Below are 55,933 nucleotides of genomic sequence, written 5' to 3'. Positions count from 1 at the left end.
CCTCGGCATGCACCGCGAACAGGCTGTCGCCGCCACGGGCGATGGCATCGCGCAGCTCTACCGGCACCTGTTCCAGCACCTCTTCCAGACGCTGGCCTTCCAGTTTCCAGCCGCCATGCAGCAGCTTGCGCGCAGCCAGGTTGGAGAACACCACGCGGGCGATGCCATCGCCGCCGGAGGCAATCAGCAGCATGGCCACCGGCGTGTTCTGCACCATGGTGTCCAGCAGCAGTTCGCGCTGCACCAGGCCCTGCCGCTGTTCGCGCAGCACATCGCCCAGCTCGCGGTGCGCCTGCACCAGGTCGCCCAGTTCGTCGTTGCCCGGCCAGTACACGCCGAAGTTGTACTCGCCGTCGCGGTAGCTGCTGGTGGTGCCGGACAGTGCGCGCATCAGCGAGCGCACCGGTGCGGTGGCGCGGCGCAGGGTCCACCACATCAACGCCAGCAGGATCACGGCCGACGCCGTGGTCACCACCCAGCCATGGTTCATCCAGTACGCCAGCAGCCACGGCAGCGCAGCGGCCAGCGCCAGCACCGGCAGCAGGCGCAGGAACAGGCGGAAGGTGAACGAGCGCCGCTTCATTCGCGTGGGATGCCGTGGCGGTCCATGCGCCGGTACAGGGCCTGGCGGCTCAGGCCGAGTTCGGCAGCCGCCTGGGCGATGACGCCGTGGTTGCGTGCCAGCACGTCCTCGATGCGCTCGCGGTCGGGATCGTTGCCAGCGCTCGGTGCGGGGCGTGGCGCCGGTGCGGTGCGCGGCAGGTTCAGGTCGGCCACCTCGATGCGGTTGCCGGTCGCCAGCAGTTCGGCACGCTGGATCACGTTGCGCAGTTCGCGCACGTTGCCCGGCCACGGGTGCCGTTGCAGGGCGGCACTGGCGGCACTGGACAGCGGCTTGCCGGCCGTCAGGAAACGCTCGGCCAGTGGCACGATGTCGCCCGCGCGCTCGGCCAACGGCGGTAGTACCAGTTCCACTGTATTGAGGCGGTAGTAGAGATCTTCGCGGAACGTGCCGTCGCGGATCATCGCCGGCAGGTCGGCATTGGTCGCGCTGACCACGCGGACTTTGACCTGGCGTTCGCGATTGGAACCCAGGCGCTCGAAGCGGCCGGTTTCCAGCACGCGCAACAGCTTCATCTGCCCGCCCAGCGACAGGTTGCCGATCTCATCCAGGAACAGCGTGCCTCCGTCGGCGGCTTCGAACTTGCCCTCGCGTGCCTTGTTGGCGCCGGTGTAGGCGCCGGCCTCGGCACCGAACAGTTCGGCCTCGATCAGCTCCGACGGCAACGCGCCGCAGTTGACCGTGATGAACGGGCCCTTGGCCACCAGTGAATTGGCCTGGATGATCTGCGCGATCTTCTCCTTGCCGGCACCATTGGGACCGGTGATCAACACCGGCAGCTCGGAGCGCGCGACCTGGCAGGCCAGGGCGATGACGCGCTCGCTGGCCGGATCGGCGAAGACCGCACCGCACAGGTCGTACTTTTCTTCCAGCGCATTGCGCTGGCGCAGCTCACGGCTGCGGCGGCGGTCCAGTTCGCGCCGCGCCTCGGACAGCTCCAGCAGGTTGTTGACCGTGGTCAGCAGCTTGCGGTCGTCCCAGGGCTTGGCCAGGTAGTCGGCGGCGCCGGCCTTGACCAGGTCCACCGCGCTGCTCAGGTGGGTCCAGGCGGTCAGCAGGATCACCGGCAGGTCCGGGTGGCGTGCGCGGATCTGTGCGAACAGCGCTTCGCCCTCCTCGCCGGAGGTGGTGTCCTCGCTGAAGTTCATGTCCTGGATCACCAGGTCGACCGGCTGCGACTCGAGCAGGGCCAGCCCCTCGGCCGGGCTCTGCGCCTGCAGGGTGTCGATGTCGTGCAGGGAGAACAGCACGTCCAGTGCAGTGCCCACACTGGCGTTGTCGTCGATGATCAGGATCGAAGGCATCAAGCGGTTCTGCAGAAAGGGATGGGCGGCGCCGATGGAGCCGTGTTCGTGTCCATACGCCGGGAGAGCCCGGCGCCACCCATCAAGCATAGCCAAACCCGTAGCCGTCGGGGCGGCGGGCTCAGCGTCGGGGCGGCGGCGGTGGCGGTGCTGGCGGAGGCGGAGCGACCAGCGCCCTGCGCCAGGCAGCGGCGTCCACCGCGACCGTCAGTTCCTGCCTGTCGCGCTGCAGCAGGAGATAGGCCCTGGCGGCGCTTGAACGCCGCAGGGCCTCGGCAAGATGCTCGATCCTGCGTACGGTGGTGTCATCCACCCGCAGGATGCGATCGCCGCTGCGCACGCCGAAGCGGGCTTCCGGGCCGGCGGCTTCCACGCGCACCTGGCCTTCGCTCGAACGCAATGCCAGGCGCGCATCGTCCTGGCGCCACTCCAGTGTCTGCGAGCTGCCACCGCCGGCCAGTGCCGGCAGTGGCAGGAGCATCATCATCAGCATCCAGCGGATACGCATCTCATGCGCCCCGCGTGGCAACCGCAGGCGGTACCGCTGCCGCGCGCCGGGCCGGCCCGAACACCGCGATCTGGCCAAGCACCCACAGCAGCAGCGCGCCCAGCGGCAGGTAGTGCAGCGGCATGCGCGGCAGCTCGTACATGTTCATCAGTGCCAGGTTGATCGCATAGGCGGCCAGCATGCCCAGCACGATGCCCAGCGTGGCCAGCAGGAAGTTCTCGGTCTGGAAGTAGCGCAGGATCTGCCCACGCGTCGCGCCGAGCGCGCGACGGATACCAATCTGCTTGCTGCGCTGCTGCACCCAGAAGCTGGCCAGGCCGATGATGCCCAGTGCGGTGACCACCAGCAGCGAGATGCACACCGTGATCAGCAGCCCGACCATGGCCCTGTCGTTCTTGAAGTAGTCATTGCGCTGCGCCTCATAGGTCAGCTTCTCGCGCACCAGCCGGTTGGGGTCGTTGCGTTCAAGCGCGGCGATCGCGCCCTTGAGTACTTCCTCGCGCCGTTCCGGAGCGGTGCGCAGGACGTACGGGCCCTGGGTGAAATCGGTCCGCACAGGCAGCACCATCGACAGCGTGGTGTTGTTGTTGTAATCGGTGGGCGTGGCCAATGACGCGACAATACCCACCACGTGCAGTGGCTGCTTGCCCATGTAGAACGTCTTGCCCAGTGCGTTCTCGCCGGGGTACAGCCTGTCGGCGAGCGTGCGGCTGATGATCACCGAGGAGGCGGTATTGGTGGAGGCGCTCTTCTGTGCATCCTCGACGTTGCTGTATTCACTGGGCTGGAAGTCGCGGCCGGCGGTCAGCTGCAGTCCAAGCGTGGACAGTCCACCTTCGCCGAACATGTACATGGTGACGAAGGCGGTCGGACGTTCCTGTTCCTGCTTCAGCGAAACGCTGGTATTGGAGGAGTTCGGGCGGAACGGCAGCTGGTTGACCTTCGCGGCGGCGGTGACCCCGGGAACGGCGCGCAGGGCGGACAGGTCCTCCTGGGTGCGGGCCTGGCCATTGGTCTGCTTGCCGATGCCGCTGACCCGGACGAACACCAGCTCGTTCTCGGCCAGGCCGCTGGTCTGGCTGATCCGTTCAACGCGCTGGGTGACCAGGAACAGGGCATTGCAGACGATGGCGCAGGTCAGGGCGACTTCCAGCACGATCAGGGCGGCGGCTGTCTTGTGCCGGCGCAGGGTGCTGAGGATGGGGCGGATATCCATGGGAGGTCCTCGTACTCGTGCTTACTGCGACTTGAGCTGGATGGCCGGGGTAACCTGCATCGCGCGCCAGGCGGGCAGGAAACCAGCGGCGAGGCTGGCGAACAGGGTCAGGCCAATGGCCAGCAGCAGCATGCTGCCGTCCAGGTGGGCCAGGCTCGCGTAGTCCACGGGTTGCTGGCGCACCGCATACAGGCCGAGCAGGGCCAGGCCGATGCCGAGCACGCCGCCGGCAACGCCGATCGCACCGGCTTCAACCAGGCATTGCAGGAAGATCTGCCCACGGCTGGCACCGAGGGCGCGGCGCACGCCGATCTCGCCGCTGCGGCGCAGGAACTTCGCCAGCAGCAGGCCCACCGTGTTGACCAGGCAGACGCCGAGAAAGCCCAGTGCCAGCCACATCTGCAGGCGCACGTCGCTGGGCACGGCATTCTTGAACGTCAACCACTCCATCACCGGGCGCAGGCGCACGTTGGTGGGGCGCTCGAAACGGCCCGCTGCGCGCTGCTGGTCCGAGTAGTTGGCCAGGTAGCTGCGGTAGTCCTCGACCTTGGCCGGATCCAGCTCCACCCAGTACTGGATCCAGCTGCAGGGCGCGCTGATCGAGTTGCTGCTGCCATCCGGATTCTCGCCGAAGCAGTTCATGTTGCCGTTGCTGCCGAACTCCAGGTCCATCGCAGTGGAAAACGGCACCAGCAGGTCTTCATCCTTGCCGTAGTTGCCGGTGGTCAGATCGAAGAAGTGGGGTTCGGGATTCCACTTCTTCATCACGCCGATCACCCGCAGTGAATGGCCACTCAGGCGGATCTCGCGACCGGTGCTGTCGGCACCCTGGAACAGCTTGTCGTTGATCGCTTTCGACAGCACCACCACCCGGCTGCGATTGTCATCATCGCTGCTGTTCCAGGCACGCCCGTACTGCATCGGCACGTCGAACATCGGGAAGAAATCGGCCGACGTCCAGCGCGTATCCACCGAGAACGGCTTGAGCGTGCTGAGCTCCGGTTCCACCGTGCCGCCGCCCGCGCTCATCATCGCCTGGCGGATGCCGCGCTTCTCGCGCAGCAGGGTCTCGGCGTCGCGCCGTGTCATCTGTTCCTCAGGCTCCTCACCCGGGGTATAGCCGCCGCGCGGGCGCGGATCGACCTGCACGTAGAACAGCTGGTCGCTCTTGCCGGGAATCGGGTCGCCGGACAGCACGTGGAACACCGTCAGCGTGGTCATCGAGGCACCGATGCCGAGCGCGATGGCGACCACCATCAGTGCGGTCAGGATCTTGTTGCGGCGGAAGCTGCGTACCGCCAATCGGGTGTAGTAGGCGAACATGGGAGTGCCCTCACTCGTTGACGGCAACGATGTGGCGCGGCGGGGTAGCCAGCACCGGTTCGCGCACCAGGTCGGTCACCTGGCCATCGACGATGTGCACGTTGCGCTGCGCGCGCGCGGCCAGTTCCGGGTCGTGGGTGACCATCACGATGGTGGTGCCGGCGGCATTGATCTCCTCCAGCAGTTCCATCACGCCGCGGGCCATCTGCGTATCCAGGTTGCCGGTCGGTTCGTCGGCCAGCAGCAGGCGCGGGCTGCCGGCCAGCGCACGCGCGATCGCCGCACGCTGCTGCTGGCCGCCGGACAGTTCGTTCGGGTAATGCTTCATGCGTGAGCCCAGGCCGACCTGGGTGAGCGCCTTTTCGATGCGTTCGCGGCGCTCGTTGGCACTCATCTTCCGGTAGCGCAGCGGCACGTCGACGTTGTCGAACAGGTTCAGGTCGGGAATCAGGTTGAAGCCTTGGAAGATGAAGCCGATCTTCTGGTTGCGCAGGCGGCTGCGGGCGTCATCGCCCAGCGTGCTCACGTCCTGGCCGTCAAGCAGGTAGGTGCCGCTGGTGAAGGTTTCCAGCAGGCCGGCGATGTTGAGGAAGGTGGTCTTGCCGGAGCCGGACGGGCCGGTGACCGCGACGAACTCGCCTTCCTTGACCTGCAGTTCCAGCGAGCGCAACGCGTGGGTTTCCACCTGTTCGGTGCGGAAGACCTTGGCGACCGAACGCATTTCGAGCATGTACATGGGGTGTCCTCTCTCCAGGATTCAGGTATCGGGTATCAGTTGACGGAGACGCGTTCGGCGTCCTTGAACAGGTCGCTGCCGGAGACCACGATGCGGTCGCCCGGCTGCACACCCGACTTGATTTCCACTTCGCCCAGGCTGCTGACGCCCAGTTCCACCGGACGCCGCACCGCGGTGCGGCCATCCATCACGTAGGCCACGCCATTGCCCTGTTCGACGAACGGGCCGCGCTCGACCTTCAGCACGTCCTTGCGGGTATCGAGCAGCACGCGCACCGACATCCGCTGGCTCTGGCGCAGGCCTTCCGGCTGCGCGCTGGCGAAGCGCACGCGGGCGTTGACCTCGCCGTTGACCACTTCCGGCGACACCGCGCTGATCTCGCCCGGGAACGGCTTGCCATTGCCGCCGGTCAGCTGCGCCGGCATGCCGATCGCCAGGTCGCGGGCGAAGCTCTCCGGCACCTTGATCTCGACCTCGAACTTGGACAGGTCGACCACGCCCAGCACCGGCGCGTTGGCAGCCAGGTTGGTGGACTGGACCGCCTGCACCTGGCCGACCTGGCCGTCAAACGGTGCGCGCAGGGTCAGTGCGTCGACCTGGCGCTGCACTTCGGCCACCACGGCCTTCTGGCGGTCGGCCAGCAGGCGCTTGTTGCGGGCATCCAGGTCGGCGCCCTGGCTCTGCAGGCGCGCATCGGTGGTGGCGTTGGCCAGGGTGATGTCGGCCTTCTTCAGCGAGTCCTTGGCCTTGGCCAGGTCGATCTGTGGCACCGCACCGCCGTCGTAGCCGCGCTGGAAGCGCTGCAGGTCGCGGTCGGCGGCCTGGCGCTCGATGGTGGCCTGGTCGGTTTCCTTGCGCGACTTGGCGCGGGCCAGGGTGGCGTCCAGCGCGGCACGGCTGGCCTCGGCTTCCAGGCCGGCCAGGGTGGCCTGTTCCTGGGCCAGCTTGCTGCGCAGTTCCGGGCTGTCGATGACCGCCAGTTCCTGGCCCTTCTTGACCACGTCACCGGCGACCACTTTCAGGTCCACGGTGCCGGCCGAGATGGCGTACAGGATCGGGCTGTTGGCGGCGATCACCCGGCCGTCGGCGGCGATGTCGCGGACCAGGTCGCCGCGCTTCACTTCGGCGATGCGCACCCGGCTGCTGTCGAAGGAGCGGCTGGCATTGGACCAGGCATGCACGGCCCAGCCGATGCCGGCCAGCAGCACGATGGCGCCCAGCGCCGGCCAGCGGTAGCGCTGCCAGTTGACGCGGGTGGCGCCGGCGGGGGCGGAGGAAACGATCTGGTCCTGTGCGGAAGTGTCGCGGATCATCGGGTGCGTGCCTGACGGTGGTAGCCAGTACCAAGCACGTAGCGTGCCAACTTTATTTCCTTTCAGTTCAACAGGTTGGGCGGGCCGCTGGAGTGTCCGGGTGTCCGCGGACACCTTTCCGGACACTTTCATTAAGCGGACAGGAGGGGGAAGCCGGACACGCGGGCTAGAATGCGCCGATCGTCTTCAAGGAAACGCGTGACATGTGTGGAATCGTGGGTGCAATCGCCGATCGCGACGTGGTGCCGGTGCTGATCGAAGGCCTGAAGCGGCTTGAGTACCGTGGTTACGACTCCTCGGGCATCGCGGTGATCGATCATGCCGAGCGCCCCGAAGTACGTCGTGTCCGCCGCACCGGTCGCGTGTCGGAAATGGCCACGGCGGCCGAGGCCGAAGGGTTCAATGCGGTGCTGGGTATCGGCCACACCCGCTGGGCCACCCACGGCGGCGTCACCGAGGCCAACGCGCATCCGCACATCAGCCACGGCGTGGCGCTGGTGCACAACGGCATCATCGAGAACCACGAAGAGCAGCGCGAGAAGCTGCGGGCGCTGGGCTACACCTTCGAGTCGCAGACCGACACCGAAGTCATCGCGCACCTGATCCATCATCACCTGAAGGGCGGCGATGACCTGCTGGTGGCGCTGCAGCACACGGTGAAGGAGCTGACCGGCGCCTACGCGCTGGCCGTGGTCAGCCGCGCCGAGCCGGAGCGCTTCGTCTGCGCGCGCATGGGCTGCCCGCTGCTGGTGGGCCTGGGCGAGGGCGAGAACTTCGTCGCCTCCGACGTCTCGGCGGTGATCTCGGCCACCCGCAAGGTGATCTTCCTGGAAGAGGGCGACACCGCCGAGATCCGTCGCGATGGCGTGCGCATCTTCGATGAGCATGACCGGCCGGTCGATCGCGATGTGCACCTGTCCGACGTGTCGCTGGCATCGCTGGAGCTTGGCCCGTACCGCCACTTCATGCAGAAGGAAATCCACGAGCAGCCGCGTGCGCTGGGCGACACCATCGAGGCGGCGATCGACGCCGGTGGTTTCCCGGCCGAGCTGTTCGGCAAGAACGCCGAAGCGGTGCTGTCGGGCATCGAGGGCGTGCAGATCATTGCCTGCGGCACCAGCTACTACGCCGGCCTGACCGCGCGCTACTGGATCGAAGCCATCGCCGGCCTGCCGTGCAGCGTGGAGATTGCCAGCGAGTACCGCTACCGCGCCGCGTATGCCAACCCGAAGCACCTGATCGTCACCATCTCCCAGTCCGGCGAAACGCTGGATACGATGGAGGCGCTGAAGTACGCCAAGGCGCTTGGCCACAAGCACACGCTGTCGATCTGCAACGTGCCGGAAAGCGCGATTCCGCGCGCCAGCGAGCTGGTCTGCTACACCCGCGCGGGCGCCGAGATCGGCGTGGCTTCGACCAAGGCCTTCACCACCCAGCTGGCCGCGCTGTTCCAGTTGACCGTGGTGCTGGGCAAGCTGCATGGCCGCATCGACGCGGCGCAGGAAGCGGATTACCTGGAGCAGCTGCGCTTCCTGCCGGGCAGCGTGCAGCACGCGCTGAACCTGGAACCGCAGATCGCGGCGTGGGCCGAACGCTTCGCGCGCAAGTCCAATGCGCTGTTCCTGGGCCGTGGCCTGCATTACCCGATTGCGCTGGAAGGCTCGCTCAAGCTCAAGGAGATTTCCTACATCCACGCCGAGGCCTACCCGGCGGGCGAGCTGAAGCACGGCCCGCTGGCGCTGGTGGACGAGGACATGCCGGTGGTGGTGATCGCCCCCAATGACAGCCTGCTGGAGAAGGTGAAGTCGAACATGCAGGAAGTGCGCGCCCGTGGTGGCGAGCTGTTCGTGTTCGCCGACCAGGACAGCAACTTCAATGAGTCCGAAGGCGTGCACGTGATCCGCACGCCGCGCCATGCCGGCGTGCTCAGCCCGATCGTGCACACCATTCCGGTGCAGCTGCTGGCCTACCACACCGCGCTGGCACGCGGCACCGACGTGGACAAGCCGCGCAACCTGGCCAAGAGCGTGACGGTGGAGTAACACTCCCGGATCCGTTGAATGCTGCATGCGAAAAGGGGCCCGCGTGGCCCCTTTCGTTTGCGTGGTCGGCCATGCCAAGTGGGACAGCCACCGGGTGTTCTGTCCGCCGTCGGCAGCAGGCAATCATTCTTTAATGCGCGGCATCGGCTGTATTCAGCGGCGGTTTCAGCCGCGGTGCCATTCTCTGGATCGTCGGTTGGTTCCCACGACGAACTGTCCTATCGATGCCGGTAGTGACCGATGGTCGCAGTCGTAGAATCGATTTGACCGAGGTCCGGGTTGAGCGGTTGAGCCCACCTCGTTCGCGTTGCAGCACATCGCCTGCCGATCCATTCCACGCGGCGGGCGGGTGCGCCAGACGTGCGCTGAAAGGTCTGTTCCCGGGGAGGGGGCGTATCGGAAGAGCACACTTTTTTGACTTCAGTGACCTGCACCAGGAAACAAGAATGAACGTCCGCGAACTTCTGCAATCCAAGAAAGAAGCTGTCATCACCATCGACGCCGAGGACACCATCGGTGCCGCCGCCCACAAGATGAGCGCGAACAGGATCGCTGCGCTGGTGGTGATGAAGGACGATGCCCCGGTCGGCATCATTTCCGAGAAGGACATCGTGCGTACCCTGGCCGACGACGGCCCGCAGGCCGGCCGCCGGGTGATCTCCAGCCTGCCGTCCACCGGCCTGGAAGGCATTGCGCCGGACGCGACGCTGAAGCAGGCCATGTCGTTGATGACGTACTCGCGGCGCCGTCATCTGATGGTGACCGACGGCAACCAGCTGGTCGGCATCCTCAGCCTGGGCGATATCGTGAAGAACCTGCTGGGCGAGCTGGAACTGGAAAAGGCCGTGCTTCAGGACATCTACATGGCCGCCCACTGAGGGCTGCAGCGCTGGAAGCAGGGAAGCCGGGCATTGCCCGGCTTCTTCGTTCACGGCTTCGGTGATATCAGAACGTGACCTTCACCGAGTCGGCGCTGTAGTTCGCCGGACCGTGATAGACCACTTCGATGTTGTTGCCGTCCGGGTCGAGCACGAAGGCGCCGTAGTAGCCCGGGTGGTAGGGGCGTTCGCCCGGCGCGCCGTTGTCGGTGCCGCCGGCGGCGATCGCGGCGGTATGGAAGGCATCGACGGTGGCGCTGTCGCGGGCCTGGAAGGCCAGATGGTGCCGGCCGGTCAGCTGGCCGGCGGCGGCCTCGCTGCTGGCGCTGGAAATGAACAGCTCATCGGCCCAGAAGTAATCATCGCCTTCGCCGGCGATCGGGATGCCGATGGTGTCGAACACCGCCTGGTAGAAGCGGCGGCTGGCCGCCAGGTCACGCACCACCAGCTGGATGTGGTCGATCAGGCGGCCGCGGTGCAGTTCCATCGTTTCCATACGAACCTCGCAAAAAAGGGGACGGAGGGGATTAAGTCGCTTCCGGCCAATAGTGCCAGAAATGACTTAATCCCCTCCGTCCCCTTTTTGTCAGTTGGCGATGATTTCGACCCAGTAGCCGTCCGGGTCCTTGATGAAGGCCAGGTTCTTCATGCGGCCGTCGGTCAGGCGCTTCTGGAAGGTCACGCCGAGGTCCTCGAAGCGCTGGCAGGCGGCCTCGATGTCCGGCACCGACACGCAGATGTGGCCGAAGCCGCGCGGGTCGCTGTTGCCGTCGTGGTACACCGCACCGGCCTGGGTTTCGGTACCGTGGTTGTGGGTCAGTTCCAGCACGCCCGGCAGGCCGGCCATCCACAGGCGGCGCTGGCTGTCGTCTTCCGGCACCACTGCGCCGGCCGGCACGTAGGCCAGGAAGTACAGGCTGAACCGGGCGTCCGGGAAGTCGCGCTTGTCGATCAGCTGGTAACCCAGTACGCGGGTGTAGAAGTCCAGCGAGGCGGTGATGTCCTTCACCCGCAGCATGGTGTGGTTAAACACGAAGCCGCTGGTTTCGGCCGGGGCCTGGGCGGCGACGCCGGGGACATCGCGCAGGGCGGGAATGGTCATGGGGGAGGTCCTTCAGACGGGGCCGTTGCCGGCCGGATGGCGCCATTCTACCGGCCCGCACCTGACGGCACCGCGACGTACAATGGCCGGATCGCACCGTTCCGTCCTGATAACGATTGCCCGCCATGTCGCAGCGTGAATGGGTGGCCGCCGCCATCCGCAAGATCGAAGCCGATTTCAACCGTTCCGCCGATACCCATCTGATCCCGCTGGCGCTGCCCGGGTTCGAGGGCATCGACCTGTACCTGAAGGACGAGTCGAGCCATCCCACCGGCAGCCTCAAGCACCGGCTGGCGCGCTCGCTGTTCCTGTACGCGCTGGCCAACGGTTGGTTGCGCGAGGGCCGGCCAGTGATCGAGGCCTCCAGTGGCTCGACCGCCGTGTCCGAAGCCTATTTCGCGCGCCTGCTGGGCCTGCCGTTCATTGCGGTGATCCCGGCCACCACCTCGCCGGAAAAGATCGCGGCGATCGAGTTCCATGGGGGCCGCTGCCACCTGGTCGAGCGCGCCTGCGACCTCAACTGTGATTCGGAAAAGCTGGCCCGCGAAACCGGCGGCCACTTCATGGACCAGTTCACCTATGCCGAGCGGGCGACCGACTGGCGTGCCAACAACAACATCGCCGAATCCATCTTCAAGCAGATGGCCGAAGAGCCCAGCCCGGTTCCGGAATGGATCGTGTGCAGCCCGGGTACCGGCGGTACCGCCGCCACGCTGGGCCGTTATGTCAGCTACCGCCGGCATGACACCCGCATCCTGTGCGCGGACCCGGAAGTGTCGGTGTTCTTCGACGGCTACAAGGCTGCCGTGGCCGGTGAACAGGACTGGCGTGGACTGACCTGTAGCGGTGGCTCGCGCGTGGAAGGCATCGGCCGGCCACGGGTGGAGCCGAGTTTCATCCCGACCAGTGTCGATGCGATGGTGAAGGTGCCCGATGCGCTGAGCCTGGCCGCGATGCGCCATGTCAGCCGCCAGCTCGGCCGCCGTGTCGGTGGCTCCACCGGCACCAACTTCATCGGCGTGCTGCAGGCCGCGCAATGGATGCGTGAGGCGGGCCACCAGGGCAGCATCGTCAGCATCCTGTGCGACAGTGGCGAGCGCTATGCGCAGAGCTATTACGACCCGGCGTGGTATGGGCGACAAGGAATCGATGTCGACGGCGTCGATGCGCAGCTGGCGGCGGCGGTGGCCGGGCAGGGGTTGCCCGAACTGCCGTGGTGCAGCCTGGAAGCGTTGTAACGCGGCAACGCACGGCCGGCTGTGCATCGGCTGGGTAGCGTCTACTGTTGGTCGACCGCTCCACGTTCAGGTCGCCAGAATCCCGCGCTGCGCGCGAAAGTCGACCCACAGTCGACTCCACCCGGTCGCCGGGGCGTCTCAATACCCCGCTGCGGTGAACGCATCCAGCACCGCATCGCGCAGCGCATCAGGCAACGCCTCGATGTCCATCGCGCGGTCATCCAGGTGCAGGCTGGGGTCCAGGATGCTGGCGCGTCCCTGGGCCAATGCCTGCAGCCACAGCAGCACGCAGATCACGAACTCGCGCTCGTGGCCCAGCTGCAACTGGCTGGCGCCGCGCTCGATCACCTCGAACGGGTACCACTCCTGGGCATCGTTGAACGTGCCGCCCTGCTGCAATACCGCCTGCAGCTGCTCCAAATGGCGGGGAGCGTCGTCGCCGGCATCGCACAGCGCGGCGATCCAGGCCAGTTCTGCCGGGCTGGCGGACAGCGCCAGCGAGCGCGCCGGTGAGATGGATGCCACTGCAGCCAGACCTTCCATGTAGGGCCTCGTTCGGTAAGTACCGCTGCGGACTCCCCCGCAGCCAGAGCTTCGGTGCGCGGCCGTCAGGCCGACGTGAACGCCGGCGCATGCCCCCTTGTCAGCCGCGCCTGTCAGCGCCATATCTGAGAAGCTGCCCGCCCGCCGGGCCCGTTCCCTGGAGATCTGCCGTGACCGTTGCCAACCCCCTGCTCGACTTTTCCGGACTGCCGCGCTTTGACGCGATCCGCCCCGAGCACGTCGCGCCGGCGCTGGATGTGCTGCTGGCCGAGGCCGAAGCTGCCGTCAGCGCAGCCGAGCGGGTGCAGCCGGTGCGTTGGGACACCTTCGTCACCCCGCTGGATGACGCCACCGAGCGCCTGTGGCGTGCCTGGGGCCTGGTCGGCCACCTGCAGGGGGTGGTCAACACCCCGGAACTGCGTGAGGCCTACAACGGCAACCTGCCGCGGGTGACCCGTTTCGCCAGCGCGCTGGGCCAGAACCTGGCGCTGTATCGCCAGTACCAGGCACTGGCCGCCAGCCCGGAGGCGGCGCATTTCAATGAAGCCCAGCGCAAGGTGCTGGACAACACGCTGCGTGACTTCCGCCTGGGCGGTGCCGAGCTGGCACCTGAGGCGCAGCAGCGCTTTGCGGCGATCAAGGAGGAACTGTCGGCGCTGTCGGCGAAGTTCTCGCAGAACGTGCTCGACGCCACCGATGCATGGTCGCTGTACATCGAGGACGAAGCGCGACTGCTGGGCCTGCCGGAAGACGTGAAGGCTGCCGCGCGCGCTGCGGCAGAGAAGGACGGCAGGACCGGCTGGAAACTGACCCTGCAGATGCCGTGCTACCTGCCGGTGCAGACCTGGGCTGAAGACCGCGACCTGCGCGAGATCCTGTACCGTGCCAGCGCGCAGCGTGCATCGGAGTTCGGCGATGACGCGCTGGACAACAGTGGCAACATCGACCGTATCCTTGCCCTGCGCGCCGAACTGGCCGCGTTGCTCGGCTTCGATTCGTACGGCCATTACTCGGTGGCGACCAAGATGGCGCAGGATCCGGCCGAAGTGCTGGGTTTCCTGCGTGACCTTGCCGCGCGAGCCAAGCCGTTCGCGGCCAAGGACCGCGCCGAGCTGGAGCAGTTCGCACGCGAGCAGCTGGGCATCGATGACCTGCAGGCCTGGGACCTGGCGTTCGCCGCCGACCGTCTGAAGCAGGCGCGTTACAGCTATTCCGAGCAGGAAGTGAAGCAGTATTTCACCGAACCGAAGGTACTGGGCGGCCTGTTCTCGGTGATCGAGCAGCTGTATGGCCTGCATGTGCAGGAAGACAGCGCACCGGTGTGGCACGAAGACGTGCGCTTCTTCCGCCTGGTCGATGCGCAGGGCGCGCTGGTCGGCCAGTTCTACCTGGACCTGTACGCACGCGAGGGCAAGCGCGGCGGTGCGTGGATGGACGATTGCCGCAACCGTCGCGTGCGTGGCGACGGCAGCGTGCAGACGCCACTGGTCTACCTGGTGTGCAACTTTGGCCGGGGCGCCAACGGCGGGCCGGCGACCTTCAGCCACAATGAAGTGACCACGCTGTTCCATGAGATGGGCCACGGGCTGCACCAGCTGCTGACCCGCATCGGCGAACTGGGCGTGGCCGGCATCAACGGCGTGGAATGGGACGCGGTGGAGCTGCCCAGCCAGTTCATGGAGAACTTCTGCTGGGAATGGGACCATCTGCAGGGCATGACCGCGCACGTGGACAGTGGCGAGCCGCTGCCGCGCGCGCTGTACGAGCGCATGCTGGCGGCGCGCAATTTCCATAGCGGCATGGCCACGGTGCGCCAGCTGGAGTTCGGCCTGTTCGACATGCTGCTGCACAGCCAGTTCGAACCGGCGCAGGACAGCGTGCTGGCACTGCTGGACCGAGTGCGCGCGGAAGTGGCCGTGAACCACCCGCCGGTCTGGAACCGCTTCCCGCACCAGTTCAGCCACATCTTCGCTGGTGGTTACGCCGCGGGTTACTACAGCTACAAGTGGGCCGAAGTGCTCAGCGCCGATGCCTACGCCGCGTTCGAGGAAGCGCCGCAGGCACTGGCTGAAACCGGTGCACGCTTCCGCGATGAGATCCTGTCGCGTGGTGGCAGCCGCCCGGCGGCGGAGAACTTCAAGGCCTTCCGCGGCCGCGCGCCGCAGATCGACGCGCTGCTGCGGCACTCGGGCATGGCGTAAGCGAAAAAAAGGGGACGGAGGGGATTAAGTCGTTTGTGCACAAACGACTTAATCCCCTCCGTCCCCTTTTTCTATTCGGCGTAGATCATCTTCCGGGTCATGCCGCCGTCGACGATGAAGTCCTGGCCGGTGCTGAAGCCGGACAGCGACGACAGCAGGTACACCGCCAGCGCGCCGATGTCCTCGGGGCGGCCGACCCGGCCGACCGGGTGCTGTGCCTGGTCGATGGCGGAGTACTCCGGTGCGTGTCGCCGCGAGGGGGCCTGCCAGGCCGTGGTGCCGATCCAGCCCGGACTGATGCTGTTGACCCGCACCGTTGGGCCGGCACTGATCGCCAGCGCATGGGTGAACGCCACCAGCCCGCCTTTGGCCGCAGCATAGGCCTCGCTGTGCGCTTCGGATTGCCAGGCGCGGGTCGAGGCGATGTTGATGATTGCGCCGGCGGCGCTGGCCGTCAGCGCCGGTAGTGCGTGCTTGCTGCACAGGAAGGCACCGTGCAGCGAGGACAGGCGGCGCTGCCACTCATCCCAGTCCATGTCCTGCAGCTGCGTGCCATGCGGTCCGGCAATGCCCGCGTTGTTGACCAGCCCGTCGATACGGCTGAAACGCCGCAGGGCCACGGCGATGAAGTCGCGCACGCTGGCTTCGTCGGTGATGTCCAGGCGCTGGAATGCGGCCTCGCCGCTACGCTGCCATTCCGCCAGGCACGCCTCGCCGGCCTCCACGTCCAGGTCGCCGATCAGCACGCGTCCGCCGGCACCGAGCACGGCCTGGGCGATGCCACGGCCGATGCCGTTGGCGCCGCCGGTGACCAGCACCACCTTGCCCGACAGCGGCGCGGCCGGCCATGCGGCAATCGGCGGCACCGTGCTCACGTCAGGTCTTCGCCACGCAGGCGGCGATGCCAGCCGTCCACGCCGATGCGGTCCAGGGTCTGGATGTTGCGCTCGACGATCACGTCCGGGTCCGGATAGACATCCACTGCGCGCGCCACGCTGTCTTCGCGCAGCAGGTGCAGGGTGGGGAAGGGCGCGCGATTGGTGTAGTTGCTGGCGTCGTCCGCTGCCACGCCGTCGAACTGGTAGTCCGGGTGGAAGCTGGCCACCTGCAGGATGCCCTGCAGGTCCAGTGCCTCGATCGCGGCGTCGGCGTTGTCGAGGAAATCGTTGTAGTCGAGGAAGTCGGTCAGCACCTGCGGATGCACGATCAGCGTGGTATCGATCTGCTCGGCCGGCGTATCGCGCAACAGCACCAGTTCCTCGGCCAGCTGTTCAACCAGCGCTTCCGGCGTGGTCGCATCACTGAGCACGATGCGGACCTGGTCCTTCACATACACCGCCTTGGCGAACGGGCACAGGTTCAGGCCGATGACGATGCGCTCCAGCCACAGGCGGGTGGCAGCGATCGGGTCATCGGTGGGCAGGGGGGAATCGGTCATGGCGGGCACGTCGGCTGGCGGGGCCGCCATTGTAGGCGCGTCGCTGGCAACGCGCCGTCGTGCGGATGCCTCAGTCGCGGAAGTTGTTGAACTGCAGCGGCAGCTCGAACTTGCCGGCCTTGAGCACGGCGATGGCGTCCTGCAGGTCGTCGCGCTTCTTGCCCTGCACGCGCAGCTTGTCGCCGTTGATCTGGCTTTCCACCTTCAGCTTGGCATCCTTCAGCGCCGCCGCGATCTTCTTGGCGATCTTCTGCTCGATGCCCTGCTTGACGGTGATCTTCTGCCGGGCCTGGGCCAGGTTGGTCTCGATGTCGCCGAACTCCAGGCTGAGCACGTCGATGCCGCGTGCGGCCAGGCGAGCACGCAGGATGTCGTTCATCTGCTTGAGCTGGAATTCGGTCGGCGCGGTCTGGTTGATGACATCGCCGTCGCGCTCGAATTTTGCGTCCACGCCCTTGAAGTCGAAGCGGGTGGCCAGTTCGCGGTTGGCCTGGTCGATGGCGTTGGTCAGCTCGTGGGTGTCGACTTCGGACACGACGTCGAAGGAAGGCATGGGCGGTGCTCCGCAGGTTTCAGTGGCGATCATTCTATCGCGAGGGCCCGCATGCCCGCCCTTTGTAGAGCCGAGCCTACGCTCGGCGGCTTTGTGAAGGGCAGCCGAGCGTGGGCTCGGCTCTACAGAAAGCGACGACCGGGCGATAATGGGCCATGAACGTGCAACGCTCCCCTTCGCGTGCGGTGGCCTGGATGGTCGCTGCGGTCGCCTGTTTCTCGCTGATGGACGCTGGCATGAAGCAGCTGTCGGCCAGCTATCCGACCCTGGAAGTGACCTTCCTGCGCGGCGCGGCCTCGTTGCCGTTCGTGCTGGTCTGGGTGTTGGCCAGCGCCGGCCCACGCTCGCTGGTGCCGCGTCGCTGGGGCCTGCACCTGCTGCGTGGCGCGCTGGGCATGGCGATGATCGGCTGCTTCGTGTTCGCCCTGCGCGACCTGCCGCTGTCCACCGCCTACACGATCTATTTCGTCGCCCCGCTGCTGATCGCCGCCTTGTCGGTACCGCTGCTGGGCGAGCGGGTCGGGCCACGGCGCTGGGTCGCCATCGGCATCGGCCTGGTCGGCGTGCTGGTGGTGCTGCGGCCGGGCGTGGACGGTTTCATCTCGGTGCCCGGCCTGATGGTGCTGGCTGCGGCCACCGCCTATGCCGTGGCGGCGATCACGGTCAGCCTGCTGACCCGCACCGATACCTCGCAGTCGATGGTGGTCTGGTTCCTGGTAATCATGGCCATCGGTGCCGGCCTGCTGTCCCTTCCCGGCTGGGTGCCGCTGCAGCTGGCGCATGCGCCGCTGATCGCCGGCATGGGCCTGGCCGGGGCGCTGGGCCAGATCGCCCTGACCAAGGCGTTCCAGCTGGGAGAGGCCTCGATGATCGCGCCCTTGGAATACAGTGGCCTGGTCTGGGTGATCGGTTGGGATCTGGCCTTCTGGGGCCAGCTGCCTGATGGCTATACCTGGGTGGGCGCCGCGATCATCGTGGCTTCGGGGCTGTACCTGCTGCATCGTGAGCGCCTGAACCGGGTGCAGCCACCGAAGCCGCTGGACCATCCCTGAGCCGGTTGGGCCTGGGAATGGGGTCAGAGCCCCTGCGGGGATCCGACCCCGGGGTCGGATCCCCGCAGGGGCTCTGACCCCAGCCAACACGTCGGCGCGGGCGGCTTAGAACCAAAAGGAATAACATTCTGGCCCATGGCGCGGGCGCGCGACCGCCTGCGCTGGTAGGCTGCACGCCCCCTTCCGTCACCCAGCCGGTGAGCCACGCCCGTGATCGAGTTCCAGCGCCTGCACAAATCCTATGCCGTTGCCGGCCGCGAAGTCAGCGCGCTGCAACCGCTGGACCTGACCATCGAGGCCGGTGAGGTATTCGGCATCATCGGCCATTCCGGCGCGGGCAAGTCGACCCTGATCCGCATGATCAACCGCCTGGAAGAACCCAGCGGTGGCCGGCTGCTGATCGGTGGCGAGGATGTCACCGCACTGGACGCGGACGGCCTGCGCACGCTGCGCCGGCGCATCGGCATGATCTTCCAGCACTTCAACCTGCTGTCGTCGCGCACGGTGGCTGGCAATGTCGCCTTCCCGCTGGAGCTGGCCGACACGCCGCAAGCGGAGATCGACGCGCGCGTGGCCGAGCTGCTGCAGACCGTGGGCCTGGAAGCGCATGCGCAGAAGTATCCGGCGCAGCTGTCCGGCGGCCAGAAGCAGCGTGTCGGCATCGCCCGTGCGCTGGCGACCCGCCCGCAGATCCTGCTGTGCGACGAGGCCACCAGCGCGCTGGATCCGCAGACCACCGCCTCTGTGCTGTCGCTGTTGTCGAAGATCAACCGCGAGCTGGGCCTGACCATCGTGCTGATCACCCACGAGATGGACGTGATCCGCCGTGTCTGCGACCGCGTGGCCGTGCTCGATGCTGGCCAGATGGTCGAGACCGGCCCGGTTACCCGGGTGTTCCTGCATCCGCAGCACCCGACCACGCGTCGGTTCGTCAGCGAATCGGAGCACGTGGACGAAGGGGCGTTGCACCGCGATTTCGACGTGGTGGGCGGGCGCATCGTGCGCCTGACCTTCCTCGGCGGTGACACCTACGAACCCCTGCTGGGCAGCGTCGCGCGCCAGACCGGGGTCGACTACAACATCCTGTCCGGCCGTATCGACCGGATCAAGGACACCCCCTATGGCCAGCTGGTGGTCGCCCTGGTGGGCGGTGACCAGTCCGCCGCGCAGGCGGCCTTCGTGGCTGCCGGCGTGCATGTCGAGGAGCTGCGTCGATGATCATCGCCACTGCCGGCGGTTTCTTCCGTCACCTGGATGCGGGCAAGTGGGCCGACATCGGCCAGGCCACCATCGACACCCTGCTGATGCTGCTCGGTTCGCTGCCGCTGACCCTGGCCATCGGCCTGCCGCTGGGCGTGCTGCTGTACCTGTTCGGGGCGCCGCAGATGAAGCGCCGGCCGTTTGCCTATGGCGTGCTGGCTCTGGTGGTGAACCTGCTGCGCTCGGTGCCTTTCATCATCCTGATGATCGTGCTGATCCCGGTCACGCTGTTCCTAATGGGTACCTCGCTGGGCGTGCGCGGCGCGATCGTGCCGCTGGTGATCGGCGCGGCGCCGTTCTACGCGCGCCTTGTCGAGACCGCGCTGCGCGAAGTGGATCGTGGCGTGATCGAGGCGACCCAGGCGATGGGCGCCACCACCTGGCAGCTGGTCACCCGGGTGCTGCTGCCGGAAGCACGACCGGGGCTGATCGCCGGGGCGACGGTCACCACCGTGGCCCTGATCGGCTTCACCGCGATGGGCGGTGCGATCGGTTCCGGTGGCCTCGGCGACCTGGCGTTCCGCGATGGTTACCAGCGTTCGCACACCGACGTGGCGCTGGTCACCGTGGTCCTGTTGCTGGTCCTGGTGCAACTGCTGCAGATGCTCGGCGACCGCTTGGTCGCGCATTACAGCCGCAAGTAACAGAATGCCGGGCGGCAGCCGGCCAGCGGCCGGCTCTACCCGATTGCCGGGAAAAAAACGGTAGTGCCGGCCGCTGGCCGGCAACTCCACGTGCGGTCAACGCGCGTTCGGTACTTCGTAGCCCAGCTTGCCGACCTGTTCCGGATGCTGAGGCACGCGCTTGAGCTTGTCGGTGTTCACGCCGTACTCGTCGCGCAGGCGCTCGGCCAGCTCCTTGTACAGGGCTTTGTCCATGTCCGGCCTGCGCGCGAAGATCCAGGCCATTTCGCGGCCCGGATAACCGATCAGTGCCCATGAATAGTCCGGGGCCACTTCCAGTACCCGCGAATGGGTCGGCACCACGCGATAGAACCAGGTTCGCCAGCCATGGTTGCCGCTGTCCGGATCGACGCTGGCACGTGCGCGAATTTCCTGCAGTGGTTCGCCGAAGCCATCACGGTAGCGGTAGGTGATGGCGACCTTGTGCTCGTCGCGCAGCTCGTACTCGTTGACGCTGGCGACATGCCCGCGTTCGATGAAGTTCGGCACGCGGCCGATCACATACCAGGTGCCCATGAAGCGCTTCAGGTCGATCGGCGCCCCCGGGTCGGCCGCGTCGGTGGCGCTGGCGCGGGGCGACGGCGGCTCACTGGCGGCCATGGCAGGACCTGCCAGGGACAGAGCCAGCAGCACGGCGCAGAACGGGCGGATCGAAGTCATGCGGGAGCGGGCTCCAGTGGGCTTGCACGCGCATGGTCGACTGTGTGCACGCGATCCGTCAATGGTGTCGCATCCTGTGAGAAGGGGCTTGCCCAAGCTGTGTTGCATTGTCTACCGGAGAAGCCCCCATGAACGCTCGTTCCGTCCGTCGCCCTGCAACTGAACGCGTCATCGAACGCGCCGACCCACGCCTGCTGCGCGGCGTGCGGCAACTGGCGCTGGCCGGGCTGGCGCTGATCCTGGTCTGGCCGGCGGCACGCGGCAGCAGCGCGTGGCTGGGCTGGCTGCCGATGTGGCTGGTGGGCATGCCGCTCGCCGCCTGGTGGGCGCTGCTGCGCTTTCCGCTGCCGCACCCGTCATGGCGATGGCGGGCGCGGCGTACCGGTGGACAGGCGCGCCGTCGGCCGGCTTCCGCCGCACGCGGCCGGCGCGGTCCGGCGGCCACGGCCTGACCTTCGACACGGGGGAGGCCGCGACATTCCGTGCTAGCGTTCCCCGGCTTATGACTGCCTGGAGCTGCAATGTCACGACTCGCTTCCGCCTGCCTGCTGGCCGGCATGATGACCGCTGCCTCGGTGGGGACCGCCGTGGCCGCTGAAGACACCGATCGCTACGCCTGGCTGGAGGACGTCACCGGCGACAAGCCACTGTCCTGGGTCAAGGAACAGAATGCCAGGTCCGAGGCGCGCCTGGCGCAGACCCCGGCCTTCAAGCAGATGGAGACCCGCATCCGCGAGGTGCTCGACTCCGACGCCAAGATTCCCGGCGTGCAGAAGATCGGTGACTACTACTACAACTTCTGGAAGGACCAGCAGCACGAGCGCGGCCTGTGGCGCCGCACCACCCTGGCCGAGTACCGCAAGGCCTCGCCGCAGTGGGAGACCGTGCTCGACCTGGATGCACTGAACAAGGCCGAGGGCGAGAACTGGGTCTGGCACGGCGCCGACTGCCTGCGCCCGGATTACAGCCGCTGCCTGATCGCGCTGTCGCGCGGCGGCGCCGACGCCGACGTCACCCGTGAGTTCGACCTGGCCAACAAGACCTGGATCAAGGACGGCTTCTTCCGTCCGGAGTCGAAGGGCGGCCTCAACTGGGTCGATCGCGACACCGTGTTCGTCTACACCGACTTCGGTGCCGGCTCGATGACCACCTCCGGCTACCCGCGCGTGGCCAAGCTGTGGAAGCGCGGCACGCCGATGGCCTCGGCCACCGTGGTGTACGAAGGCAAGCCGGAGGACATGTACATCGCGGCGATGCACGATGACACCCCGGGCTTCGAACGCAACCTGGTCAGCCGCACCCTGGCGTTCTACAACAACGAGCTCTACCTGCGTGGCGATGACGGCACGCTGACCAAGATCGACGCGCCGAACTCGGCCGAGAAGGGGTTGCACAAGCAGTGGCTGACCCTGGAACTGCGCGATCCGTGGACCGTGGGCGGCAAGACCTACGCGTCCGGTTCGCTGCTGGCGACGAAGCTGGACGACTTCCTGGCCGGCAAGCGCGACTTCGACGTGCTGTTCACCCCGACCGCGACCACCTCGCTGGCCAGTGCCAGCTGGACCAAGAGCCACCTGGTGCTGAATGTGCTGGACGACGTCAAGAACCGCCTGTCGGTGCTGACCCCGGGCGCCGACGGCTGGCAGACCAGCCGCTTCGTCGGCGCCCCGGCCTTCGGCACGCTGGGCGTGGCTGCGGTGGACAGCAATGACAGCGACGCGGTGTGGCTGACCGCCACCGATTACCTGACGCCGACCACGCTGGCCCTGGCCGAGATCGGCCAGGCACCGGAAACGCTGAAGACCATGCCGGCCTTCTTCGATGCCAAGGGCAAGGTGATCGAGCAGCACTTCGCCACCAGCAAGGACGGCACCCGCGTGCCGTATTTCGTGGTGCACGACAGGGCGATGAAGCTCGATGGCTCCAACCCGACCCTGCTGTATGGCTACGGTGGTTTCGAGATCTCGCTGACCCCGAGCTATTCCGGTGGCATGGGCCGCGCCTGGCTGGAGAAGGGCGGCGTGTACGTGGTCGCCAACATCCGCGGCGGCGGCGAGTACGGCCCGCGCTGGCACCAGGCGGCGCTGAAGCAGAACCGTCACAAGGCCTATGAAGACATGGCCGCGGTGGCGCGGGACCTGGTCAAGCGCAAGATCACCAGCGCCAAGCACCTGGGCGTGCAGGGCGGCAGCAACGGTGGCCTGCTGACCGGCAACATGCTGACCCAGTACCCGGAGCTGTTCGGTGCGGTGGTGGTGCAGGTGCCGCTGCTGGACATGAAGCGCTACAGCCACCTGTTGGCCGGCGCCTCGTGGATGGCCGAGTACGGCAACCCGGACACCAGCGACTGGGAATTCATCAAGACCTTCTCGCCGTATCACCTGTTCAACGCGAAGAAGAACTACCCGCCGGTGCTGTTCACGACCTCCACCCGCGATGACCGCGTGCACCCGGGCCACGCCCGCAAGATGGCGGCGAAGATGATCGACGCCGGCAAGGACGTGACCTACTACGAGAACATCGAAGGGGGCCACGGCGGCGCAGCCAACAACGCACAGGCCGCGCATATGTCCGCGCTGGCCTACAGCTTCCTGTGGGAGCGGTTGGGCGGCAAGTAAGCAGAACGGAAAACGCCGCCCCAGGGCGGCGTTTTTCTTTACCGGTAGTGCCGGCCGCTGGCCGGCAACCGCATCATTCAGGTATTCCCGGCTTGCCGGCCAGCGGCCGGCACTACCCTCAACGTGATCCCTGCCAACGCTTCAACCCGCGCGCGATCCGCGCCACCGCCTCCTGCAACCGCGGTACTTGCTGGGTATACGCCAGCCGCACATGCTGGTTGGCGCGATGGAAGCCGAAATCCAGGCCCGGGGTGAACGCCACGTGCTCGGTTTCCAGGAAGTGCGCGCAGAACGCCTGCGCGTCGTCGGTGAACGCGCTGACATCGGCGTACAGGTAGAACGCGCCCTGCGGCTCGACTTCAATGCGGAAGCCGAGCTCACGCAACGCGGGCAGCAGGAAGTCGCGGCGTTGGCGGAACGCTTCACGGCGCTGTTCGAAGATCGCCATTGATTCCTCGCTGAAGCAGGCGAGCGCGGCGTGCTGGGCGATGCTGGAGGCGCTGATGTACAGGTTCTGCGCCAGCTTTTCCAGGTCCGGTACCGCTGCAGGCGGTGCCACCAGCCAGCCCAGCCGCCAGCCGGTCATGCCGAAGTACTTGGAAAAACTGTTCAGCACGAACGCGCTGTCGTCCACCTGCAGCACGCTGGGCGCATCCAGGCCGTAGGTCAGGCCGTGGTAGATCTCGTCCACCACCAGGTGGCCGCCCCGCGCGTGCAGGGCCTGCGACAGTGCCGCCAGTTCGTCGGCGGACAGCACGGTGCCGGTCGGATTGGCCGGTGAGGCGACCAGCGCGCCGACGCTGTCGTCATTCCAGTGCTGTTCCACCAGCGAAGGGGTCAGCTGGTAGGCGGTGTCCGGGCCGACTGGCACCAGCTGCGCGCCGCCCTCGACGAGGCGCAGGAAGTGGCGGTTGCAGGGGTAGCCGGGGTCGGCCAGCAGCCAGTGGCGGCCGGGATCGACCAGCAGGCTGCTGGCCAGCAGCAGCGCACCGGACCCACCCGGGGTGACCAGGATGCGTTCGGGATCGACATCCAGCCCATAGTGGCTGCGGTAGAAACCGCTGATAGCCTGGCGCAGCGCCGGCAGGCCGCGCGCGGCGGTGTAGCGGGTGTGGCCGGCGGCCAGTGCGGCCTGGCCGGCACGCACGACGGGCTCGGCGGTAGTGAAGTCCGGTTCGCCGATTTCCAGGTGGATCACATCGTGGCCTGCCTGTTCCAGCGCCTGCGCGCGGGCCAGCAGGGACATCACGTGGAACGGAGCGATTTCATGGCTGCGCCGGCTGTAGCCCGGCGTGTGGGGCGGGGTGCTCATGTGCCCATGGTACGCCGGCCGGCGCAACCCATGACGTTCCGCAGGGTTGCCGCATTGCCGAGATTGGGGTCAGATCCCTTTTCGGGAAAAGGAATCTGACCCCGTCGAAGACCATTGCATTGATGCGCCAGGAGCCTTATCTCATGAAGTCCACCCTCTGCCTGTTGCTCGCCAGCCTGATGACCACGACTGCTACCGCCGCCACGCCGCCCGTTCCGCCGGATGCCGCCAAGCATCCGCATGTGGTCAAGGCGCCGTTCGGCGCGACCCGCAACGATGACTATTACTGGCTGCGCGACGACAAGCGCGAGAACAAGGACATGCTGGCCTACCTGCAGGCAGAGAATGCCTACGCCGACCAGCTGCTGGCACCGCTGAAGCCACTGGAAGACACCCTGTACAAGGAGATCGTCGGCCGCATCAAGCAGGACGATTCCAGCGTGCCGGCGCGCGAGCGCGGCTACTGGTACTACAGCCGCTTCGAGACCGGCCAGGATTACCCCATCCACGCGCGCCGCAAGGGCAGCATGGAGGCGGCCGAGGAAATCCTGCTGGACGTCAACGCAATGGCCGCCGGCAAGGGCTACTTCAGCGTCGGCTCGATGGAAGTCAGCCAGGACAACCAGCTGCTGGCCTGGGCCGACGATGACGTCGGCCGCCGCCAGTACACGATCCGCTTCAAGGACCTGGCCACCGGCACGGTGCTGCCCGATGTGATCACCGGCAGCTCCGGCGACCTGGTCTGGGCCGACGACAACCGTACCGTGCTGTATGTCGAGAACGATCCGGAAACGCTGCTGACCGTGCGCGTGAAGAAGCACGTGCTGGGCACCCCGGCCAGCGCCGACACCGTCGTCTACGAAGAGAAGGACGACAGCTTCTACATGGGCATCGGCCGCACCCGCGACGATCGCTTCATCACCATCGGCGTGCACAGCACCGTGTCCTCGGAAGAGCGCTACGCGCCGGCCAGCGACCCGACCACCTTCACCGTGCTGGCGCCGCGCCAGCGCGATGTCGAGTACGACGCCGACCACCATGACGGCCGCTGGGTGATCCGCACCAACGACGGTGCGAAGAACTTCAAGCTGGTCACCGCGCCGACCGATGCCACCTCGCGCGCGCAATGGAAGGATTGGATCGCGCACGACGATGCGGTGTTCATCGAAGGCTTCGAACTGTTCGACACGTACACCGCCATCGCCGAACGTTCCGAGGGCCTGGAGCGCATCCGCCTGCTGTTCAAGGACGGGCGCAGCGACTACGTGAAGGCCGACGAGCCGGCCTATTCGATGGGCCTGGGCGACAACACCGAGGCCGATACGCCGTGGCTGCGCTACGTCTACACCTCGATGACCACCCCGACCACCGTGTTCGAGCTGAACACCGCCACCGGCGAGCGTCGCCAGCTGAAGGTGCAGCCGGTGATCGGCTATGACGCCTCGAAGTACGAGACCGACCGCGTCTGGATCACGGCGCGCGATGGCGTGAAGGTGCCGGTGTCGCTGGTCTACCGCAAGGGCTACCAGAAGGACGGCAAGGGCGCGCTGTTCCAGTACGCCTACGGCAGCTACGGCATGTCGATGGATCCGTACTTCAACCAGACCGCGGTCAGCCTGCTTGATCGTGGCGTGGTGTATGCCATCGCCCACATCCGTGGCGGCCAGGAGATGGGGCGCGACTGGTACGAGAACGGCAAGCTGCTGCACAAGCAGAACACCTTCAACGACTTCATCGACGTCACCCGTGGCCTGGTCGCACAGGGCTGGGCGGCGAAGGATCGCGTGGCCGCGTCCGGTGGCAGCGCCGGCGGCCTGCTGATGGGCGCGGTGGCCAACCAGGCGCCGCAGGATTACCGGGTGATGGTGGCGCAGGTGCCGTTCGTCGACGTGGTCACCACCATGCTCGACCCGACCATTCCGTTGACCACCAACGAATACGACGAGTGGGGCAACCCGGAGCAGAAGCCGTATTACGACTACATGCTGTCCTACTCGCCCTATGACAACGTGAAGCAGCAGGCGTACCCGGCGCTGTACGTGGGTACCGGCCTGTGGGATTCGCAGGTGCAGTACTGGGAGCCGGCCAAGTGGGTGGCCAGGCTGCGTGATGACAACACCGGCCACTACCCGATCCTGTTCCGCACCAACATGGAAGCTGGCCACGGCGGCAAGTCGGGGCGCTTCCAGCGCTACCGCGAACTGTCCGAGTCGTACGCGTTCGTGCTGCAGCAGCTGGGCATCGCCCAGCCGTAACGGCGAAGGGGCGCCGGGCGCTGCCTGGCACCCCGAACCGGTATCCTTGCGGCCATGAGCCAGCCCGAGCCATCTGCACCCCGCGATAGCGCCACGCCGCCGCGCGTGGTGCGTTTCCGCTGGGCATGGTGGCTGCTGGCGTACGTCAGCCTGGGCACCGGCATCGTCGGCATCTTCGTTCCGGGGCTGCCGACCACCGTATTCATCCTGATCTCGGCCTGGGCCGCCTCGCGCGGTTCGGAGCGCCTGCATACCTGGCTGCTGCAGCATCCGCGTTTCGGCCCGGCCATCGTCAACTGGCAGGCACACGGGGCGGTCAGCCGCTACGGCAAGTGGATGGCCACGATCACCATGGCGGTATGCGCCGGCATCATGCTGTGGTGCGTGCCGATCGCCTGGGTGAAGTGGTTCTCGATCGGCAGCATGACCGTGGTCGCAATCTGGCTGTGGACGCGGCCGCTGCCACCGCCGCCCGCGGATTGAGCGCCGGCGGTAGTGCCGGCCGCTGGCCGGCAACCCGATTCCCTGCACCAACCGCTCAGCCGCCAATGGCTATACTCGGGGCATGAAGATCCCCCATCGAAACGCCATCCTGATTCCGCTGGCAGCGGCCTCGCTGCTGCTCCTCGCCGCCTGCGGCAACAAGGGCCCGCTGGTACTGCCGCAGAAGCCGGTGCCGGTGGAAGAAACTGTCGAACCCGCTGCCGAGCCCGCCACCGAGGCGACTGCGCCGCAGACCCAGGGCAGCGGCACCCCGGCCACGACCGTGGAGCCGGCCGCACCGGCCACCCAGCCGGCGCCCACGCCCGCGAAGAAGGCGGGCAGCGGGAATGAGTAAGGCCGGTTCCAGGGCCCTGCGTTTCAGCAAGATGCATGGCGCGGGCAATGATTTCGTAGTGATCGACCTGCGTGACGGCACCGCGCCGCCCACGCCCGAGCTGGCCGCGCGCCTGGCCGACCGCCACACCGGCGTTGGCTGCGACCAGATCCTGACCATCGAGGCACCGCGTGCGGACGGTTCGGTGGCCTCGTACCGCATCTGGAATGCCGACGGCTCCAATTCCGAGCAGTGCGGCAACGGCGCGCGCTGCATCGCCGCTTGGCTGGTGCGCGAGGGCAGTGCGCAGGGCGATGCATTCGTCATCGACAGCCCGCTGGCCAGCCATGAAGTGAAGGTGCTGGGCGAAGGGCAGTTTGCGGTGACGATGGGCGTGCCCGCCTTCGAGCCGGCCAACGTGCCGCTGATGGGCTTTGCGCACGCGCGCGAGGAATACCTGCTGCCGCTGCAGGGCGAGAGCGTACGCTTCGCCGCGGTGTCGATGGGCAACCCGCATGCGGTGATCGAAGTGGGCCTGGTCGATGCTGCACCGGTCGAGCGCGTCGGTGCGCTGCTGCAGCAGCATGCGTCGTTCCCGCGCTCGGTGAACGTGGGCTTCGCCCAGGTGATGAGCCCGGCCCACGCCCGCCTGCGCGTGTTCGAGCGCGGTGTCGGCGAGACCCTGGCCTGCGGCAGTGGTGCCTGTGCCGCCGCGGTGACCCTGATGCAGCGCGGTCGCCTGCAGCGCGATGCCCGCATCAGCCTGCCCGGTGGCGACCTGCGCATCCAGTGGCCGGGCGATGGCCAGCCGGTGGTGATGGCGGGCCCGACCGCATTCGTCTTCGAAGGGGAGTGGATCGCATGACCGAAACCGTCGACAAGCTCGGGGCCCATGAAGTCGCTGCCTGGTTGCGGCGTCATCCCGGCTTCCTCAAGCAGTTCCCGGACCTGGCCCTGACCCTGGTGGTGCCGCGTGACGACGGCCCGACCGCGTCGCTGGCCAGCTACCAGCTGGAAGTGCTGCGCGAGAAGAACCGCGAGCTGGCACGACGGTTGGCCGATCTGGGCGCGACCGCCCAGGTCAATGAGCGGCTGGCGGTGCGCACGCACCAGCTGACCCTGGCGCTGATGAAGCAGGACAACGCGGCTGACACCCTGCGCGCGATGGCCGCCTCGTTGCAGGAAGACTTCGCCGGCGACCTGGTGCGGCTGGTGGTGCACACGCCAGTGGCCGGGCTGGAACAGGCCGACTGGCTGCAGGTGATTGCCGCGGATGATCCGCAGCTGGGCCCGTTCCGCGATTGCCTGAACGATGGCGAGCCGATCTGCGGCCGCCTGCAGCCGGAAAAGAATGCCGTGCTGTACGGCGTGCGCAGCGAGGAAGTGCAGACCACCGCGCTGCTGCCGCTACCGGGCGTGGGCCTGATCGCGGTCGGCAGCCACGACCCGAACCGCTTCTACCCGGGCATGGGGACGTTGTTCCTGCGCATGATGGGTGACGCGCTGGTCACTGGCCTGAAGCGCTTCCCGGGCTGAGCAGGTTGCGACGACGATGAGCGCGGTACAGGCCTTCCTGCAGCACCTGCAGGTGGAGCGGCGGATGTCGGCGCATACGCTCGACGCCTACCGCCGCGACCTGGACGCGCTGTCGGCCTGGGCCGAGCCGCGTGGCGTGGCGGTGGAGGCACTGGATGCCGAGGCCGTGCGCCAGTTTGTTGCCGACGAGCACCGCCGCGGCCTGTCGGCCAAGAGCCTGCAGCGCCGCCTGTCGGCCTGCCGAAGCTTCTATGCCTGGCTGCTCAAGCACGGGCGTATCGAGGTCAGCCCGGCAGCGACGCTGAAGGCACCGCGCGCACCGCGCCGGTTGCCACAGGTCCTCGACGCCGATGAGGCGGTGCAGCTGGTCGAGCTGGAGCCGGAGGGTGAGCTCGGCCGCCGTGACCGCGCGCTGCTGGAACTGTTCTATTCCTCTGGCCTGCGCCTGAGCGAAGTCTGCGCGCTGACCTGGCGCGATCTGGATTTCGACAGCGGGTTGGTGAACGTGCTGGGCAAGGGCAACCGCCAGCGCCGTGTGCCGTTCGGCCGGCCGGCGCGTGAAGCGCTGCAGGCGTGGCGCGCGGAAAGTGGCGGCGACCCGGCCTCGCCGGTGTTCCCCGGCCGCAACGGGCCGATCAGCCAGCGCGCGGTGCAGATCCGCATCCGCCAGCTGGCGCAGCGCCAGGGCCTGTTCAAGCACGTGCACCCGCACATGCTGCGGCACAGTTTCGCCAGCCACATCCTGGAATCGTCCGGCGACCTGCGCGGTGTGCAGGAGCTGCTGGGCCACGCCGACATCGCCACCACGCAGATCTATACCCACCTCGATTTCCAGCACCTGGCCAAGGTTTACGATGCCGCGCATCCGCGCGCGAAGCGCCGACGCAGCAACGACGGCAGCGGAGAAAGCTGAACGTTGCCCCTGCGGCAGCCGGTCGCGGGTGGCTTGAAGGGCGCAGGGCAGTCCCCACCTCTGGTTCTGTCACCCCGGAGGCATCATGGACCCCAGTCAGAACCCCAACGTTTTCCACGCCACCACCATCGTCTGCGTCCGTCGCGGCGAGCACGTGGCCATTGCCGGCGACGGCCAGGTCACGCTGGGCCACACCGTGATGAAGGGCAACGCGCGCAAGGTGCGCCGCCTCGGCCGTGATGGCCAGGTGCTGGCCGGCTTCGCCGGTGCCGCCGCCGATGCCTTCACCCTGTTCGAGCTGTTCGAGGCCAAGCTGGAAAAGCATGGCCAGCTGCAGCGTGCTGCGGTCGAACTGGCCAAGGATTGGCGCACCGAGCGCCGCCTCGGCAAGCTGGAAGCCCTGTTGGCGGTGGCCGACAAGGAAACCTCGCTGATCATCAGCGGCACCGGCGATGTGATCGAGCCGGAGGACGGCATCATCGCCATCGGCTCGGGTGGCTCGTATGCACTGTCGGCCGCACGCGCCTTGATGGCGCACACCGAACTGGATGCGCGCACCATCGCCAGCGAAGCGATCGGCATCGCCGGCGACATCTGCATCTACACCAACCGCAACGTGGTGGTCGAGGAGCTGTGAGGGTAGCGTCGGGCGCTGGCCGGCAACCTCATGATCCCCCGCACGCGTGCCTGGTTGCCGGCCAGCGGCCGGCACTACCGACAAAGAATCCGTGAGCACATCCATGTCGAAGATCGAAGTTTCCTCCGCCACCATGACCCCGCGCGAGATCGTGCAGGAACTGGACCGGCACATCGTCGGCCAGCACGACGCCAAGCGCGCCGTGGCCATCGCCCTGCGCAACCGCTGGCGCCGCATGCAGCTGGTGCCCGAGCTGCGCAATGAAGTGATGCCGAAGAACATCCTGATGATCGGCCCGACCGGCGTCGGCAAGACCGAGATCGCGCGTCGCCTGGCCACGCTGGCCAACGCGCCGTTCGTGAAGGTCGAAGCCACCCGCTTCACCGAAGTCGGCTACGTCGGCAAGGACGTCGAGCAGATCATCCGCGACCTGGCCGATACCGCGGTCAAGCTCTATCGCGAACAGGCCAAGGTGCGCGTACGCACCCAGGCCGAAGAGCGTGCCGAAGACCGCATCCTGGATGCGCTGCTGCCGCGCCGCAGCGGTGGCATCGGCTTCGATCCGGAAGTCGCCCGCAACGAGCCGTCGGCGCAGGACAACGAGACCCGCATCAAGTTCCGCAAGATGCTGCGCAACGGTGAGCTGGACGAGCGCGAGATCGAACTCGACCTGGCCGCCAACGTCAGCATGGACATCATGACCCCGCCGGGCATGGAGGAAATGGGCCAGCAGCTGAAGTCGATGTTCGCCAACCTCGGCGGCGGCGCCAAGGCGCACAAGCGCACGCTGACCATCAAGGCCGCGCGCCCGCTGCTGATCGAGGAAGAAGCGGGCAAGCTGGTCAACGAGGACGACATCCGCACCGCCGCGATCGAGGCCTGCGAGCAGCACGGCATCGTCTTCATCGACGAGATCGACAAGGTCGCCAAGCGTGGCGACAACGTGGGAGGTGGTGACGTGTCGCGCGAAGGCGTGCAGCGCGACCTGCTGCCGCTGGTGGAAGGCTCCAACGTGTCCACCAAGTACGGCACGATCAAGACCGACCACATCCTGTTCATCGCGTCGGGCGCGTTCCACCTGGCCAAGCCCAGCGACCTGATTCCGGAGTTGCAGGGCCGCTTCCCGATCCGCGTGGAGCTGGGTGCGCTGAGCAAGAACGATTTCGTGCGCATCCTGACCGAACCGAAGGCCGCGCTGACCAAGCAGTACGAAGCACTGCTGGCCACCGAAGGCGTCAAGGTCAGCTTCACTGCCGATGCCATTGATCGTCTGGCCGAGATCGCTTTCCAGGTGAACGAGCGCCAGGAAAACATCGGCGCGCGTCGCCTGCATACGGTGCTGGAGCGCCTGCTGGATTCGCTCAGCTACGAGGCACCGGACCGCGACGGCGAAACCCTGGCCATCGACAGCGCCTACGTTGACAAGCACCTGGGTGAGCTGGTGCAGGACCCGGACCTGAGCCGCTACATCCTGTAATGCCCGGCGGGGTCGGATCCCTCGCCGTGGCGAGGGCGCTGACCCCGCCCACTGCAACAGAAAAGGCCGCCGCAAGGCGGCCTTTTTCCTGTGCGGTCAGTGCGATTGCCGGGTGCGGTAGTCCCGCAGCACCTGGTCGATCACTGCACTGGTGCGGGCGGCGCTGATGCCGTTCGAGGGCGAGTGCCCGTTGCCGCGCAGTTCGTCCACGAGGGAGGCGATCAACGGCTGCTGGATCGACGACGGGTTCGGGATGTCGAAGGCCTGCACGCCCGCTTCGGTTTCCAGCTCCACCGGAACGTCCTCGAAGGTGGCAAAGCGCAGCTGCCCACGGTCGCCGGTGATCTCGATCTGATCCTGGCGGCGGAACGCGCAGAAGCTCCATTGCGCGATGCCGTGCGTCCCCGTCCCGGTGCGGAAGCACATCGAGACGCTGTCCTCGGCGGCGTAGGCGCCGGTCAACGAGCTGGCCAGGCCACGCACATCGCTCAGCGGCCCCAGCAGATGGTCGAGCAGGTCCAGGGTATGCGAGCCCAGGTCGACGAACAGCCCGCCGCCGGCGATCGCGGGGTTGGTCCGCCAGAAGTCAGGCGATGCGGCATCCACTGAATGCGGCCGGTGCAGGGTGGCGCGCACGGCGCGCACTGTGCCGATCGCGCTGTCGTCCAGCAGCTGCTTCACCTGTGCGAAGCGGGGCAGGGCACGGCGGTAGTAGGCCACGAACACGGGCACGCCGCTGCGGGCGCTGGCCGCGATGATGCGCTGGCACTCGTCGTGGTCCATGGCCATCGGCTTTTCGATGTAGACCGGCTTGCCCGCAGCAATCGCCTGCAATGCGTAGTGCATGTGCGTGGAGGGCGGTGTTGCAACGTAGACCGCGTTCACCTCCGGATCGGCGATGAGTGCATCGGCGTCCGCGTACCAGCGCGGAATCGCGTGGCGGCGTGCATAGTCTTCGGCCAATGCGGCATTGCGGCGCATGACCGCCACTACCCGTGAGCCCGGCGTGTTGGCCAGGGCTGGCCCGCTCTTCTTCTCGGTGACGCTGCCACAGCCGATGAAGCCCCACGTCACGTTGTCCAGGATCATCGATCTGCCCTTGCAGGGGGTGCCGCAGTGATGGGAGCAGCCTCGTTCACGCCTCGGGCAGCGGCTCGGGGACGGTGCCGGGAACGAACACGCCATCCTTCACGTAGGCGGCCAGGGTCATGTCCAGCGCGAGCATGCCGTCGCGCTTGAGGTCCATCAGTTCCGGTTCGACCATCGCGCCGTGCAGCACGCCCAGCACGGTGGCGTGCAGCATGCGCGCGGCGATTTTCGGGTCGGCGCCTTCGCGCAGCTGGCCCAGATCGCGGGCGCGGCGCAGGGCACGCTCCATCCGGTCCAGCGCATCGCGGAATCCGGCCTGCTGCATTTCGGTCAGCACCCTGGTGTCCGCCGACGCATCGCTGCGCAGCATGATCTCCATGGTCTTACGCAGGCGCTCGTCCTCGGACAGCTCGATGAACGAGTGGATCATCACCGCGCGCAGGTCGTGCACCGGGGTGTCGCGCTGGTCGGTGGAGGTGCGCTCCAGTTCCTGCATGAAGGGCAGGTGCACGCGCTCGACGATGGCGGCCAGCACCTCGCTCTTGTTCTTGAAGTGCCAGTAGACCGCGCCACGGGTGTAGCCGGCGCGGGCACCGATCATCTCCAGCGTGGTACGGGCCACGCCGTGTTCATGGAAGCAGGCTTCGGCGGCGTCAAGGATGCCTTCCCGGGTTGCCTGGGTGTCCTCTTTGGTCTTGCGGGCCATGGGTGTGGGTACGAGTGCGGGTGAAACGTGGCTGAATTGTACCGGTTTACAAACAAACAAGCATGTATGTATATTTCGCACCCATCATTCCCGTCGTGTGCGTGGCAGGCCGGTCCGGCTCCCACTCCACCCGGGTGGGCGCGATCTGCGGGCTTTCACCGGAAGGGGAATGTCCATCGATATCAGCTCCCTCTGAGATTCCTTCCTCCAAGAGCCTTTCCGTCATGTTGCTGAGCCGAATCCGACCCTTTGCACTGTCGCTGGCAATCGCCGCGACCGTGGCTGCCTGCGGCGGCCAACCCCAGGCCCCCGAGCAGGGCCCGGGTGACGTCACCGTGGTCACGCTGAAGTCCGAGACCGTGGGCCTGACCCGCGAACTGCCGGGCCGTACCAATGCCTTCCTGGTCGCCGAAGTGCGCCCGCAGGTCAATGGCATCGTGGCCAAGCGCCTGTTTACCGAGGGCGGCATGGTCAAGGCCGGCGAGCCGCTGTACCAGCTCGACGATGCCAGCTACCGGGCCCAGGCCAACAACGCCCGCGCCCAGCTGGCCCGCGCCGAAGCCACCGCCAATGCCGCGCGCCTGAGTGCCAAGCGCATCACCGAGCTGGCCAAGGTCGATGCGGTCAGCCAGCAGGACCTGGAAAACGCCGTCGCCGCGCAGAAGCAGGCCGAGGCCGACGTCGGTGCCGCCAAGGCCTCGCTGGATGCGGCCAACGTCACCCTGGGCTACGCCCGCATCACCGCGCCGATCAGCGGCCGCATCGGCAAGTCCAGCGTCACCCAGGGTGCGCTGGTCAGCGCCGGCCAGGCCAACGCACTGGCTACCGTGCAGCAGCTGGACCCGATCTATGTCGACCTGACCCAGTCCTCGGCCGAGCTGCTGCAGTTGCGCCGCGAACTGGCCGCCGGCCGCCTGCAGGACAACCAGACCCTGCCGGTCAGCATCCTGATGGAAGACGGCAGCACCTTCGAGCACAAGGGCACGCTGGAGTTCTCCGAAGTCAGCGTCGATCCGACCACCGGCAGCTTCGGCCTGCGCGTGAAGGTGGACAACCCGGACGGCCTGCTGATGCCGGGCATGTACGTGCGTGCGGTGATCGGCGGTGGCGTGCGCAGCGATGCGGTGCTGGTGCCGATGCAGGGCATCGCCCGCGACCCGAAGGGCGACACCACCGCGATGGTGGTCGGCAAGGACAACAAGGTCGAAGTGCGCCCGGTCAAGGTCAGCCGCACGGTCGGCGACAAGTGGCTGGTCGAGGACGGCCTGAAGGCCGGTGACAAGGTCATCGTCGAAGGCCTGCAGAAGATCGGCCCCGGCATGCCGGTCAAGGCCACCGAGAAGGGCGACGCACCGGCCAGGCCGGCGGCAGCCGCCCAGCCTGCCGCCCCGGCCGGCGACGCGAAGTAAGCGGAGAACCCCATGGCACGCTTTTTCATCGATCGACCCATCTTTGCGTGGGTGATCGCCATCATCATCATGCTCGCCGGCGGCCTGGCCCTGTTCAAGCTGCCGGTCTCGATGTACCCCAACGTCGCACCGCCGGCGGTGGAAATCAGCGCCACCTACCCGGGTGCATCGGCCAAGGTGGTCGAGGACTCGGTGACGCAGATCATCGAGCAGAACATGAAGGGCCTTGATGGCCTGATCTACTTCTCCTCCAACAGCTCGTCCAACGGCCAGGCCACCATCACCCTGACCTTCGAGAGCGGCACCAACCCGGATATCGCCCAGGTGCAGGTGCAGAACAAGCTGCAGCTGGCCATGCCGCTGCTGCCGCAGGAAGTGCAGCGGCAGGGCATCAACGTGGCCAAGTCCAGTTCGGGCTTCCTGAACGTCATCGCGTTCGTGTCCGAGAACGGCAGCATGGACGCCAACGACATCGCCGACTACGTCGGTTCCAATGTCGTCGACCGCCTGAGCCGCGTGCCGGGCGTGGGCAACATCCAGGTGTTCGGTGGCAAGTACGCCATGCGCATCTGGCTGGACCCGAACAAGCTGCATACCTATGGCCTGTCGGTGCCGGAAGTGACCGCTGCGATCAAGGCGCAGAACGCCCAGGTGGCGATCGGCCAGCTCGGCGGTGCGCCGTCGGTGAAGGGCCAGCAGCTCAACGCCACCATCAACGCGCAGTCGCGCCTGCAGACCCCGGAACAGTTCCGAAACATCATCGTGCGCGGTGCGCAGGACGGTGCCGAGCTGCGCCTGGGTGATGTCGCCCGCGTCGAGCTGGGTGCCGAGTCGTACGACTTCGTCACCCGCTACAACGGCCAGCCGGCCAGTGGCCTGGCGGTCACCCTGGCCACCGGCGCCAACGCGCTGGATACCGCGGCCGGTGTGGATGCCGCGCTGGAAGACATGAAGGGCTTCTTCCCGGCCGGCCTGAAGGCCGAGATCCCGTACGACACCACCCCGTTCGTGCGCGTGTCGATCAAGGGCGTGGTGCAGACCCTGATCGAAGCGATCGTGCTGGTGTTCGTGGTGATGTACCTGTTCCTGCAGAACTTCCGCGCCACCCTGATCCCGACCATCGCCGTGCCGGTGGTGCTGCTGGGTACCTTCGGCGTGCTGGCGATGCTGGGCTTCTCGGTGAACATGCTGACCATGTTCGCGATGGTGCTGGCGATCGGCCTGCTGGTGGACGATGCCATCGTGGTGGTGGAGAACGTCGAGCGCATCATGTCCGAGGAAGGGCTGTCGCCGCTCGAAGCGACCCGCAAGTCGATGGGCCAGATCACCGGTGCGCTGGTGGGTATCGGCCTGGTGCTGTCGGCGGTGTTCGTGCCGATGGCCTTCATGAGCGGCTCCACCGGCGTGATCTATCGGCAGTTCTCGGCCACGATTGTCTCTGCGATGGCGTTGTCGGTGCTGGTGGCGATCGTGCTGACCCCGGCACTGTGCGCGACCATGCTCAAGCCGCTGAAGAAGGGTGAGCACCACGTCGCCCACCGTGGCCTGGCCGGTCGCTTCTTCAATGGCTTCAACCGTGGCTTCGACCGCACCAGCGAAAGCTACCAGCGCGGCGTGCGCGGCATCATCCACCGTCCGTGGCGCTTCATGGGCATCGTGGCGGCGCTGTTCGTGCTGATGGGCGTGCTGTTCGTGCGCCTGCCCAGCTCGTTCCTGCCCAATGAAGACCAGGGCGTGCTGATGGCGCTGGTGCAGGCGCCGGTCGGTGCCACCCAGGAACGCACGCTGGAATCGATCGCGGCACTGGAAAACCATTTCCTGCAGAACGAGAAGGATGCGGTGGACTCGGTGTTCTCCGTGCAGGGCTTCAGCTTCGCCGGCATGGGCCAGAACGCGGGCATGGCGTTCGTCAAGCTGAAGGACTGGAGCGAGCGTGACGCCGACAATGGCGTGATGCCGATCACCGGCCGTGCGATGGCGGCCCTGGGTCAGATCAAGGATGCCTTCATCTTCGCCTTCCCGCCGCCGGCCATTCCGGAGCTGGGGACCGCCTCGGGCTACACCTTCTTCCTGAAGGACAACAGCGGCCAGGGCCACGAGGCACTGGTGGCCGCGCGCAACCAGCTGCTCGGCCTGGCCGCAGGCAGCAAGAAGCTGGCCAACGTACGCCCGAACGGCCAGGAAGATACGCCGCAGTTCCGCATCGACATCGACGCGGCCAAGGCGACCTCGCTGGGGCTGTCGATCGATCAGATCAACGGCACGCTGGCCGCGGCGTGGGGCAGCTCGTACATCGATGACTTCGTCGATCGTGGTCGCGTCAAGCGTGTGTTCGTGCAGGCCGACGAGGCGTTCCGCATGGTGCCGGAGGACTTCGATCTCTGGTCCGTGAAGAACGACAAGGGTGAGATGGTGCCGTTCAGCGCCTTCGCTACCAAGCACTGGGATTACGGTTCGCCGCGCCTGGAACGCTACAACGGTGTGTCGGCAATGGAAATCCAGGGCGAACCGGCCCCGGGTGTCGCCTCCGGTGATGCCATGGCCGAGATCGAACAGCTGGCCAAGCAGCTGCCGGCGGGTTTCGGCATCGAATGGACGGCGATGTCCTACCAGGAACGCCAGGCCGGCTCGCAGACGCCGCTGCTGTATACGCTGTCGCTGATGATCGTGTTCCTGTGCCTGGCCGCGATGTATGAAAGCTGGAGCGTGCCGACCGCGGTGCTGCTGGCGGCCCCGCTGGGTATCCTCGGCGCGGTGCTGGCCAACACCTTCAAGGGCCTGGAGCGCGACATCTACTTCCAGGTGGCGATGCTGACCACGGTGGGCCTGACCAGCAAGAACGCGATCCTGATCGTCGAGTTCGCCAAGGAAAACCTGGAAAAGGGCGCCAGCCTGATCGAGTCGATCATGCACGCCGTGCGCGACCGCCTGCGCCCGATCGTGATGACCTCGCTGGCCTTCGGCATGGGCGTGGTACCGCTGGCGATCTCCACCGGTGCCGGCTCCGGCGCCAAGCAGGCGATCGGCACCGGCGTGCTCGGCGGCATGATCGTCGGCACCGTGCTCGGCGTGTTCTTCGTGCCGCTGTTCTTCGTGGTGGTGCAGCGCGTGTTCAAGCGCAGATCCACGACGTGACCTGAAACGGTCATGCCGGCCTCAGGCTGGCGTTATCGAAACGGTAGTGCCGGCCGCTGGCCGGCACTGCCTCCTGCCATCCGGCAGTACCGATGGAAGTGATCCCCATGAAAAGTGCATCCCTGTTCCTCTCCATTGCCGCCACGCTCGCGCTGGCCGGCTGCTCCACCCTGGCGCCGAAGAACACCGCCGTCGCTCCGGCGATTCCTGCGCAGTGGCCGGCCGAGGCCGCGCAGGGCGAGGTGGCCGATGTCGCCGCCGTCGGCTGGCGCGATTTCTTCACCGATGCGCGCCTGCAGCAGGTGATCGAGCAGTCGCTGCAGAACAACCGCGACCTGCGCGTGGCCGTGCTCAATGTCGAGCGCGCGCGTGGCCAGTACCGCGTGCAGCGCGCCGATCGCGTGCCCGGCGTGGCCGTGACCGGCCAGATGGACCGCCGTGGTACCGATGCCGGTGTCACCGAGCAGTTCAGCGCGGGCTTGGGTGTGGCCGAGTTCGAGCTGGACCTGTTCGGTCGCGTGCGCAACCTCAGCGAGGCGGCGCTGCAGCAGTACTTCGCCGTGGCTGCCAACCGCCGCAACGCGCAGCTGAGCCTGGTGGCCGAGACCGCCACCGCGTGGCTGACCTATGGGGCTGATGCGCAGCGGCTGAAGATCGCCGATGCCACGCTGAAGACCTACGAGGATTCGCTGCGCCTGGCCGAGGCCCGCCACGAACGCGGCGGCAGTTCGGCGCTGGAGCTGACCCAGACCCGTACCCTGGTCGAGACCGCACGCACCGATGCCGCGCGCCTGCGCGGCCAGCTGGCCCAGGACCGCAACGCACTGGCGCTGCTGGCCGGTGGCCAGCTCGATCCGGCACTGCTGCCGGACAGCATCGAACCGCAGCTGCTGGCGCTGGCCCCGCCGCCGGCCGGCCTGCCCAGCGACGTGCTGCTGCAGCGCCCGGACATCATGGCCGCCGAACACCAGCTGCTGGCCGCCAATGCCAACATCGGTGCGGCACGCGCAGCGTTCTTCCCGAGCATCTCGCTGACCGGCAGCATCGGCAGCGGCTCCAGCGAACTGTCCAACCTGTTCGACAGCGGCACCCGTGTGTGGAGCTTCCTGCCGAAGATCACCCTGCCGATCTTCCAGGGCGGCAGGCTGCGCGCCAACCTGGCCATCGCCAACGCGGATCGTGATATCGCACTGGCGCAGTACGAGAAGTCGATCCAGGTGGGATTCCGCGAAACGGCCGATGCGCTGGCGTTGAATGTCAGCCTGGATGAGCAGGTGAGTTCACAGCAGCGCCTGGTGGAAGCGGCCGAACAGGCCAATCGCCTGTCGCAGGCACGCTACGACGCGGGGCTGGACAGCTTTGTCACCCTGCTTGACGCGCGGCGTACCGCCTACAACGCGCAGCAGACCCAGCTGCAGGCGCAGCTGGCGCAGCAGGCCAACCGCATCACCCTGTACAAGGTGCTGGGCGGCGGCTGGCACGAGCGCGGGTAAGCAGTGCTTCTGGTAGGTGCCAACCTTGGTTGGCACGGATGCGTCAGCGCAGGCGGCTGGCCCTGTGCCAACCAAGGTTCGCACCTACCTGGAGATCGAGGGTAGTGCCGGCCGTTGGCCGGCATTGTCATTCGGGGGCCTGCTACACCGCTTCATCGTCGCGCCGCGCCGCATGGCAGGCGCGAACGCGCGCCAGCGCATCGCCGGCTTCGCGCGCCATCTGCTCGTACTCGGCGCGGATCTCTTCCAGGCGCGCTTCGTCCAGTTCTTCCAGATCCAACAGTTCGTTGTTGGCTTCGGCCGTCGCCCGGATCAGCTCGTCCAGCTTGATCTGCATCGCGGCAGTATCCGCGTTCTGCGTGTGCTGGATCAGGAACACCATCAGGAAGGTGATGATGGTGGTGCCGGTGTTGATCACCAGCTGCCAGGTGTCGTTGAAACCGAACACCGGGCCACTGATGCCCCAGATCACCACGATCGCTACTGCAGCCAAGAAGGTCCACGGCGAGCCGGTGGCGGCCGCGGCCTTCTTGGCGATCGTATTGAACAGGTTGCGTGCTTTCATCGTCGTCGTCCCACTCAGGTGACGAGGATGATCGGCAGTGGCCCGTGCAGGGGTTGTGCAGCGGCGGTCAGGCGCGCATGCGCTGCAGTCGTGGCGCCTGCAGGCTGCGCACCGGGCTGCTCTGGTAGACGTGCTGCCAGCAACGGTCGACGAACTCACGGGCCTGGGCTTCGCTCAGCCGCGGCATGATCTGCAGGGCGTATTGGGTCTGGAACATCTCGTCACGTTCGGCCTCGCTGGCGCGCGGCTGGGTGATCAGCGAATCACAGGCGAACTTGATCCACGGCACGTACGAGCCGAACGAGTTGTGCGGCAGTGCGCCTTCGGCATGTTGGCGGCGCCAGTGGTCAAGCTCGGCGTCAACGTTGATGACCGGAGGAATGGTGGGGACTTCAGCGTGCATGACAATCCAGTTCGGTTGAGTGGAAAGGGAGTGGGGGTTCATCCGAGTGTGGCGTATATGGCGGTGCATGCCGCGTCAGCGGGATGTGGAGCCTGCGTTGGCATGGCCGATCAACTGCGCATGTTCGACCGCACCGAGCTCTTCGGCCAGAGTGGCCATCGCATTGCACAGGCGTTCGTGGTCGAGCGGGTGGCGGCGGACCAGCTCCAGTTGCATGTGCTGATAGGCAGTCCAGAACGGCGCGCCGCGCCGGTGCAGCGCATATTGCTGCTGCAAGCGTTCGCGGATCGGATCGAGGATCGGGTCTGTCGTAGGGCGTACGGCGTGCGCGCACATGGCTGGCTCCGCCGGGGAAAGGGTGCCCCGGTGAACCCACCGTAGGCGTGTCAGCCGCGTGGGGTGTTACCGCAATGTGTGCGCGTGGCCTGGCTGACTGTGCGCGCGGTCACGCCGATGCCCGCAAAGGCCGCCGGCACAAGGGCGCACCGGCGCTGAAGCGTTCATTAAATGTGTTGCAGAGACGAGCGCGCGTGGCTCATTCGCCGATGTCCTCGTTCCAGATGTCGGGATGACGGCTGATGAAATCGCCCAGCAGGTCCACGCATTCCTGGTTGTCCAGGTCGATCACGTTGACGCCGTTTTCGCGCAGCCAGTCGATGCCGCCCTGGAAGGTGCGCGATTCGCCCACCACCACGGTGCCGATGTTGAACTGGCGCACCAGCCCCGAGCAGTACCAGCACGGGGCCAGGGTGGTGACCATGATGGTGTCCTGGTAACGGCGCTGGCGGCCGGCCTTGCGGAAGGCGTCGGTTTCCCCATGCACCGACGGGTCGCCTTCCTGCACGCGGCGGTTGTGGCCGCAGCCGAGCAGGCGGCCGTCGTTGTGGTACAGCGCCGCGCCGATCGGCACGCCGCCCTCGGCCAGGCCTTGGCGGGCTTCGGCGATGGCGGTCTGCAGCAGGGCCTGGTAGTCGGGCGTGGTGATCATGCGGGGCTCCGGTAAGTCGTGGCCCGCCATCATACGGGCAGGGGGTGCCGCTGGCCCCCGGCGGTGCGATAATCGGGGCCATGAGCGAATCCCCCTACAAAGCCGGTACCACCCATTTCGGGTTCCGCGACGTCGCCGCCAAGGACAAGCAGAAGCTGGTCGGCCAGGTGTTCACCTCGGTCGCGCGCAACTACGACCTGATGAACGACCTGATGAGCCTGGGCGTGCACCGGGCGTGGAAGCGCTACTACGTGGCCACCGCGCAGGTGAAGCCGGGCGACCGCGTGCTCGACCTGGCCGGCGGCACCGGCGACATCGCCGCCCTGTTGAAGGAGCGCGTCGGCGCCGAGGGCTCGGTGGTGCTGGGCGACATCAACGCCGGCATGCTGTCGGTCGGCCGTGACCGCCTGACCAACCGCGGCCTCGTGCTCGGCCTGGACTACGTGCAGTGCAACGCCGAAGCCCTCCCGTTCCCGGACAACAGCTTCGATCTGGTCACCATTGCCTTCGGCCTGCGCAACGTGACCGACAAGGACGCTGGCCTGCGCGAGATGTACCGCGTGCTGAAGGTGGGCGGCCAGGCCCGCGTGCTGGAATTCTCCGAAGTCACCGCGGACTGGTTCAAGCCGATCTACGACTTCCACTCGTTCAAGATCCTGCCCAAGCTGGGCAAGCTGTTCGCCAACGATTCGGACAGCTACCAGTACCTGGCCGAGAGCATCCGCAAGCACCCGCCGCAGGACGAACTGAAGGCGATGATGGGGCAGGCCGGCTTCGAGCGCTGCCACTACAAGAACCTGACCGGCGGCATCGTCTCGATCCACTCCGGCTACAAGCTGTAAGCCCTGCTCTGGTGGGTGCCAACTTGGTTGGTACTCGCCCGCTGCGGTCATCCGCTCTGGTAGGTGCCGACCTTGGTCGGCACGGGCCTGCCGCGTGCGTTGATGGATCCGTGCCAACCAAGGTGGGCACCTGCCTGTAGATGCCAACCAAGGTTGGCACCTACCGGTAGATGCCAACCTTGGTTGGCATGCGCCGGAGGTGCAGGAACGGCCCCGGCCTGCATTACCCCGCACCGCGCAACGCCTGCGCGGCCGGAGGGAGGTACCATTGGGGTTTGATCCCCGTAACGGTCCCGATTCATGCGTAATCCGCTGATGCTCCTTCCGCTGGCCGTGGCCCTGGCCGCCGGCTGCTCCCAGGAGGCGGCCGCGCCCGCCGCCGCCCCGACTGCCGCAAAGGCCCCCGCCGCCCCCGTGAACGCCGAGAACCGCAGCCACGACGAAAGCTCGTATGCCGAGCCGGACAAGGTCGTCATCAAGGACATCGCGCTGGATCTGAAGCTGGACTTCGACCAGAAGCAGATCGGCGGCACCGCCACCTACACCCTGGAATGGAAGCAGAAGGACGCCAGGCAGCTGGTGCTCGACACCCGCGAGCTGACCGTGTCCAAGGTCGAGGCCGTCGCCGCCGATGGCGCGCGCAGCCCGCTGCAGTTCGCGCTGGCCCCGGTCGACAAGGTGTTCGGCAGCAAGCTGACCATCGAGACCCCGGAACAGCCGGCCAAGGTGGAAGTGAGCTACCACACCGCACCGACCGCCTCGGGCCTGCAGTGGCTGGCGCCGTCGATGACCGAAGGCAAGAAGCTGCCCTTCATGTTCAGCCAGTCGCAGGCCATCCACGCCCGCTCCTGGGTGCCGCTGCAGGACACCCCGAGCGTGCGTTTCACCTACAGCGCGCACGTGGTCTCGCGCCCGGACGTGATGGTGCTGATGAGCGCCGACAACGATCCGAAGGCCGCGCGTGACGGTGACTACACCTTCAAGATGCCGCAGCCGATTCCGTCCTACCTGCTGGCCATCGCCGCCGGCGACCTGGTGTTCGAGCCGATCTCCGGCCGCTCCGGCGTCTGGGCCGAGCCGACCATGGTCAACAAGGCCGCCAAGGAATTCGAAGACACCGAGAAGATGATCGGTGCCGCCGAGAAGCTGTACGGCGAATACCGCTGGGGCCGCTACGACATGCTGGTGCTGCCGCCGTCGTTCCCGTTCGGCGGCATGGAGAATCCGCGCCTGACCTTCGCCACCCCGACCGTGATCGTCGGTGACAAGTCGCTGGTCTCGCTGGTCGCCCATGAACTGGCGCACAGCTGGTCGGGCAACCTGGTGACCAACGCCAGCTGGAAGGACATCTGGCTCAATGAAGGCTTCACCACCTACGTCCAGGGCCGCATCACCGAAGCCCTGTACGGCAAGGAGATGGCCGAGATGGAGAAGCAGATCGACCAGACCGACCTGCTGGCCGAAGTGAAGGACATGAGCCCGGCCGACCAGGCGCTGGCGCTGCCGCCGCTGAACGAGCGTGACCCCGACGAAGCCCTCAGCCAGGTCGCCTACGTAAAGGGTTCGTGGTTCCTGGAATTCCTGGAGCAGCGCTTCGGCCGCGAGACCTTCGATCCGTTCCTGCGCGGCTGGTTCGATGACCATGCCTTCCAGAGCGCGAACACCGACCAGTTCGTCGCGTACATGAAGAAGAACCTGCTGCCGAAGAATCCGTCGGCCGTGACCGAGGCCGAACTGAAGGCGTGGCTGGACGAGCCGGGCATTCCGGCGTTCGCGGCCAAGGCGCAGTCGCGCAACTTCAGCAGCGTCGATACCGCGCGCATTGCCTTCGCCAGCGCCGGCACCGTGCCGAGCAGCCAGGTCATCGCCGACTGGAGCACGCAGGAATGGGTGCGCTTCATCGACGGCCTGGGTGCGACCCAGCCGCTGGACAAGCTGGCCACGCTGGACAAGGCGTTCCACTTCACCGGCACCCCGAATGGCGAGATCGCCATGCGCTGGTACCCGCTGGCGATCCGCAGCGGCTACGAGCAGGCCAATGAAGGTGCTGCCGCGTTCATCGAGCGCGTCGGCCGTCGCAAGCTGATCCTGCCGATCTACGCCGAACTGGTGAAGACCCCGAAGGGGCTGGAGCTGGCCAAGCAGGCCTTTGAAAAGGCCAAGCCGGGCTACCACCCGATCACCACGGCCTCGGTCCAGGACATGCTGGCCAAGGCTGAAGCCAAGTAACCGGTGGTGCCGGCCGCTGGCCGGCAACCGGTCACTGCTTCACCAGCTACGGCGGGGAAACCCGCCGTTGCTGTATCCGCTTTTCGCTGCCGATAGAATCGGGATGCACTCGCATAGGACCTCCGCCATGAAACGACTGATCCTGCTCACCGCCTGCACCCTGGCCCTGGCCGCCTGCAGCAACCCCGAGGAAGAGCGCAAGGCGCAGGAAGCCGCCGCGGCCGCCGTGCAGGCGCAGAAGGAAGCCAAGGCCGAGGACGTGGCCAAGCAGTACGACATGGCCGTGGCCGCGCAGGACTGGGAACGCGCGCGCCTGCATGGCGCCTCGCTGCTGGACCAGTACAAGGACACCGCCGCCGCCGAGCGCATCGCCGCGGGCTTCGACGAGGTCAAGGCCAAGGGCGATGCCGCGCGCGACCTGCGCCGCATGCAGGCGCTGTGGCAGTACAACCAGATCCCGGTGGGCAACAAGGGCAACCAGGTTTCGGCGCAGATCTACAGCAAGGAACGGGTGGACGTGGATGGCAGCGGCGCCAAGCCGGTGCAGCTGGTGTTCCGCGATCACCCGGAGTGGAAGCGGCACGCTTACCTGGTGCTGCAGGCCGGCGATTTCCGCTGCCCGCAGTGCACGGTGAAGGTGACCGTGGACGATGGCAAGCCGGTGTCGATGGCGGCCTGGCGCCCGAAGACCGATGAAGCCATCGCCCTGTTCATCACCGACCAGAAGGCGTTGTGGAAGCTGGCGCGCAAGGGCAAGTCGATCAGCATCGAGTTCCCGGTCAAGGCTGGCGGCACGCGTACGGCCGTGTTCGAGACCGGCGGTGTCGACGCCAGTCGCATGCCGCAGTGGTGGCAGTGATGATCGCGACGGGCAGCGCAGTGCACGCGTTGTCCGCGATCCGGCACTGGGTCTTCGACATGGATGGCACGCTGACCGTCGCCGTGCATGATTTCGCCGCGATCCGCCGTGCGCTGCAGATCGCGGCCGAGGAGGACATCCTGGACCATATCGCAGCGTTGCCGGATGCGCCGGCGCAGGCCAAGCGTGAGTGGCTGCTGGATCACGAACGTGTGCTGGCCGAGGAGGCGCTGCCGGCGCCGGGTGCGGTGACGCTGCTGCGTGCGCTGGCAGCCGACGGTTGCCGGCTGGGCATCCTGACCCGCAACGATCATGCGCTGGCGAAGCTGACGCTCGACGCGATCGGGGTCGGGGAACTGTTCGATGATGCCGACATCGTCGGCCGTGATGAAGCGGTGCCCAAGCCCTCGCCGGATGGCCTGCAGCAGCACCTGCGGCGCTGGGGCATTGCAGCGAGGGAGGCGGTGATGGTCGGCGACCACGCCTACGACCTGGAGTGCGGCCGCGCCGCGGGCGCCCATACCGTGCTGGTCAACCTGCCGGAAAACCCGTGGCCCGGCCGTGCCGACTGGCATTTCGCCGATTGCCGCGCGCTGTTGGCGGCCTGGCAGGCCGCATGACCGTGTAGAGCCGAGCCCACGCTCGGCTGCTCTGCGGTCAGATCGCGCAGGCGCGCGCAAGCCGAGCATGGGCTCGGCTCTACAGAGCAGGCAACGTGTCGGTCGGAAGTTCCGGTAGTGCCGGCCGCCGGCCGGCAGTGTCGACCCAGGTCGACACCCACCGAGCGATGCGCGGGCAGTTCGGTTTACGCGCCCAGCGCGTAACCGAACTGCTGCTTGAACTGCTCGTTGAACTCGTCGAAGGTGAAGCGCTGGTTCTGCGTGCCTGGGTGCTCGACCTTCAGTGCGCCCATCAGGTTGCCCATGCGGCCGATGGTCAGCCAGTCGTAGCCCTTCTGGATGCCGTAGATCAGGCCGGCGCGGAAGGCGTCGCCACAGCCGGTCGGGTCGACCACGCGGCGCTCGTGCGCCGGCGGGATGTCGTAGCTCTTTTCCGGGGTGTGGATGACCGCGCCCTTCGGGCCGCGGGTGGTGATGTAGGCCTTGACCCGGCTGACGATCTCCTTTTCGTCCCAGCCGGTGCGCTCCTGCAGCAGGTTCGACTCGTAGTCGTTGACCACCACGTAGTCGGCCTGGTCGATGAAGGCGCGCAGTTCCGGGCCGTTGAACAGCGGCATGGCCTGGCCCGGGTCGAAGATGAACGGGATGCCGTCCTCGTGGAATTCCTGCGCGTTCTGGATCATGCCTTCGCGGCCGTCCGGGCCGACCAGGCCCAGGGTCACGCCCGGCACGCCGCGCACATGGTTCTCGTAGGAACGCATCATCGCGCCCGGGTGGAAGGCGGTGATCTGGTTGTTGTCGTGGTCGGTGGTGATGAACGCCTGCGGGGTGAACAGCTCATCGATCACGCGCACGCGCGACAGGTCGATGCCCAGGCCTTCGAAATACTCGCGGTACGGGCCGAAGTCCGAACCCACGGTGCCCATCGGGATCGGCTGGCCGCCCAGCAGGTGCAGGTTGTAGGCGATGTTGCCGGCGCAGCCGCCGAACTCGCGGCGCATGCGCGGCACCAGGAAGGACACGTTCAGGATGTGCACCTTGTCCGGCAGGATGTGATTCTTGAACTGGTCCGGAAACACCATGATGGTGTCGAAGGCAAGAGAACCACAGATCAGAGCGGACATCGATGTAAGCCTATGCGGTGAATTTTGGGGTGGGCCAGCCCGGTTCAGCGGGCAAGCAAACGGCGCCCTTGGGCGCCCGACGGCGCAAAGGTTACCCGCTGGTGCCGCTCAGGGCCAGAACCGGGTGATGCCCGATCAGGCCGAAAGCCTGTGAAGACGCGGGTTCAGCTAGTTTTTTCCTTGCTCGGCGGCAGGCGGGTTGCTAGGCTTGTCGGCCTCGATTTCTGCCCATTTTTTCGCCATCCCGCGGCGGGCACGACACCCCTCAGGACTCCTTCCTCAGATGTTCAAGAAACTCCGTGGCATGTTCTCCAACGACCTGTCCATCGACCTGGGCACGGCCAACACCCTCATCTACGTGCGCGGGCAGGGGATCGTGCTGAACGAGCCGTCGGTCGTGGCCGTGCGCCAGGACCGTGCCATCGGTGGCACCCGCTCGGTGGCAGCCGTGGGCGCCGAAGCCAAGCAGATGCTGGGCCGTACCCCGGGTCACATCACCACCATCCGCCCGATGAAGGACGGCGTCATCGCCGACTTCACCTACACCGAGGCGATGCTCAAGCACTTCATCAAGAAGGTGCACAAATCGCGCGTGCTGCGCCCGAGCCCGCGCGTGCTGGTCTGCGTGCCGGCCGGCTCGACCCAGGTCGAGCGCCGCGCGATCAAGGAATCGGCCGAGGAAGCCGGTGCCCGTGACGTGTTCCTGATCGAAGAACCGATGGCGGCCGCGATCGGCGCCGGCATGCCGGTCACCGAGGCCCGTGGCTCGATGGTCATCGACATCGGCGGCGGCACCACCGAAGTGGCGGTGATCTCGCTCAACGGCATCGTCTATTCGGCCTCGGTCCGCATCGGCGGCGACCGCTTCGACGAGTCGATCACCAACTACGTGCGCCGCAACCACGGCATGCTGATCGGTGAAGCCACCGCCGAGCGCATCAAGGTCGAGCTGGGCTGCGCCTACCCGCAGGCGGAAGTGATCGAGATGGAAATCTCCGGCCGCAACCTCGCCGAGGGCGTGCCGAAGATGATCAAGATCAGCTCCAACGAGGTGCTCGAGGCCCTGCACGAGCCGCTGTCGGGCATCGTCAGCGCGGTCAAGCTGGCGCTGGAGCAGACCCCGCCGGAACTGTGCGCCGACGTCGCTGAGCGCGGCATCGTGCTGACCGGTGGTGGCGCCCTGCTGCGCGACCTGGACCGCCTGATCTCCGAGGAAACCGGCCTGCACGTGCAGGTGGCCGACGATCCGCTGACCTGCGTGGCCCGCGGTGGCGGCCGTGCGCTGGAGCTGGTGGACATGCACGGCAACGAGTTCTTTGCGCCGGAATAAGCCGTCCCGGCCGTTCCTGCCCGCCGCGCCCTTCCGGGGTGCGGCCCGCCGTGATGGCGGGCCGGCACCGGCGGGGCGCCCGCGTGTTTCCCTTTCGCCTTCTGCCAGTTGAATCGTTGCCGTGCCGCCCTACGCCGGTCCTCCCGTTGCCTCCCGATCCGGTGATGCCGCCAGCCCCTTGCGGTTGCTGGCCTATCTCGCATTGGCCATCACCCTGATCGTGCTCGACGACCAGGCCGGCTGGCTGGCGCGCCTGCGCGAGCAGGCCAACAGCCTGGTGCAGCCGGTGTGGGCGCTGGCCGGCCTGCCCGGCAAGCTCGGCAACCAGGTCAAGGATTCCGCCGCCAGCCATACCCAGCTGGTGACCGAGAATCGCGAACTGCGCAACCAGCTGCTGCTGGCCAACGCGCGCCTGACCCGCCTGCAGACCGCCGCGCTGGACAATGCCCAGCTGCGCGAACTGCTGAACGTGGCCGAGCGCAGCGGCCTGGACGTGCAGCTGGCGCCGATCCTGGACATCGACCTGGACCCGGTGAAGCAGCGCTTGGTGCTCGACGCCGGCACCCGGGAAGGCGTGCACGTCGGCCAGGCGGTGATCGATGCCGGCGGCTTGATGGGGCAGGTGATCAGTGTCACCGGCGGCACTTCCACCGTGCTGCTGCTGACCGACCCCGACCACGCGGTGCCCGTTACCGTGGCCCGCAACGGCGTGCGCCTGATCGTCTACGGCCGCGGCGATACGCTGGAGCTGCGCGACATTCCGCTCAGCGCGGGCGTGGAAGTGGGCGATGAGATCGTTACCTCCGGCCTCGGCGGGCGTTTCCCGGCCGGCTTCCCGGTCGGCACCATCACCGGCCTGCGCCCGGACGACACCCACGCCTTCCTGGTCGGCGAACTGAAGCCGGCGGCCCAGCTCGACCGCGGCCGCGACGTGCTGCTGCTGCGCCCGGGCGCGGCGATCCGCATTCCGCCGGAACTGCGCCTGCAGCTGGAAGAAACCGCCCCGGGGGGGCCGGCCACCGGCGCCAGCGTGCCTGCGGGAGCCGCGCCAGCGGCAACGACGCCGGCTCCGGCCAGCTCCCCGGTAGTGCCGGCCGCTGGCCGGCAACAGCCCTCGTCGCAAACGAGGACTGTTGCCCCCGCATCCTCCCTTACCCCCGCGCCTTCGGCGCGCCCCCCTCAACAAGAGGGGGGCTCCACCCCAGCCGGGTCCACGGTAGTGCCGGCCGCTGGCCGGCAACCGACCACGCCGGAGGCCCAGCGATGAGCCGCCTGCGCGACAACCCGTGGGTGCTGCCGGCCAGCCTGGTGGTGGCGCTGCTGCTGGGCCTGCTGCCGTTGCCGGCGCTGCTGCAGCCGCTGCGCCCGTACTGGCTGGCGCTGGTGCTGGCGTACTGGGTCATCGAAGCCCCCGAACGCGTCGGCCTGGGCATCGCCTTCGCCAGCGGCGTGGTTGCCGACCTGCTGTACGGCGGCGTGCTGGGCGAACAGGCGCTGCGGCTGGTGATGCTGGCCTTCATCCTGCAGCGCTTCCGCGCCCGCATCCGCTTCTTCCCGATGTCCCAGCAGATGCTGGCCATCGGCGGCCTGCTGTTCAACGACCGCATCGTCAGCGCGCTGGTCCACATCGTGGTGGATGAGCCGACCCTGCCGTGGTCGTACTGGTGGGCACCGCTGCTGGGCATGGGCCTGTGGCCGCTGGTGTTCGTGCTGCTGGACGCGGTGCGCTTCGGCAAGCGCGGGCGCTGAGCCATGATCCCGCGCCGCCAGGTCAAGAACCCGCACGCCGAAGCCGAACAGTTCCGCCGCCGCGCGGCGCTGGGCTTCCTGGGCGTGCTGGTCTGCCTGCTGGGCCTGGGCGGCTGGTACTTCAAGCTGCAGGTGCTGGACCACGACGTCTATGCCACGCGCTCGGAAGCCAACCGCATCAAGCCGCGGCCGGTGGTGCCCGGGCGCGGCATGATCTACGACCGCAATGGCCGCCTGCTGGCCGAGAACGTGCCGGCGTTCCGCCTGGACGTGACCCCGGACAAGGTCAAGGACATGGACGCCACCCTGGAAGGGCTGGCGAAGATCATCAACATCAGCCCGGAAGAGCTGGAAGCGTTCAACAAGTCGCGCAAGGCGCGCCGCAAGTTCCTGCCGGTCACGCTGAAGCTGCGCATGAGCGACGAGGAGATGGCGCGCTTCGCGGTCGACCGCTGGCGCTTCCCCGGCGTCGAGCTGGAGCCCTACCTGACCCGCCGCTATCCCTACGGCGATCTGTTCGCGCACATCATCGGCTACGTCGGCCGCGTTGATGACAAGGATCTGGAGATCCTCGGCGAAGGCAATGCCGCGCTGACCCACATCGGCAAGTCCGGCCTGGAGCGTTACTACGAGCAGCAGCTGCGCGGCAAGGTCGGCTACGAGCAGGTCGAGACCAACGTGCAGGGGCGCGCGATCCGCACCATCGGCCGCGTCGCCGCGCAGTCCGGCGCCGACCTGCGGCTGTCGATCGACGCCGACCTGCAGCGCGCCATGGTGGCCGCCTTCGGCGACCAGGAAGGCTCGGCGGTGGCGATGGACCCGCGCACCGGCGAAGTGCTGGCGATGGTCAGCCTGCCGTCCTACGACCCCAACCTGTTCGTCAACGGCATCTCGCATGCCGACTTCAAGGCGCTGAACGAAAACCCGTCGCGGCCGCAGTTCAACCGCCTGGTGCTCGGTGGCGTCGCCCCCGGTTCCACGTTGAAGCCGCTGATCGGCCTGGCCGGCCTGGATTCGGGCGTTCGACGCCCGGAAGACAAGGTGCTGTCCACCGGCATGTTCTATCTGCCGGGCACCTCGCGCGGCTGGGGTGACGCCCACCGTGGCGGCCATGGCTGGACCGACCTGCGCAAGTCCATCGCCGAATCGGTCAACACCTACTACTACAAGCTGGCGCTGGACCTGGGCATCGAGCGCTTCGACCATTACATGGAGTACTACGGCTTCGGCCAGCCGACCGGTATCGACCTCACCGGCGAAATCGGCGGCATCCTGCCGTCGCCGGCCTACAAGCGGAAGACCCGCAAGGAAGCCTGGTACCCCGGCGATACGGTCAACATCAGCATCGGCCAGGGCGACTGGAAGGTCACCCCGCTGCAGTTGGCGCGCGGCGTCAGCGCGCTGGCCGACGGGCAGCTGCGCACCCCGCACCTGGTGATCCAGCAGCGCGACGGCTTCGACAGCGACTGGACCGCGACGCCGCCCGGCGAGAGCAAGCCGGTCAGCCCCAACCCCAACAACGTGCAGGCGGTGCGCGAGGGCATGATGGCGACCATGCGGCCGGGCGGCAGCGGCTGGCGCGTGGCGGTCGGTGCGCCGTACGTGATGGCCGGCAAGACCGGTACCGCGCAGGTCATCAGCCGCAAGGGCACCGCAGCGGTGAACCCGAAGAGCCTGCCGATGCACCTGCGCCACCGCGCGCTGTTCGTCGGCTTCGCGCCGGTCGAAAACCCGGTGATCGCGATCGCGGTGGCAGTGGAAGGCGGTGGCTATGGTGGTTCGGCTGCTGCGCCGATCGCCCGCAAGGTGTTCGATGCCTACCTGCTGGGCAAGATGCCCGAGGGCATGCAGCCGCTGGACAGCGAGCGCGGCACCACCGCCATCGGCGCCACCGCGTTCGACAACGAAGATGCCGGCGCGCGCCAGGCTGGCGACCTCGCCGCGGCGCAGCTGGGTGAACATCCGGTGCTGGTCGGCGTGCCGGCGCCGGAACCTGTACCCGCACCGCAGCCGGGTACGCCGGCCGCCGCCGTGTTGCCCGCCACGCCACGCCCGACCGTCGCGGAGCCCGTACGATGAGAGTGTTCCTGCGCTGGGCCGGCGACATGCTGCGCCGCTTCTTCAGCACGCTTGACTGGGTGCTGTGCCTGGCCCTGGGGACGCTGATGGTGATCGGCCTGGCCACCCTGAAGAGCGCCGGTGGCGACAGCCTGGTGATGGCCCAGGGCGCGCGCTTCGCCGTGGGCATGGCCGCGCTGTGGGGCATCTCGCGGGTGCCGATCCTGCGCATCCGCTCGGCTACGCCGATGATCTACGCGATCTCGATGATCCCGTTGCTGGCGGTGTTCGTGCTGGGCACCGGCAAGTACGGCCGGCAGTGGCTGGACCTGAAGTTCTTCTACCTGCAGCCGGCCGAGCTGCTGAAGGTCAGCCTGCCGATGATGGTGGCCTGGTACCTGCACAAGATGCCGCTGCCGCCGCGCTTCAACACCGTGCTCGTGGCCCTGGTCATCATCGGCGTGCCCACTGGCCTGGTGATGCTGCAGCCGGACTTCGGTACTGGTGTGCTGATCGCCGCCAGTGGCGTGTTCGTGCTGTTGTTGGCCGGCCTGCCGTGGTGGTGGGTTGGCCTGGGTGTGGGTGGCGTGGCCGCGGTCGCGCCGGTGGCCTGGTTCTGGTTGCTGCGGCCGTACCAGAAGGACCGCATCATGATGTTCCTGGACCCGGAGATGGATGCGCTGGGGGCCGGGTGGAACATCATCCAGTCGAAGATCGCGATCGGTTCCGGCGGCTTCGATGGCAAGGGCTGGGGCGAGGGCTCGCAGTCGCACCTGAACTTCATTCCCGAACAGACCACCGACTTCGCGTTCTCGGTGCTGAGCGAGGAGTTCGGCTGGATCGGCGTGGCCACCGTGCTGGCGCTGTACCTGGTGGTGATCGGGCGCTGCCTGTGGATCGCCAGCCAGTCGCGCGATTCGTATTCGCGCCTGCTGGCCGGCGCCACCGGCCTGGCGTTCTTCGTCTATGTGCTGGTGAACGGCGGGATGATTTCCGGCCTGCTGCCGGTGGTGGGCGTGCCGATGCCGCTGATCAGCTACGGCGGCACCTCGGCGGTGTCACTGCTGGCCGGCTTCGGATTGGTGATGGCGGTGCGCAGTCACAACCCGGTGCACGGCGGCTACGGCTGAGTACGGCGTCGGGGTCAGATCCCTTTTTCCACAGGGAAAAGGGATCTGACCCCACAGCCCGGCTACGGAGATCAGAAGCACCCTGACAGCTTCACGCAAGCGCCCGTTGCTAGCGTGCTGTGCGTGGAATGGAAACGACTGTTTGGCGGCTGCCGTGAGGCAGTGCGCACGATCGATCTGCCGTTGCTGGTCGCATTGCTGATCCTGATGGGCGCGGGCCTGGCGGTGCTGCACAGTGTGTCCGGGCCGGTGGCCGGGCAGGCGGCGCGCTTTGCGGGTGGACTGCTGGCGATGTGGCTGCTGTCACGTGTTTCGCTGCTGCGCCTGCGCGCGTGGACACCAGCGTTGTACGCGCTGTCGATGCTGCCGCTGATGGCGGTGTATGTGATCGGCACCGGCAAATATGGGCAGCGCTGGCTCAACCTCGGCGTGTTCTACCTGCAACCGTCGGAGCTGCTCAAGCTCAGCCTGCCGTTGATGATGGCCTGGTACCTGCACCGGCAACCGCTGCCGCCGTCGCCGCGCACGGTACTGACCGCCGCGGTGCTGATCGGCGCGCCGGCGGTGTTGATCCTGATGCAGCCCAACCTCGGCACCGCCACGCTGGTCACCGCCAGCGGCGTGTTCGCGTTGTTGCTGGCGGGCCTGCACTGGGGCTGGGTGGCGACCGGCGCGGCGGGGCTGGCAGTGGCCGCGCCGCTGGCGTGGTTCGGTCTGCTGCGTCAGTACCAGAAGGATCGTGTGTTGACCTTCCTCGACCCGGCGGCCGACCCCCTGGGCACCGGCTGGAACATCCTGCAGTCACGCATCGCGATCGGCTCCGGGGGATGGCAGGGACGCGGCTGGGGGCAGGGCACCCAGGCCACGCTGGATTTCCTCCCCGAATACACCACCGACTTCGCGTTTTCGGTGCTGGCCGAAGAGTTCGGCTGGATCGGCGTGGCGACGCTGTTCGCGCTGTACCTGTTCGTGGTCGGGCGTTGCCTGTGGATTGCCGTGCACGCGCGCGACACGCATGCACGGTTGCTGGCCGGCAGCCTGGGGCTGGCGTTCTTCGTCTACGTGCTGGTGAACGGCGGAATGATTTCCGGCCTGCTGCCGGTGGTGGGCATTCCGATGCCGCTGATCAGCTACGGCGGGACATCGGCGGATTCGCTGTTGGCCGGCATCGGGTTGGTGATGGCGGTACGCGGGCACCGGCCCGTGCACGGGGGATAGGGTTTCCAGCCAACGGCGCAGCCCCTCGTGGGTGGTGTCTGGGTGGCTGCGGAAAGCAGAAGCCGCGGGTGGGCCGGTCGGGTTGGGTACGCGGGGGACGCCGTGAATCCGTCCCTGGAGGCTTGGCAGCCGCATCCATGCGGCTGACACCCCCGCGTACCCAACCCGACCGGCTTCTGACAGATTTCGGAGGTCTGCCACCCACGGAGAAGAAAAAGAAGATCAAAAGCGGATCGCGACGCTGCGCTTGCTCGTGAGCCGAGCATGGCTCGGCTCTACACACGGCAATGAAGCGACCCGCCAGGCCGCCTTTGCTTTTGATCTTCTCTTTACTTCGCCGTGGGTAGACGCGCACGGAACCTGTCCGTGGCCGGGTAGAGGGGCTGCGCAGGGGCGTGAGCCGCATGGATGCGGCGACCGAGCTTGCATGGACGTACTTGCAGCGGCCCCTGCGCAGCCCGTCTACCCGGCCCCACCCATGAACTGCTTTTCGCGGCCACCCACGAGGGGCTGCGCCGTTGGCTGGAAACTTCCTGACTGCGCAACGCCCGTTGTGTAAGCGTTCTCACACCGATGCACGACAGCACGCCCGCTGACGAAAGTCCGCAAAAAACGTTAGCTGGTTCACACTTTTACACCGCGTTGATCTTGATCAATGGACTTGTCGTAATCGGCCTGCACAATGGCGGCCCGTTCGGCACGGCGCGCCGTCAATCGTTGCAGCGCGAGGGGGCGTCGGGCGGGAAGCA

General features: G+C 67.1%; 53 protein-coding genes (2 of these 53 only partly in view). 30 read left to right on the top strand and 23 right to left on the bottom strand.

Going from position 1 to position 55,933, the window contains the following annotated elements; all coding sequences use genetic code 11:
* From AC5QAB_RS04795 to AC5QAB_RS04765, 7 genes are all read right to left on the bottom strand, one after another.
* Window positions 1-583, bottom strand: partial view of a sensor histidine kinase gene (locus AC5QAB_RS04795; protein WP_014648489.1) — the beginning only. The gene continues 770 nt to the left of window position 1, outside the view; only the first 583 of its 1,353 coding nucleotides appear in the window; it begins with the start codon at window positions 581-583; its stop codon lies beyond the left edge, outside the window.
* On the bottom strand, window positions 580-1,926 hold the full coding sequence (locus AC5QAB_RS04790) for a sigma-54-dependent transcriptional regulator (RefSeq protein WP_014648488.1): 1,347 nt from the start codon (window positions 1,924-1,926) through the stop codon (window positions 580-582). Before AC5QAB_RS04790 ends, AC5QAB_RS04795 begins: the two co-directional genes overlap by 4 nt.
* Window positions 1,927-2,047: 121 nt before the next feature.
* On the bottom strand, window positions 2,048-2,419 hold the full coding sequence (locus tag AC5QAB_RS04785) for a PDZ domain-containing protein (protein WP_014648487.1): 372 nt from the start codon (window positions 2,417-2,419) through the stop codon (window positions 2,048-2,050).
* 16 nt (window positions 2,420-2,435) lie between these two features.
* Window positions 2,436-3,650 (bottom strand): FtsX-like permease family protein, encoded by a 1,215-nt coding sequence (locus AC5QAB_RS04780; protein WP_197561800.1) that lies wholly within the window; start codon window positions 3,648-3,650, stop codon window positions 2,436-2,438.
* A gap of 21 nt (window positions 3,651-3,671) precedes the next feature.
* Window positions 3,672-4,973, bottom strand: a complete 1,302-nt coding sequence (locus AC5QAB_RS04775; RefSeq protein ID WP_100450642.1) for an ABC transporter permease — start codon at window positions 4,971-4,973, stop codon at window positions 3,672-3,674.
* Between the two features lie 10 nt (window positions 4,974-4,983).
* Window positions 4,984-5,709, bottom strand: a complete 726-nt coding sequence (locus AC5QAB_RS04770; protein ID WP_014648484.1) for an ABC transporter ATP-binding protein — start codon at window positions 5,707-5,709, stop codon at window positions 4,984-4,986.
* Window positions 5,710-5,744: 35 nt separating this feature from the next.
* Window positions 5,745-7,022 (bottom strand): efflux RND transporter periplasmic adaptor subunit, encoded by a 1,278-nt coding sequence (locus AC5QAB_RS04765; protein ID WP_032961233.1) that lies wholly within the window; start codon window positions 7,020-7,022, stop codon window positions 5,745-5,747.
* 203 nt (window positions 7,023-7,225) lie between these two features.
* Between AC5QAB_RS04765 and glmS the strand changes: the two genes are divergently transcribed.
* Both glmS and AC5QAB_RS04755 read left to right on the top strand, forming a co-directional pair.
* Window positions 7,226-9,064: a glutamine--fructose-6-phosphate transaminase (isomerizing) gene (glmS, locus tag AC5QAB_RS04760; protein ID WP_495231401.1), complete on the top strand. Its 1,839-nt coding sequence runs from the start codon at window positions 7,226-7,228 to the stop codon at window positions 9,062-9,064.
* Window positions 9,065-9,510: 446 nt separating this feature from the next.
* Window positions 9,511-9,942: a CBS domain-containing protein gene (locus AC5QAB_RS04755; protein ID WP_014648481.1), complete on the top strand. Its 432-nt coding sequence runs from the start codon at window positions 9,511-9,513 to the stop codon at window positions 9,940-9,942.
* Window positions 9,943-10,009: 67 nt separating this feature from the next.
* Here AC5QAB_RS04755 and AC5QAB_RS04750 read toward each other — a convergent pair whose 3' ends face one another.
* Together AC5QAB_RS04750 and gloA are read right to left on the bottom strand one after the other, a co-directional pair.
* Window positions 10,010-10,438 (bottom strand): VOC family protein, encoded by a 429-nt coding sequence (locus AC5QAB_RS04750; protein ID WP_049404183.1) that lies wholly within the window; start codon window positions 10,436-10,438, stop codon window positions 10,010-10,012.
* Window positions 10,439-10,528: 90 nt separating this feature from the next.
* Window positions 10,529-11,044 (bottom strand): lactoylglutathione lyase, encoded by a 516-nt coding sequence (gene gloA, locus AC5QAB_RS04745; RefSeq protein WP_241884795.1) that lies wholly within the window; start codon window positions 11,042-11,044, stop codon window positions 10,529-10,531.
* Between the two features lie 125 nt (window positions 11,045-11,169).
* On the opposite strand from gloA, the gene AC5QAB_RS04740 reads away from it, so the two are divergent.
* The gene (locus AC5QAB_RS04740; protein ID WP_197557128.1) at window positions 11,170-12,282 is read left to right on the top strand and encodes a PLP-dependent cysteine synthase family protein; all 1,113 of its coding nucleotides are present in this window, start codon (window positions 11,170-11,172) and stop codon (window positions 12,280-12,282) included.
* A 138-nt stretch (window positions 12,283-12,420) separates the two neighbouring features.
* On the opposite strand, the gene AC5QAB_RS04735 is transcribed toward AC5QAB_RS04740, so the two are convergent.
* Window positions 12,421-12,825 (bottom strand): hypothetical protein, encoded by a 405-nt coding sequence (locus AC5QAB_RS04735; RefSeq protein ID WP_014648478.1) that lies wholly within the window; start codon window positions 12,823-12,825, stop codon window positions 12,421-12,423.
* 170 nt (window positions 12,826-12,995) lie between these two features.
* On the opposite strand from AC5QAB_RS04735, the gene AC5QAB_RS04730 reads away from it, so the two are divergent.
* Window positions 12,996-15,026 carry a M3 family metallopeptidase gene (locus AC5QAB_RS04730; RefSeq protein ID WP_495233191.1) on the top strand — a complete coding sequence of 677 codons (2,031 nt, stop codon included), beginning with the start codon at window positions 12,996-12,998 and terminating at the stop codon, window positions 15,024-15,026.
* Between the two features lie 71 nt (window positions 15,027-15,097).
* Here AC5QAB_RS04730 and AC5QAB_RS04725 read toward each other — a convergent pair whose 3' ends face one another.
* The 3 genes from AC5QAB_RS04725 to AC5QAB_RS04715 form a co-directional block, all read right to left on the bottom strand.
* A complete protein-coding gene (locus AC5QAB_RS04725; protein ID WP_032961223.1) occupies window positions 15,098-15,901 on the bottom strand; it encodes an SDR family oxidoreductase in 804 nt (267 codons plus the stop codon).
* A complete protein-coding gene (locus AC5QAB_RS04720; RefSeq protein WP_049406028.1) occupies window positions 15,898-16,464 on the bottom strand; it encodes a DUF1415 domain-containing protein in 567 nt (188 codons plus the stop codon). Before AC5QAB_RS04720 ends, AC5QAB_RS04725 begins: the two co-directional genes overlap by 4 nt.
* A gap of 70 nt (window positions 16,465-16,534) precedes the next feature.
* Entirely contained in the window at window positions 16,535-17,017 is a 483-nt protein-coding gene (locus AC5QAB_RS04715) for a YajQ family cyclic di-GMP-binding protein (RefSeq protein ID WP_006471121.1), read from the bottom strand.
* 155 nt (window positions 17,018-17,172) lie between these two features.
* On the opposite strand from AC5QAB_RS04715, the gene AC5QAB_RS04710 reads away from it, so the two are divergent.
* From AC5QAB_RS04710 to AC5QAB_RS04700, 3 genes are all read left to right on the top strand, one after another.
* Entirely contained in the window at window positions 17,173-18,069 is an 897-nt protein-coding gene (locus tag AC5QAB_RS04710; RefSeq protein WP_014648474.1) for a DMT family transporter, read from the top strand.
* Between the two features lie 210 nt (window positions 18,070-18,279).
* Window positions 18,280-19,287: a methionine ABC transporter ATP-binding protein gene (locus AC5QAB_RS04705; RefSeq protein WP_495233190.1), complete on the top strand. Its 1,008-nt coding sequence runs from the start codon at window positions 18,280-18,282 to the stop codon at window positions 19,285-19,287.
* Window positions 19,284-19,973 carry a methionine ABC transporter permease gene (locus AC5QAB_RS04700; protein WP_014038544.1) on the top strand — a complete coding sequence of 230 codons (690 nt, stop codon included), beginning with the start codon at window positions 19,284-19,286 and terminating at the stop codon, window positions 19,971-19,973. The genes AC5QAB_RS04705 and AC5QAB_RS04700 overlap by 4 nt, the downstream gene beginning before the upstream one ends.
* Before the next feature lie 96 nt (window positions 19,974-20,069).
* On the opposite strand, the gene AC5QAB_RS04695 is transcribed toward AC5QAB_RS04700, so the two are convergent.
* Window positions 20,070-20,672, bottom strand: coding sequence for a lipocalin family protein (locus AC5QAB_RS04695; RefSeq protein WP_069117841.1), 603 nt, complete (start codon window positions 20,670-20,672; stop codon window positions 20,070-20,072).
* Window positions 20,673-20,800: 128 nt separating this feature from the next.
* Here AC5QAB_RS04695 and AC5QAB_RS04690 point away from each other — a divergent pair, with 128 nt between their 5' ends.
* Both AC5QAB_RS04690 and AC5QAB_RS04685 read left to right on the top strand, forming a co-directional pair.
* Complete coding sequence (locus tag AC5QAB_RS04690) at window positions 20,801-21,124, top strand: hypothetical protein (protein WP_032961212.1); 324 nt, start codon at window positions 20,801-20,803, stop codon at window positions 21,122-21,124.
* Window positions 21,125-21,193: 69 nt separating this feature from the next.
* Entirely contained in the window at window positions 21,194-23,290 is a 2,097-nt protein-coding gene (locus AC5QAB_RS04685) for a prolyl oligopeptidase family serine peptidase (protein ID WP_164167558.1), read from the top strand.
* 118 nt (window positions 23,291-23,408) lie between these two features.
* On the opposite strand, the gene AC5QAB_RS04680 is transcribed toward AC5QAB_RS04685, so the two are convergent.
* Window positions 23,409-24,602, bottom strand: a complete 1,194-nt coding sequence (locus AC5QAB_RS04680; protein WP_049406038.1) for a pyridoxal phosphate-dependent aminotransferase — start codon at window positions 24,600-24,602, stop codon at window positions 23,409-23,411.
* Between the two features lie 143 nt (window positions 24,603-24,745).
* Between AC5QAB_RS04680 and AC5QAB_RS04675 the strand changes: the two genes are divergently transcribed.
* From AC5QAB_RS04675 to hslU, 8 genes are all read left to right on the top strand, one after another.
* A complete protein-coding gene (locus AC5QAB_RS04675; protein ID WP_014648467.1) occupies window positions 24,746-26,857 on the top strand; it encodes a S9 family peptidase in 2,112 nt (703 codons plus the stop codon).
* Between the two features lie 54 nt (window positions 26,858-26,911).
* Complete coding sequence (locus AC5QAB_RS04670) at window positions 26,912-27,340, top strand: YbaN family protein (RefSeq protein WP_197561460.1); 429 nt, start codon at window positions 26,912-26,914, stop codon at window positions 27,338-27,340.
* Window positions 27,341-27,422: 82 nt separating this feature from the next.
* Window positions 27,423-27,695: an LPS translocon maturation chaperone LptM gene (gene lptM / locus AC5QAB_RS04665; protein WP_014648465.1), complete on the top strand. Its 273-nt coding sequence runs from the start codon at window positions 27,423-27,425 to the stop codon at window positions 27,693-27,695.
* Window positions 27,688-28,539: a diaminopimelate epimerase gene (gene dapF / locus AC5QAB_RS04660; protein WP_032961204.1), complete on the top strand. Its 852-nt coding sequence runs from the start codon at window positions 27,688-27,690 to the stop codon at window positions 28,537-28,539. Before lptM ends, dapF begins: the two co-directional genes overlap by 8 nt.
* The gene (locus AC5QAB_RS04655) at window positions 28,536-29,210 is read left to right on the top strand and encodes a DUF484 family protein (RefSeq protein WP_014648463.1); all 675 of its coding nucleotides are present in this window, start codon (window positions 28,536-28,538) and stop codon (window positions 29,208-29,210) included. Before dapF ends, AC5QAB_RS04655 begins: the two co-directional genes overlap by 4 nt.
* Window positions 29,211-29,226: 16 nt before the next feature.
* Window positions 29,227-30,123: a tyrosine recombinase XerC gene (gene xerC / locus AC5QAB_RS04650; protein ID WP_495233189.1), complete on the top strand. Its 897-nt coding sequence runs from the start codon at window positions 29,227-29,229 to the stop codon at window positions 30,121-30,123.
* An 85-nt stretch (window positions 30,124-30,208) separates the two neighbouring features.
* A complete protein-coding gene (gene hslV / locus AC5QAB_RS04645) occupies window positions 30,209-30,760 on the top strand; it encodes an ATP-dependent protease subunit HslV (protein ID WP_005411093.1) in 552 nt (183 codons plus the stop codon).
* Between the two features lie 103 nt (window positions 30,761-30,863).
* A complete protein-coding gene (gene hslU / locus AC5QAB_RS04640; RefSeq protein ID WP_014648461.1) occupies window positions 30,864-32,237 on the top strand; it encodes an ATP-dependent protease ATPase subunit HslU in 1,374 nt (457 codons plus the stop codon).
* 96 nt (window positions 32,238-32,333) lie between these two features.
* On the opposite strand, the gene AC5QAB_RS04635 is transcribed toward hslU, so the two are convergent.
* Entirely contained in the window at window positions 32,334-33,326 is a 993-nt protein-coding gene (locus tag AC5QAB_RS04635) for a Gfo/Idh/MocA family protein (protein ID WP_329858143.1), read from the bottom strand.
* Window positions 33,327-33,372: 46 nt separating this feature from the next.
* Window positions 33,373-34,032 carry an efflux transporter SmeDEF transcriptional repressor SmeT gene (gene smeT, locus AC5QAB_RS04630; RefSeq protein WP_032961200.1) on the bottom strand — a complete coding sequence of 220 codons (660 nt, stop codon included), beginning with the start codon at window positions 34,030-34,032 and terminating at the stop codon, window positions 33,373-33,375.
* Between the two features lie 224 nt (window positions 34,033-34,256).
* On the opposite strand from smeT, the gene smeD reads away from it, so the two are divergent.
* From smeD to smeF, 3 genes are all read left to right on the top strand, one after another.
* On the top strand, window positions 34,257-35,441 hold the full coding sequence (gene smeD, locus AC5QAB_RS04625) for a multidrug efflux RND transporter periplasmic adaptor subunit SmeD (RefSeq protein WP_075076659.1): 1,185 nt from the start codon (window positions 34,257-34,259) through the stop codon (window positions 35,439-35,441).
* 12 nt (window positions 35,442-35,453) lie between these two features.
* Window positions 35,454-38,576, top strand: a complete 3,123-nt coding sequence (smeE, locus tag AC5QAB_RS04620; RefSeq protein ID WP_495233188.1) for a multidrug efflux RND transporter permease subunit SmeE — start codon at window positions 35,454-35,456, stop codon at window positions 38,574-38,576.
* Window positions 38,577-38,668: 92 nt separating this feature from the next.
* A complete protein-coding gene (gene smeF, locus AC5QAB_RS04615) occupies window positions 38,669-40,069 on the top strand; it encodes a multidrug efflux RND transporter outer membrane subunit SmeF (protein WP_495233187.1) in 1,401 nt (466 codons plus the stop codon).
* 142 nt (window positions 40,070-40,211) lie between these two features.
* On the opposite strand, the gene AC5QAB_RS04610 is transcribed toward smeF, so the two are convergent.
* From AC5QAB_RS04610 to AC5QAB_RS04595, 4 genes are all read right to left on the bottom strand, one after another.
* Complete coding sequence (locus AC5QAB_RS04610) at window positions 40,212-40,634, bottom strand: low affinity iron permease family protein (protein WP_032961193.1); 423 nt, start codon at window positions 40,632-40,634, stop codon at window positions 40,212-40,214.
* Between the two features lie 67 nt (window positions 40,635-40,701).
* Window positions 40,702-41,037, bottom strand: a complete 336-nt coding sequence (locus tag AC5QAB_RS04605) for a hypothetical protein (RefSeq protein WP_005411085.1) — start codon at window positions 41,035-41,037, stop codon at window positions 40,702-40,704.
* Window positions 41,038-41,112: 75 nt separating this feature from the next.
* Window positions 41,113-41,373: a hypothetical protein gene (locus tag AC5QAB_RS04600; RefSeq protein ID WP_495233186.1), complete on the bottom strand. Its 261-nt coding sequence runs from the start codon at window positions 41,371-41,373 to the stop codon at window positions 41,113-41,115.
* Window positions 41,374-41,572: 199 nt separating this feature from the next.
* Window positions 41,573-42,025 (bottom strand): nucleoside deaminase, encoded by a 453-nt coding sequence (locus AC5QAB_RS04595; protein WP_005419409.1) that lies wholly within the window; start codon window positions 42,023-42,025, stop codon window positions 41,573-41,575.
* Between the two features lie 80 nt (window positions 42,026-42,105).
* On the opposite strand from AC5QAB_RS04595, the gene ubiE reads away from it, so the two are divergent.
* The 4 genes from ubiE to AC5QAB_RS04575 all read left to right on the top strand — a co-directional run bounded on the left by ubiE (window position 42,106) and on the right by AC5QAB_RS04575 (window position 46,575).
* Window positions 42,106-42,867: a bifunctional demethylmenaquinone methyltransferase/2-methoxy-6-polyprenyl-1,4-benzoquinol methylase UbiE gene (gene ubiE, locus AC5QAB_RS04590; protein ID WP_005411082.1), complete on the top strand. Its 762-nt coding sequence runs from the start codon at window positions 42,106-42,108 to the stop codon at window positions 42,865-42,867.
* 300 nt (window positions 42,868-43,167) lie between these two features.
* A complete protein-coding gene (locus tag AC5QAB_RS04585; RefSeq protein WP_495233185.1) occupies window positions 43,168-45,096 on the top strand; it encodes a M1 family metallopeptidase in 1,929 nt (642 codons plus the stop codon).
* A gap of 127 nt (window positions 45,097-45,223) precedes the next feature.
* Complete coding sequence (locus tag AC5QAB_RS04580) at window positions 45,224-45,955, top strand: hypothetical protein (RefSeq protein ID WP_008265071.1); 732 nt, start codon at window positions 45,224-45,226, stop codon at window positions 45,953-45,955.
* Window positions 45,955-46,575: an HAD family hydrolase gene (locus AC5QAB_RS04575; RefSeq protein ID WP_049406055.1), complete on the top strand. Its 621-nt coding sequence runs from the start codon at window positions 45,955-45,957 to the stop codon at window positions 46,573-46,575. Before AC5QAB_RS04580 ends, AC5QAB_RS04575 begins: the two co-directional genes overlap by 1 nt.
* A gap of 185 nt (window positions 46,576-46,760) precedes the next feature.
* On the opposite strand, the gene AC5QAB_RS04570 is transcribed toward AC5QAB_RS04575, so the two are convergent.
* On the bottom strand, window positions 46,761-47,699 hold the full coding sequence (locus AC5QAB_RS04570) for a carbohydrate kinase family protein (protein ID WP_005411078.1): 939 nt from the start codon (window positions 47,697-47,699) through the stop codon (window positions 46,761-46,763).
* Window positions 47,700-47,982: 283 nt separating this feature from the next.
* Here AC5QAB_RS04570 and AC5QAB_RS04565 point away from each other — a divergent pair, with 283 nt between their 5' ends.
* The 6 genes from AC5QAB_RS04565 to rodA (AC5QAB_RS04540) all read left to right on the top strand — a co-directional run bounded on the left by AC5QAB_RS04565 (window position 47,983) and on the right by rodA (AC5QAB_RS04540) (window position 55,184).
* A complete protein-coding gene (locus AC5QAB_RS04565) occupies window positions 47,983-49,029 on the top strand; it encodes a rod shape-determining protein (protein ID WP_005419402.1) in 1,047 nt (348 codons plus the stop codon).
* 121 nt (window positions 49,030-49,150) lie between these two features.
* Window positions 49,151-50,296 carry a rod shape-determining protein MreC gene (gene mreC / locus AC5QAB_RS04560; RefSeq protein WP_262093035.1) on the top strand — a complete coding sequence of 382 codons (1,146 nt, stop codon included), beginning with the start codon at window positions 49,151-49,153 and terminating at the stop codon, window positions 50,294-50,296.
* On the top strand, window positions 50,293-50,778 hold the full coding sequence (gene mreD / locus AC5QAB_RS04555; RefSeq protein WP_005419400.1) for a rod shape-determining protein MreD: 486 nt from the start codon (window positions 50,293-50,295) through the stop codon (window positions 50,776-50,778). Before mreC ends, mreD begins: the two co-directional genes overlap by 4 nt.
* A gap of 3 nt (window positions 50,779-50,781) precedes the next feature.
* Window positions 50,782-52,857: a penicillin-binding protein 2 gene (gene mrdA / locus AC5QAB_RS04550; protein ID WP_164110165.1), complete on the top strand. Its 2,076-nt coding sequence runs from the start codon at window positions 50,782-50,784 to the stop codon at window positions 52,855-52,857.
* Window positions 52,854-53,966 (top strand): rod shape-determining protein RodA, encoded by a 1,113-nt coding sequence (gene rodA / locus AC5QAB_RS04545; RefSeq protein ID WP_014648447.1) that lies wholly within the window; start codon window positions 52,854-52,856, stop codon window positions 53,964-53,966. Before mrdA ends, rodA (AC5QAB_RS04545) begins: the two co-directional genes overlap by 4 nt.
* A gap of 123 nt (window positions 53,967-54,089) precedes the next feature.
* The gene (gene rodA / locus AC5QAB_RS04540; RefSeq protein ID WP_495233184.1) at window positions 54,090-55,184 is read left to right on the top strand and encodes a rod shape-determining protein RodA; all 1,095 of its coding nucleotides are present in this window, start codon (window positions 54,090-54,092) and stop codon (window positions 55,182-55,184) included.
* 624 nt (window positions 55,185-55,808) lie between these two features.
* Here rodA (AC5QAB_RS04540) and AC5QAB_RS04535 read toward each other — a convergent pair.
* Window positions 55,809-55,933 carry the end of a DUF8588 domain-containing protein gene (locus AC5QAB_RS04535; protein WP_425603907.1) on the bottom strand. 196 nt of this gene lie beyond the right edge of the window, so 125 of the gene's 321 nt are visible here — the last part of the coding sequence; its start codon lies off the right edge, out of view — the gene reads right to left on this strand; the stop codon is at window positions 55,809-55,811.

Source organism: Stenotrophomonas sp. YJH_SMC_127 (assembly GCF_059372445.1).
This window is presented reverse-complemented; position numbering and strand designations above follow the sequence as displayed.

Coding starts and splice junctions, on each gene's coding strand:
- AC5QAB_RS04790 (WP_014648488.1), bottom strand. CDS start 1,926: ATGCCTTCGATCCTGATCATCGACGACAACGCCAGTGTGGGCACTGCA.
- AC5QAB_RS04785 (WP_014648487.1), bottom strand. CDS start 2,419: ATGCTGATGATGATGCTCCTGCCACTGCCGGCACTGGCCGGCGGTGGC.
- AC5QAB_RS04780 (WP_197561800.1), bottom strand. CDS start 3,650: ATGGATATCCGCCCCATCCTCAGCACCCTGCGCCGGCACAAGACAGCC.
- AC5QAB_RS04775 (WP_100450642.1), bottom strand. CDS start 4,973: ATGTTCGCCTACTACACCCGATTGGCGGTACGCAGCTTCCGCCGCAAC.
- AC5QAB_RS04770 (WP_014648484.1), bottom strand. CDS start 5,709: ATGTACATGCTCGAAATGCGTTCGGTCGCCAAGGTCTTCCGCACCGAA.
- AC5QAB_RS04765 (WP_032961233.1), bottom strand. CDS start 7,022: ATGATCCGCGACACTTCCGCACAGGACCAGATCGTTTCCTCCGCCCCC.
- glmS (WP_495231401.1), top strand. CDS start 7,226: ATGTGTGGAATCGTGGGTGCAATCGCCGATCGCGACGTGGTGCCGGTG.
- AC5QAB_RS04755 (WP_014648481.1), top strand. CDS start 9,511: ATGAACGTCCGCGAACTTCTGCAATCCAAGAAAGAAGCTGTCATCACC.
- AC5QAB_RS04750 (WP_049404183.1), bottom strand. CDS start 10,438: ATGGAAACGATGGAACTGCACCGCGGCCGCCTGATCGACCACATCCAG.
- gloA (WP_241884795.1), bottom strand. CDS start 11,044: ATGACCATTCCCGCCCTGCGCGATGTCCCCGGCGTCGCCGCCCAGGCC.
- AC5QAB_RS04740 (WP_197557128.1), top strand. CDS start 11,170: ATGTCGCAGCGTGAATGGGTGGCCGCCGCCATCCGCAAGATCGAAGCC.
- AC5QAB_RS04735 (WP_014648478.1), bottom strand. CDS start 12,825: ATGGAAGGTCTGGCTGCAGTGGCATCCATCTCACCGGCGCGCTCGCTG.
- AC5QAB_RS04720 (WP_049406028.1), bottom strand. CDS start 16,464: ATGACCGATTCCCCCCTGCCCACCGATGACCCGATCGCTGCCACCCGC.
- AC5QAB_RS04715 (WP_006471121.1), bottom strand. CDS start 17,017: ATGCCTTCCTTCGACGTCGTGTCCGAAGTCGACACCCACGAGCTGACC.
- AC5QAB_RS04710 (WP_014648474.1), top strand. CDS start 17,173: ATGAACGTGCAACGCTCCCCTTCGCGTGCGGTGGCCTGGATGGTCGCT.
- AC5QAB_RS04700 (WP_014038544.1), top strand. CDS start 19,284: ATGATCATCGCCACTGCCGGCGGTTTCTTCCGTCACCTGGATGCGGGC.
- AC5QAB_RS04695 (WP_069117841.1), bottom strand. CDS start 20,672: ATGACTTCGATCCGCCCGTTCTGCGCCGTGCTGCTGGCTCTGTCCCTG.
- AC5QAB_RS04690 (WP_032961212.1), top strand. CDS start 20,801: ATGAACGCTCGTTCCGTCCGTCGCCCTGCAACTGAACGCGTCATCGAA.
- AC5QAB_RS04685 (WP_164167558.1), top strand. CDS start 21,194: ATGTCACGACTCGCTTCCGCCTGCCTGCTGGCCGGCATGATGACCGCT.
- AC5QAB_RS04680 (WP_049406038.1), bottom strand. CDS start 24,602: ATGAGCACCCCGCCCCACACGCCGGGCTACAGCCGGCGCAGCCATGAA.
- AC5QAB_RS04675 (WP_014648467.1), top strand. CDS start 24,746: ATGAAGTCCACCCTCTGCCTGTTGCTCGCCAGCCTGATGACCACGACT.
- AC5QAB_RS04670 (WP_197561460.1), top strand. CDS start 26,912: ATGAGCCAGCCCGAGCCATCTGCACCCCGCGATAGCGCCACGCCGCCG.
- lptM (WP_014648465.1), top strand. CDS start 27,423: ATGAAGATCCCCCATCGAAACGCCATCCTGATTCCGCTGGCAGCGGCC.
- dapF (WP_032961204.1), top strand. CDS start 27,688: ATGAGTAAGGCCGGTTCCAGGGCCCTGCGTTTCAGCAAGATGCATGGC.
- AC5QAB_RS04655 (WP_014648463.1), top strand. CDS start 28,536: ATGACCGAAACCGTCGACAAGCTCGGGGCCCATGAAGTCGCTGCCTGG.
- xerC (WP_495233189.1), top strand. CDS start 29,227: ATGAGCGCGGTACAGGCCTTCCTGCAGCACCTGCAGGTGGAGCGGCGG.
- hslV (WP_005411093.1), top strand. CDS start 30,209: ATGGACCCCAGTCAGAACCCCAACGTTTTCCACGCCACCACCATCGTC.
- hslU (WP_014648461.1), top strand. CDS start 30,864: ATGTCGAAGATCGAAGTTTCCTCCGCCACCATGACCCCGCGCGAGATC.
- AC5QAB_RS04635 (WP_329858143.1), bottom strand. CDS start 33,326: ATGATCCTGGACAACGTGACGTGGGGCTTCATCGGCTGTGGCAGCGTC.
- smeT (WP_032961200.1), bottom strand. CDS start 34,032: ATGGCCCGCAAGACCAAAGAGGACACCCAGGCAACCCGGGAAGGCATC.
- smeD (WP_075076659.1), top strand. CDS start 34,257: ATGTTGCTGAGCCGAATCCGACCCTTTGCACTGTCGCTGGCAATCGCC.
- smeE (WP_495233188.1), top strand. CDS start 35,454: ATGGCACGCTTTTTCATCGATCGACCCATCTTTGCGTGGGTGATCGCC.
- smeF (WP_495233187.1), top strand. CDS start 38,669: ATGGAAGTGATCCCCATGAAAAGTGCATCCCTGTTCCTCTCCATTGCC.
- AC5QAB_RS04610 (WP_032961193.1), bottom strand. CDS start 40,634: ATGAAAGCACGCAACCTGTTCAATACGATCGCCAAGAAGGCCGCGGCC.
- AC5QAB_RS04605 (WP_005411085.1), bottom strand. CDS start 41,037: ATGCACGCTGAAGTCCCCACCATTCCTCCGGTCATCAACGTTGACGCC.
- AC5QAB_RS04600 (WP_495233186.1), bottom strand. CDS start 41,373: ATGTGCGCGCACGCCGTACGCCCTACGACAGACCCGATCCTCGATCCG.
- AC5QAB_RS04595 (WP_005419409.1), bottom strand. CDS start 42,025: ATGATCACCACGCCCGACTACCAGGCCCTGCTGCAGACCGCCATCGCC.
- ubiE (WP_005411082.1), top strand. CDS start 42,106: ATGAGCGAATCCCCCTACAAAGCCGGTACCACCCATTTCGGGTTCCGC.
- AC5QAB_RS04585 (WP_495233185.1), top strand. CDS start 43,168: ATGCGTAATCCGCTGATGCTCCTTCCGCTGGCCGTGGCCCTGGCCGCC.
- AC5QAB_RS04580 (WP_008265071.1), top strand. CDS start 45,224: ATGAAACGACTGATCCTGCTCACCGCCTGCACCCTGGCCCTGGCCGCC.
- AC5QAB_RS04575 (WP_049406055.1), top strand. CDS start 45,955: ATGATCGCGACGGGCAGCGCAGTGCACGCGTTGTCCGCGATCCGGCAC.
- AC5QAB_RS04570 (WP_005411078.1), bottom strand. CDS start 47,699: ATGTCCGCTCTGATCTGTGGTTCTCTTGCCTTCGACACCATCATGGTG.
- AC5QAB_RS04565 (WP_005419402.1), top strand. CDS start 47,983: ATGTTCAAGAAACTCCGTGGCATGTTCTCCAACGACCTGTCCATCGAC.
- mreD (WP_005419400.1), top strand. CDS start 50,293: ATGAGCCGCCTGCGCGACAACCCGTGGGTGCTGCCGGCCAGCCTGGTG.
- mrdA (WP_164110165.1), top strand. CDS start 50,782: ATGATCCCGCGCCGCCAGGTCAAGAACCCGCACGCCGAAGCCGAACAG.
- rodA (WP_014648447.1), top strand. CDS start 52,854: ATGAGAGTGTTCCTGCGCTGGGCCGGCGACATGCTGCGCCGCTTCTTC.